At 37.1% G+C, this 52,235-nt stretch carries 57 protein-coding genes, 8 tRNA genes, 1 rRNA gene and 1 pseudogene (1 of these 67 only partly in view); 12 read left to right on the top strand and 55 right to left on the bottom strand.

What is annotated here, in order from left to right; translation table 11 throughout:
- The 23 genes and pseudogenes from DF281_RS03640 to acpS all read right to left on the bottom strand — a co-directional run.
- Nucleotides 1-72: ribosomal RNA gene (locus DF281_RS03640) — 16S ribosomal RNA — on the bottom strand; the annotation flags it as partial.
- A 115-nt stretch (nucleotides 73-187) separates the two neighbouring features.
- Nucleotides 188-261: transfer RNA gene (locus DF281_RS03635), tRNA-Gly, on the bottom strand.
- Between the two features lie 28 nt (nucleotides 262-289).
- Nucleotides 290-366, bottom strand: a tRNA-Arg gene (locus DF281_RS03630).
- 41 nt (nucleotides 367-407) lie between these two features.
- Nucleotides 408-493, bottom strand: a tRNA-Leu gene (locus DF281_RS03625).
- Nucleotides 494-562: 69 nt separating this feature from the next.
- Nucleotides 563-638: transfer RNA gene (locus DF281_RS03620), tRNA-Lys, on the bottom strand.
- A gap of 14 nt (nucleotides 639-652) precedes the next feature.
- Nucleotides 653-727: transfer RNA gene (locus DF281_RS03615), tRNA-Gln, on the bottom strand.
- Between the two features lie 18 nt (nucleotides 728-745).
- Nucleotides 746-822: transfer RNA gene (locus DF281_RS03610), tRNA-Asp, on the bottom strand.
- A 9-nt stretch (nucleotides 823-831) separates the two neighbouring features.
- Nucleotides 832-906 (bottom strand) — tRNA-Glu (locus tag DF281_RS03605).
- A 1-nt stretch (nucleotide 907) separates the two neighbouring features.
- Nucleotides 908-984, bottom strand: a tRNA-Asn gene (locus tag DF281_RS03600).
- Nucleotides 985-1,079: 95 nt separating this feature from the next.
- Entirely contained in the window at nucleotides 1,080-1,514 is a 435-nt protein-coding gene (locus DF281_RS03595; RefSeq protein WP_109348873.1) for a SprT family protein, read from the bottom strand.
- 58 nt (nucleotides 1,515-1,572) lie between these two features.
- A complete protein-coding gene (locus DF281_RS03590) occupies nucleotides 1,573-3,723 on the bottom strand; it encodes a Tex family protein (protein ID WP_109348872.1) in 2,151 nt (716 codons plus the stop codon).
- A 57-nt stretch (nucleotides 3,724-3,780) separates the two neighbouring features.
- Nucleotides 3,781-4,380, bottom strand: coding sequence for a SpoIIE family protein phosphatase (locus tag DF281_RS03585; protein ID WP_166636059.1), 600 nt, complete (start codon nucleotides 4,378-4,380; stop codon nucleotides 3,781-3,783).
- Nucleotide 4,381: 1 nt separating this feature from the next.
- The gene (gene sigB / locus DF281_RS03580; RefSeq protein ID WP_109348870.1) at nucleotides 4,382-5,161 is read right to left on the bottom strand and encodes an RNA polymerase sigma factor SigB; all 780 of its coding nucleotides are present in this window, start codon (nucleotides 5,159-5,161) and stop codon (nucleotides 4,382-4,384) included.
- On the bottom strand, nucleotides 5,139-5,612 hold the full coding sequence (rsbW, locus tag DF281_RS03575) for an anti-sigma B factor RsbW (protein ID WP_109348869.1): 474 nt from the start codon (nucleotides 5,610-5,612) through the stop codon (nucleotides 5,139-5,141). The genes sigB and rsbW overlap by 23 nt, the downstream gene beginning before the upstream one ends.
- Nucleotides 5,599-5,940, bottom strand: coding sequence for an STAS domain-containing protein (locus tag DF281_RS03570; RefSeq protein ID WP_109348868.1), 342 nt, complete (start codon nucleotides 5,938-5,940; stop codon nucleotides 5,599-5,601). The genes rsbW and DF281_RS03570 overlap by 14 nt, the downstream gene beginning before the upstream one ends.
- Before the next feature lie 78 nt (nucleotides 5,941-6,018).
- A complete protein-coding gene (locus DF281_RS03565) occupies nucleotides 6,019-7,035 on the bottom strand; it encodes a PP2C family protein-serine/threonine phosphatase (RefSeq protein WP_109348867.1) in 1,017 nt (338 codons plus the stop codon).
- A 14-nt stretch (nucleotides 7,036-7,049) separates the two neighbouring features.
- Nucleotides 7,050-7,447, bottom strand: a pseudogene (locus DF281_RS03560) (anti-sigma regulatory factor).
- A 4-nt stretch (nucleotides 7,448-7,451) separates the two neighbouring features.
- Complete coding sequence (locus tag DF281_RS03555) at nucleotides 7,452-7,814, bottom strand: STAS domain-containing protein (RefSeq protein ID WP_109348866.1); 363 nt, start codon at nucleotides 7,812-7,814, stop codon at nucleotides 7,452-7,454.
- A complete protein-coding gene (locus DF281_RS03550) occupies nucleotides 7,811-8,623 on the bottom strand; it encodes an STAS domain-containing protein (protein WP_240605504.1) in 813 nt (270 codons plus the stop codon). The genes DF281_RS03555 and DF281_RS03550 overlap by 4 nt, the downstream gene beginning before the upstream one ends.
- A 263-nt stretch (nucleotides 8,624-8,886) precedes the next feature.
- A complete protein-coding gene (locus DF281_RS03545) occupies nucleotides 8,887-9,237 on the bottom strand; it encodes a type II toxin-antitoxin system PemK/MazF family toxin (protein WP_109348865.1) in 351 nt (116 codons plus the stop codon).
- A 4-nt stretch (nucleotides 9,238-9,241) separates the two neighbouring features.
- The gene (locus DF281_RS14940) at nucleotides 9,242-9,523 is read right to left on the bottom strand and encodes a transcriptional regulator (protein ID WP_269471720.1); all 282 of its coding nucleotides are present in this window, start codon (nucleotides 9,521-9,523) and stop codon (nucleotides 9,242-9,244) included.
- Between the two features lie 166 nt (nucleotides 9,524-9,689).
- Nucleotides 9,690-10,814 carry an alanine racemase gene (alr, locus tag DF281_RS03535; protein ID WP_109348864.1) on the bottom strand — a complete coding sequence of 375 codons (1,125 nt, stop codon included), beginning with the start codon at nucleotides 10,812-10,814 and terminating at the stop codon, nucleotides 9,690-9,692.
- A gap of 131 nt (nucleotides 10,815-10,945) precedes the next feature.
- Nucleotides 10,946-11,311: a holo-ACP synthase gene (gene acpS / locus DF281_RS03530; protein ID WP_109348881.1), complete on the bottom strand. Its 366-nt coding sequence runs from the start codon at nucleotides 11,309-11,311 to the stop codon at nucleotides 10,946-10,948.
- Between the two features lie 69 nt (nucleotides 11,312-11,380).
- On the opposite strand from acpS, the gene DF281_RS03525 reads away from it, so the two are divergent.
- Entirely contained in the window at nucleotides 11,381-11,995 is a 615-nt protein-coding gene (locus tag DF281_RS03525; RefSeq protein WP_109348863.1) for a rhomboid family intramembrane serine protease, read from the top strand.
- 38 nt (nucleotides 11,996-12,033) lie between these two features.
- Here DF281_RS03525 and DF281_RS03520 read toward each other — a convergent pair whose 3' ends face one another.
- The 7 genes from DF281_RS03520 to DF281_RS03490 all read right to left on the bottom strand — a co-directional run bounded on the left by DF281_RS03520 (nucleotide 12,034) and on the right by DF281_RS03490 (nucleotide 20,345).
- The gene (locus tag DF281_RS03520) at nucleotides 12,034-13,515 is read right to left on the bottom strand and encodes a PH domain-containing protein (RefSeq protein WP_109348862.1); all 1,482 of its coding nucleotides are present in this window, start codon (nucleotides 13,513-13,515) and stop codon (nucleotides 12,034-12,036) included.
- Nucleotides 13,508-13,987 carry a PH domain-containing protein gene (locus DF281_RS03515; RefSeq protein WP_109348861.1) on the bottom strand — a complete coding sequence of 160 codons (480 nt, stop codon included), beginning with the start codon at nucleotides 13,985-13,987 and terminating at the stop codon, nucleotides 13,508-13,510. Before DF281_RS03515 ends, DF281_RS03520 begins: the two co-directional genes overlap by 8 nt.
- Before the next feature lie 153 nt (nucleotides 13,988-14,140).
- Nucleotides 14,141-15,760: a degradosome RNA helicase CshA gene (gene cshA / locus DF281_RS03510; RefSeq protein WP_109348860.1), complete on the bottom strand. Its 1,620-nt coding sequence runs from the start codon at nucleotides 15,758-15,760 to the stop codon at nucleotides 14,141-14,143.
- A 299-nt stretch (nucleotides 15,761-16,059) separates the two neighbouring features.
- Entirely contained in the window at nucleotides 16,060-16,788 is a 729-nt protein-coding gene (locus tag DF281_RS03505) for an alpha/beta hydrolase (protein ID WP_109348859.1), read from the bottom strand.
- A gap of 87 nt (nucleotides 16,789-16,875) precedes the next feature.
- Nucleotides 16,876-18,243, bottom strand: a complete 1,368-nt coding sequence (locus DF281_RS03500) for a UDP-N-acetylmuramoyl-tripeptide--D-alanyl-D-alanine ligase (protein WP_109348858.1) — start codon at nucleotides 18,241-18,243, stop codon at nucleotides 16,876-16,878.
- A gap of 14 nt (nucleotides 18,244-18,257) precedes the next feature.
- Nucleotides 18,258-19,319, bottom strand: a complete 1,062-nt coding sequence (locus DF281_RS03495) for a D-alanine--D-alanine ligase (protein WP_109348857.1) — start codon at nucleotides 19,317-19,319, stop codon at nucleotides 18,258-18,260.
- 252 nt (nucleotides 19,320-19,571) lie between these two features.
- Nucleotides 19,572-20,345 carry a hypothetical protein gene (locus DF281_RS03490; protein WP_240605503.1) on the bottom strand — a complete coding sequence of 258 codons (774 nt, stop codon included), beginning with the start codon at nucleotides 20,343-20,345 and terminating at the stop codon, nucleotides 19,572-19,574.
- A 216-nt stretch (nucleotides 20,346-20,561) separates the two neighbouring features.
- On the opposite strand from DF281_RS03490, the gene DF281_RS03485 reads away from it, so the two are divergent.
- Nucleotides 20,562-21,731 (top strand): FtsW/RodA/SpoVE family cell cycle protein, encoded by a 1,170-nt coding sequence (locus tag DF281_RS03485; protein WP_109348856.1) that lies wholly within the window; start codon nucleotides 20,562-20,564, stop codon nucleotides 21,729-21,731.
- 164 nt (nucleotides 21,732-21,895) lie between these two features.
- Here the strand turns inward: DF281_RS03485 and DF281_RS14670 are convergent, their stop codons facing one another.
- The gene (locus DF281_RS14670; RefSeq protein ID WP_166636058.1) at nucleotides 21,896-22,033 is read right to left on the bottom strand and encodes an Lmo0850 family protein; all 138 of its coding nucleotides are present in this window, start codon (nucleotides 22,031-22,033) and stop codon (nucleotides 21,896-21,898) included.
- 304 nt (nucleotides 22,034-22,337) lie between these two features.
- Between DF281_RS14670 and DF281_RS03480 the strand changes: the two genes are divergently transcribed.
- From DF281_RS03480 to DF281_RS03470, 4 genes are all read left to right on the top strand, one after another.
- Nucleotides 22,338-22,652, top strand: a complete 315-nt coding sequence (locus tag DF281_RS03480; protein WP_109348855.1) for a metal-sensitive transcriptional regulator — start codon at nucleotides 22,338-22,340, stop codon at nucleotides 22,650-22,652.
- Between the two features lie 12 nt (nucleotides 22,653-22,664).
- Nucleotides 22,665-22,874, top strand: a complete 210-nt coding sequence (gene copZ / locus DF281_RS14875; protein ID WP_115329404.1) for a copper chaperone CopZ — start codon at nucleotides 22,665-22,667, stop codon at nucleotides 22,872-22,874.
- A 78-nt stretch (nucleotides 22,875-22,952) separates the two neighbouring features.
- Nucleotides 22,953-25,145, top strand: a complete 2,193-nt coding sequence (locus tag DF281_RS03475; RefSeq protein ID WP_115329405.1) for a heavy metal translocating P-type ATPase — start codon at nucleotides 22,953-22,955, stop codon at nucleotides 25,143-25,145.
- Nucleotides 25,146-25,290: 145 nt separating this feature from the next.
- Nucleotides 25,291-26,460: an MFS transporter gene (locus DF281_RS03470; RefSeq protein WP_109348854.1), complete on the top strand. Its 1,170-nt coding sequence runs from the start codon at nucleotides 25,291-25,293 to the stop codon at nucleotides 26,458-26,460.
- Nucleotides 26,461-26,512: 52 nt separating this feature from the next.
- On the opposite strand, the gene DF281_RS03465 is transcribed toward DF281_RS03470, so the two are convergent.
- On the bottom strand, nucleotides 26,513-27,904 hold the full coding sequence (locus tag DF281_RS03465) for an L-cystine transporter (protein ID WP_109348853.1): 1,392 nt from the start codon (nucleotides 27,902-27,904) through the stop codon (nucleotides 26,513-26,515).
- Between the two features lie 161 nt (nucleotides 27,905-28,065).
- Here DF281_RS03465 and cls point away from each other — a divergent pair, with 161 nt between their 5' ends.
- Nucleotides 28,066-29,532: a cardiolipin synthase gene (gene cls / locus DF281_RS03460; RefSeq protein ID WP_109348852.1), complete on the top strand. Its 1,467-nt coding sequence runs from the start codon at nucleotides 28,066-28,068 to the stop codon at nucleotides 29,530-29,532.
- A 96-nt stretch (nucleotides 29,533-29,628) separates the two neighbouring features.
- Here cls and DF281_RS03455 read toward each other — a convergent pair whose 3' ends face one another.
- The 4 genes from DF281_RS03455 to DF281_RS03440 form a co-directional block, all read right to left on the bottom strand.
- Nucleotides 29,629-30,474, bottom strand: a complete 846-nt coding sequence (locus tag DF281_RS03455) for a M15 family metallopeptidase (protein WP_109348851.1) — start codon at nucleotides 30,472-30,474, stop codon at nucleotides 29,629-29,631.
- Between the two features lie 111 nt (nucleotides 30,475-30,585).
- The gene (locus tag DF281_RS03450; protein ID WP_109348850.1) at nucleotides 30,586-30,831 is read right to left on the bottom strand and encodes a hypothetical protein; all 246 of its coding nucleotides are present in this window, start codon (nucleotides 30,829-30,831) and stop codon (nucleotides 30,586-30,588) included.
- 121 nt (nucleotides 30,832-30,952) lie between these two features.
- Complete coding sequence (yidC, locus tag DF281_RS03445) at nucleotides 30,953-31,837, bottom strand: membrane protein insertase YidC (protein WP_109348849.1); 885 nt, start codon at nucleotides 31,835-31,837, stop codon at nucleotides 30,953-30,955.
- Between the two features lie 84 nt (nucleotides 31,838-31,921).
- Nucleotides 31,922-32,707, bottom strand: coding sequence for an AraC family transcriptional regulator (locus DF281_RS03440; protein WP_109348848.1), 786 nt, complete (start codon nucleotides 32,705-32,707; stop codon nucleotides 31,922-31,924).
- Nucleotides 32,708-33,151: 444 nt separating this feature from the next.
- Between DF281_RS03440 and DF281_RS03435 the strand changes: the two genes are divergently transcribed.
- Together DF281_RS03435 and DF281_RS03430 are read left to right on the top strand one after the other, a co-directional pair.
- The gene (locus DF281_RS03435) at nucleotides 33,152-33,802 is read left to right on the top strand and encodes a LytTR family DNA-binding domain-containing protein (protein ID WP_109348847.1); all 651 of its coding nucleotides are present in this window, start codon (nucleotides 33,152-33,154) and stop codon (nucleotides 33,800-33,802) included.
- Between the two features lie 327 nt (nucleotides 33,803-34,129).
- On the top strand, nucleotides 34,130-35,647 hold the full coding sequence (locus DF281_RS03430; RefSeq protein WP_109348846.1) for a succinate CoA transferase: 1,518 nt from the start codon (nucleotides 34,130-34,132) through the stop codon (nucleotides 35,645-35,647).
- 34 nt (nucleotides 35,648-35,681) lie between these two features.
- On the opposite strand, the gene DF281_RS03425 is transcribed toward DF281_RS03430, so the two are convergent.
- Both DF281_RS03425 and DF281_RS03420 read right to left on the bottom strand, forming a co-directional pair.
- On the bottom strand, nucleotides 35,682-36,209 hold the full coding sequence (locus DF281_RS03425; protein ID WP_109348845.1) for a dihydrofolate reductase family protein: 528 nt from the start codon (nucleotides 36,207-36,209) through the stop codon (nucleotides 35,682-35,684).
- 58 nt (nucleotides 36,210-36,267) lie between these two features.
- Nucleotides 36,268-36,609 (bottom strand): hypothetical protein, encoded by a 342-nt coding sequence (locus tag DF281_RS03420; protein WP_109348844.1) that lies wholly within the window; start codon nucleotides 36,607-36,609, stop codon nucleotides 36,268-36,270.
- 448 nt (nucleotides 36,610-37,057) lie between these two features.
- Between DF281_RS03420 and DF281_RS03415 the strand changes: the two genes are divergently transcribed.
- Complete coding sequence (locus DF281_RS03415) at nucleotides 37,058-37,648, top strand: TetR/AcrR family transcriptional regulator (protein WP_109348843.1); 591 nt, start codon at nucleotides 37,058-37,060, stop codon at nucleotides 37,646-37,648.
- Here the strand turns inward: DF281_RS03415 and DF281_RS03410 are convergent, their stop codons facing one another.
- The 14 genes from DF281_RS03410 to DF281_RS03345 form a co-directional block, all read right to left on the bottom strand.
- Complete coding sequence (locus DF281_RS03410) at nucleotides 37,649-38,095, bottom strand: DUF4064 domain-containing protein (protein WP_166636057.1); 447 nt, start codon at nucleotides 38,093-38,095, stop codon at nucleotides 37,649-37,651.
- 120 nt (nucleotides 38,096-38,215) lie between these two features.
- Complete coding sequence (locus DF281_RS03405) at nucleotides 38,216-38,503, bottom strand: GNAT family N-acetyltransferase (protein WP_109348841.1); 288 nt, start codon at nucleotides 38,501-38,503, stop codon at nucleotides 38,216-38,218.
- A gap of 40 nt (nucleotides 38,504-38,543) precedes the next feature.
- Nucleotides 38,544-39,515: a ring-cleaving dioxygenase gene (locus DF281_RS03400; RefSeq protein ID WP_109348840.1), complete on the bottom strand. Its 972-nt coding sequence runs from the start codon at nucleotides 39,513-39,515 to the stop codon at nucleotides 38,544-38,546.
- Between the two features lie 135 nt (nucleotides 39,516-39,650).
- On the bottom strand, nucleotides 39,651-40,577 hold the full coding sequence (locus DF281_RS03395) for a DUF1002 domain-containing protein (RefSeq protein WP_109348839.1): 927 nt from the start codon (nucleotides 40,575-40,577) through the stop codon (nucleotides 39,651-39,653).
- Between the two features lie 125 nt (nucleotides 40,578-40,702).
- Nucleotides 40,703-41,560 carry a CvfB family protein gene (locus DF281_RS03390; protein ID WP_109348838.1) on the bottom strand — a complete coding sequence of 286 codons (858 nt, stop codon included), beginning with the start codon at nucleotides 41,558-41,560 and terminating at the stop codon, nucleotides 40,703-40,705.
- Between the two features lie 27 nt (nucleotides 41,561-41,587).
- Nucleotides 41,588-42,007: a transcriptional regulator MntR gene (gene mntR, locus DF281_RS03385; protein WP_109348837.1), complete on the bottom strand. Its 420-nt coding sequence runs from the start codon at nucleotides 42,005-42,007 to the stop codon at nucleotides 41,588-41,590.
- Nucleotides 42,008-42,119: 112 nt separating this feature from the next.
- Complete coding sequence (locus DF281_RS03380; protein ID WP_109348836.1) at nucleotides 42,120-43,244, bottom strand: GNAT family N-acetyltransferase; 1,125 nt, start codon at nucleotides 43,242-43,244, stop codon at nucleotides 42,120-42,122.
- Between the two features lie 23 nt (nucleotides 43,245-43,267).
- Nucleotides 43,268-45,367, bottom strand: coding sequence for a heavy metal translocating P-type ATPase (locus DF281_RS03375; RefSeq protein WP_109348835.1), 2,100 nt, complete (start codon nucleotides 45,365-45,367; stop codon nucleotides 43,268-43,270).
- Nucleotides 45,364-45,711, bottom strand: coding sequence for an ArsR/SmtB family transcription factor (locus tag DF281_RS03370; RefSeq protein ID WP_307725159.1), 348 nt, complete (start codon nucleotides 45,709-45,711; stop codon nucleotides 45,364-45,366). The genes DF281_RS03375 and DF281_RS03370 overlap by 4 nt, the downstream gene beginning before the upstream one ends.
- Nucleotides 45,712-45,837: 126 nt before the next feature.
- Nucleotides 45,838-46,185, bottom strand: coding sequence for a fluoride efflux transporter CrcB (gene crcB, locus DF281_RS03365; protein ID WP_109348834.1), 348 nt, complete (start codon nucleotides 46,183-46,185; stop codon nucleotides 45,838-45,840).
- Nucleotides 46,182-46,541 (bottom strand): fluoride efflux transporter FluC, encoded by a 360-nt coding sequence (locus DF281_RS03360; protein ID WP_109348833.1) that lies wholly within the window; start codon nucleotides 46,539-46,541, stop codon nucleotides 46,182-46,184. The genes crcB and DF281_RS03360 overlap by 4 nt, the downstream gene beginning before the upstream one ends.
- Nucleotides 46,541-47,299, bottom strand: coding sequence for an exodeoxyribonuclease III (locus DF281_RS03355; protein WP_109348832.1), 759 nt, complete (start codon nucleotides 47,297-47,299; stop codon nucleotides 46,541-46,543). Before DF281_RS03355 ends, DF281_RS03360 begins: the two co-directional genes overlap by 1 nt.
- Nucleotides 47,300-47,361: 62 nt before the next feature.
- The gene (murB, locus tag DF281_RS03350; RefSeq protein WP_109348878.1) at nucleotides 47,362-48,288 is read right to left on the bottom strand and encodes a UDP-N-acetylmuramate dehydrogenase; all 927 of its coding nucleotides are present in this window, start codon (nucleotides 48,286-48,288) and stop codon (nucleotides 47,362-47,364) included.
- Nucleotides 48,289-48,368: 80 nt separating this feature from the next.
- A complete protein-coding gene (locus DF281_RS03345; RefSeq protein WP_109348831.1) occupies nucleotides 48,369-48,674 on the bottom strand; it encodes a winged helix-turn-helix transcriptional regulator in 306 nt (101 codons plus the stop codon).
- Between the two features lie 143 nt (nucleotides 48,675-48,817).
- Here DF281_RS03345 and DF281_RS03340 point away from each other — a divergent pair, with 143 nt between their 5' ends.
- On the top strand, nucleotides 48,818-49,690 hold the full coding sequence (locus DF281_RS03340) for a VOC family protein (RefSeq protein WP_109348830.1): 873 nt from the start codon (nucleotides 48,818-48,820) through the stop codon (nucleotides 49,688-49,690).
- 12 nt (nucleotides 49,691-49,702) lie between these two features.
- On the top strand, nucleotides 49,703-50,233 hold the full coding sequence (locus DF281_RS03335; protein WP_109348829.1) for a YceI family protein: 531 nt from the start codon (nucleotides 49,703-49,705) through the stop codon (nucleotides 50,231-50,233).
- 220 nt (nucleotides 50,234-50,453) lie between these two features.
- On the opposite strand, the gene DF281_RS03330 is transcribed toward DF281_RS03335, so the two are convergent.
- From DF281_RS03330 to DF281_RS03320, 3 genes are all read right to left on the bottom strand, one after another.
- Entirely contained in the window at nucleotides 50,454-51,104 is a 651-nt protein-coding gene (locus tag DF281_RS03330; protein ID WP_109348828.1) for an FMN-dependent NADH-azoreductase, read from the bottom strand.
- Nucleotides 51,105-51,238: 134 nt separating this feature from the next.
- Nucleotides 51,239-51,946, bottom strand: a complete 708-nt coding sequence (locus tag DF281_RS03325) for a DsbA family oxidoreductase (protein ID WP_109348827.1) — start codon at nucleotides 51,944-51,946, stop codon at nucleotides 51,239-51,241.
- A gap of 151 nt (nucleotides 51,947-52,097) precedes the next feature.
- Nucleotides 52,098-52,235 carry the final stretch of a manganese-dependent inorganic pyrophosphatase gene (locus DF281_RS03320; protein WP_109348826.1) on the bottom strand. 789 nt of this gene lie beyond the right edge of the window, so only the last 138 of its 927 coding nucleotides appear in the window; the start codon falls outside the window, past its right edge; its stop codon occupies nucleotides 52,098-52,100.

Genomic DNA, 52,235 nt, shown 5'->3' with positions numbered 1-52,235 from the left:
ATCTCGCTCGACTTGCATGTATTAGGCACGCCGCCAGCGTTCGTCCTGAGCCAGGATCAAACTCTCCATAAAAAGTGTTTGAAAGCTCATTTGCTTTGCTAGCGTTATCTATGATAACAATTGCTTACCACTAAGTGATAAGACTTTATTGTGATTAACTTCTTGCTTGTTTAGTTTTCAAGGTTCATGGAGCGGGTGAGGAGAATCGAACTCCCGACAACAGCTTGGAAGGCTGTGGTTTTACCACTAAACTACACCCGCATGGTGTATATAACATATGAAAGAAATATGGTGCGCCCAGCAGAAGTCGAATCCACAACCTTCTGATCCGTAGTCAGACGCTCTATCCAATTGAGCTATGGGCGCGTATTATAATAGTTACATAATGTTTTGTTTAAAAGTGTTCTTGGTGCGGTCGAGAGGACTTGAACCTCCACCGAGTAATCTCGACTAGGCCCTCAACCTAGCGCGTCTGCCATTCCGCCACGGCCGCATCTCTTAACGAATGCTTTACTATCATAACATTCAGCCAGTTGTTTGTCAACAACTTTTTTAAAAGAAATGGTGAGTCATGCAGGATTCGAACCTGCGACCCTCTGATTAAAAGTCAGATGCTCTACCAACTGAGCTAATGACTCGTGGGAAATAAAAATGGCTGGGATACCTGGATTCGAACCAGGGCGTGACGGAATCAAAATCCGTTGCCTTACCGCTTGGCTATATCCCAAAAGTATTAAATTTAAAATGGCGGTCCGGACGGGACTCGAACCCGCGACCTCCTGCGTGACAGGCAGGCATTCTAACCAGCTGAACTACCGGACCGTATAAAAATGGTGACCCCTACGGGATTCGAACCCGTGTTACCGCCGTGAAAGGGCGGTGTCTTAACCGCTTGACCAAGGGGCCATGGCTCCGTTGGCAGGACTCGAACCTGCGACCCTCTGATTAACAGTCAGATGCTGCTACCAACTGAGCTACAACGGAATAACCTGATTGCCTTCAAAGTGTTTATCACCTTGTCGACTTCTATTATTATAGAGAGGTATTTGTAAAAGGTCAACTGTTTTTCTAAAAAAACTTTATTCTTTTTTCAATATACGTCCTGAACACTTGCTACAACAGTATTTACGCGTGTTTATCTTTCTTTTCCTTCTATATTGTAATCCACATTTCGTACATTCATAGAGATAATACTTTACTGGTAAAGTATTACAATGCCTCGGCGAGTCTGTTTTCAATAACAATTCCTTAAAATCTCGATCACCATGCTTATATCCTTTTCCTTCTATATGTAAGTGGTAATGACATAATTCATGTTTAATAATCCCTTCAAGCTCATCCATACCAAATTCATCAAAGTATTTTCGATTCACTTCTATATAATGATTATTTAATACATACCTTCCACCAGTCGTTCTTAAACGTGAATTAAAAAGAGCAGTATGTAAAAAGGGTTTCTGGAAATGCTTAATCGATACATCTTTCACTAAAGCCGTCAGTTGCTCATCTGTCATATGACTCATCTCCTCAAAAAAATAGAACTACAGTTATTATACTGTAGTTCCATTCTCATTACTGTGGTGGAAGCATCGTTAAAGATACTCTTCCTTTTTTCGCATCAATGTCATCTACCCATACCGTTACGATATCACCAAGCGCAACGACATCTAATGGATGTTTCACAAAACCTTTTTTAAGTTTTGAAATATGGACTAAACCATCTTGTTTTACACCGATATCAACAAACGCTCCGAAATCGACAACATTCCGAACAGTCCCTTGTAGCTCCATCCCCGCTTTTAAATCTTCCATTTTCAAGACATCTTGTTTTAAAAGTGGTTGCGGGAATGCATCACGTGGATCTCGAGAAGGTTTCATCAGCATCTCGATGACATCTTTGATCGTAATTTCACCCACTTCAAATTCCTTCGCTAATTGAACAATATCTAATTGTTTAATCGCTTCTTCCGCTTCGGTAGTACCAATCTTCTTCACTGTTAAACCAGCTTTATCTAAAATCCCTTTTGCAAGAGCATAACTTTCAGGGTGAATTCCTGTTCCATCTAATGGGTTTTTCGCATCTAATACACGTAAGAATCCAATCGCTTGCTCATAAGTCTTCGCGCCAAGTCGTGGAATTTTCTTCAATTGTGTACGAGCTGTAAACTTCCCATTCTCTCCACGAACCGTCACAATGTTCTCCGCTACTGTTTTCGAAAGTCCAGAAACATGTTGCAATAAAGAAGACGAAGCTGTGTTTACATCGACACCAACTTGGTTTACTGCTGTTTCAACAATGAAATCAAGTGAGTCCACTAATTTCTTCTGCGAAACATCATGTTGGTATTGACCGACTCCAACTGCTTTCGGTTCGATTTTCACTAACTCTGCAAGTGGATCTTGTAAACGACGTGCAATCGATACCGCACTTCTCTGCTCAACTTGAAGATTCGGGAACTCATCACGTGCAACTTCGGATGCTGAGTAAACACTCGCCCCCGCTTCATTGACGATTACATAAGCAGCTTGACTGTCTAATTCACGTAAAATATCTGCCACGAAAGCTTCTGATTCACGCGATGCTGTACCATTACCAATCGCAATAATATCAATTGGATACTTTTTCAACAGCTCAATGAAAGTCTTTTTCGCATCTGATTTTTTAGAATTTGGTGGATGTGGGTAAATGACCGATATTTCAAGCATTTTACCTGTATCGTCAACTACAGCTAGCTTACATCCAGTTCTGTATGCCGGATCCAATCCTAAAACATACTTTTCCTTCATTGGTGGTTGTAATAATAAGTTACGTAAGTTTTCCGAGAAAATGTGAATCGCTTGGTTCTCCGCTTTCTCCGTCAACTCCGTGCGAATTTCTCTTTCTATAGAAGGTTCTAATAATCGCTTGTAACTATCGACAATCGTTTCTTCAATTTGAGCTGTAGATTGGTTTTTATGATTCTTCATCCATTTTCTACGCATCACTTGATGAATTTGCTCAATTGCTGACTGAATGCTTACTTTAAGTACGCCTTCTTTTTCACCGCGATTAATCGCTAATGTTCTATGTGGCACGACCTTTGCAATTGGTTCACTGTAATCATAATACATTTCATATACAGCTTTTTCATCTTTCTCTTGTTCTTTCACGGAAGTTAGCATAATTCCTTCACGCCAAGTTACTTTACGAATTTGTTCTCGGATTGCTGCATCATCTGCAAATCTCTCCGCTAAAATATCACGCGCTCCTTGTAAAGCTTCTTCTATAGAAGATACTTCGTCCGTCAAATATTTTGCCGCTTCCGTATCAAGCGAAGCATTCGTCTGTTCTAACACGAATTCTGCTAAAGGCTCAAGCCCTTTTGCTTTAGCTGTAGTAGCACGCGTTTTTCTTTTCTGCTTATATGGTCTGTATAGATCTTCAACTTTTTTCAAAATCGTTGCTTTACGAATAGACGCTTCCAATTCCGGCGTCAATTTCTCTTGTTCTGCAATTAAGCGAATGACCTCTTCTTTTCGCTGCTCCAGTTGTTGAATATAATGATGACGATCTTCAATCCCTTTAATTTGAACCTCATCTAAAGAACCTGTCATTTCTTTACGGTATCGCGCAATGAAAGGTACTGTATTCCCTTCCTCAAGCAATGAAATAACTTGATTCACTTGATGCGGTTTAATTTGTAGCTCAGTTGCGATTAATTTATTTAAGATTTCGGTTTCCATGTAGATCCCTCCAATACTTCTAGTTTAGCAAAAACAATTAAAAAAAGCCTATTCTAGTTAGAATAGGCGACCTGCAATAAAACTTGCATCATCATTTTGAATATGGACTACTTCAGAATGCATTCTCTGTAGTTTTATAAACTCTTCCTCATCCAAAAGACTTCGAGGATTACCTAGTTGGATACCATCCGTATGTAATAGGAAAAAATCACCTTCCTGATACTCCATCGCTTGCACTGTGAAAGTCTGATCCATTCCTGATAAATACCCTGTCTTCTGTCTCGGATAAATCACCTTTTCTTGAATCGGATTAAAAACATAACAAGAAATATTTCCAATACTCGTATACTCTATAACCTTTTGTTCGAAACGAATTTTAATGATCGCCGCGACCGCACCACGTTTGCCCTTCATTTGCAGATTACTTTGATAAAGGATATCCGCAATATTTCCAACTTTCTCATGAGATAGTTCATTAACGACAACAGTCGCCGAGGCATTCGCCCCAGCTCCGCTGCCTAAACCATCTGCAATTGCCGCAATACAACAGTCTTCCGTCAAAATAACATTGACTAAATCTCCGCTAATCTCGGCATTATTTTTCGCTTGCACCATAGTAGTGTAATGAATAAAGTTATTCCTACCTTCCATTCCCATACTAGACACCCCCAGAGGCAATGATTGCTTGCTGAAGTTTTTTGATTGCCTTCCTCTGCAGTCTGGAAACATGCATTTGAGAAATACCTAATTTCTCGCCTGCTTCTTTTTGACTTAATTGTTCAAGATAAGTTAATTGGATGATTTGCTTCTCTCTATCAGAAAGAACGCTCATTGCATCTGCAACAATCATCCGTTTATTCGTCTTCTCGTACTCTTCATCTTCACGACCGACAACATCAAATAGCGTTACAGTACTACCATCGGAATCCGATTCAATTGAATGGTCCATCGATAATGCTTGATAACTTCTACTCATCTCCATCGCTTCTAATACTTCTTCTTCCGAAACCTCTAATCTTTCCGCAACTTCAGAAACCAAAGGAGATCTTTGAAGTTCAATCGTTAACAGTTCTACTGTCGCTTTAATTCTCGGACCTAGTTCTTTTATTCTACGCGGGACATGAACATCCCATGTTTTATCGCGTAAAAATCGTTTGATTTCTCCGACAATCGTCGGTACTGCGAAAGCTTCAAAACTCCGACCGAAATCAGGATCAAACCGTCGAATAGCACCTAATAAACCAAGCATTCCTACTTGCGCTATATCATCATGGTAAGAACGACCATTCGAATACTTTCTCGCAATGGACTCCACTAAGTATTGATAATGTAATACTAAATTTGTTTGTGCATCGTCATCTTCTGTATCTTGATACTTTTGGATCCATTCTAATACTTGTTCCTTAGAGGCAGATTTAGAAGGTGTCCGTTTCCACATACTCCTTCACCTGCTCTCGTGCAACATATTTTGTCATGAAAACTGTAACACCGTTGTCATTTAAAACTTTGACCTCATCCATTAAGCTTTCGATTAAAAATAGGCCGAGGCCGCCTTCACGGATGAACTCTGCATTTGTATTCTCGTCATAGGGGCCAACTTTTTTCGAAATATGTTCGAAGTCAAAGCTCTTTCCGTAATCAGCAATCATAATTTCAATCTTATCTTCATAAATTGCACACCCAACTACGACTTCTCCCTTTTCTCCTTCTTCAGGATAGGCATGTTGGATGGCGTTCGTAATAGCTTCGCTGGAAGCGATTTTAATATCTTCAATCTCATCATAGGAAAAACCGATGCGATTAGCCAAACCAGAAATCGCTAATCTAGCTACACCTACATACTGAGTTTTAGAAGGGATTCTCATTTCAAAATAATCAAATTCTCTCATGATCGCCAACAGCTCCTTCTTTCTCTATATGGATAACACCACTAAGCCCTGTTATATCAAACAGTCTTTGCAGTCGTTGCGATAAGTGAGTTAATTTTAATTTAGCTCCCTTAGCTGTGATATTTTTATAAAATGCTACAATAACACCTAAACCAGTACTATCCATGTAACTAACACCTTCAAGATTTAACTCAACTAGCATACCCTTCTTCAGTTCAACTTCTAAAAGTTGATCACGTAAATCTGGAGCTGTAAAAGCATCTACTTCACCATTTACTTTTCCCATAACCTTATTTTCTTTTTCGTTGATTTCTAATTTACAATCCATAGTTTAGCACCCCAATTTTTAATTACAGTCTATTAATCTTAAATACCTTTTTTTCGAAGTTCATAAACATCTACTTCACTAATCTTCTTTTTTTAATATGACAAAGGTTAAATCATCAGCCATTTTATTAAAATTAGATAGCATTTCAATTTCTTGATGAATAGATTCTGCGAGTTGTTGCGGCTCTTGGTCTTTGTATTTATAAATCAAATCAATTAATTCTGCCTTCTCAATGAAACGATCATCCACACGGCATTCTGTTACACCATCTGTCATGATAATCACCATATCTCCTGTTTCAAGATTAATATTTTTTTCAAGATTGTGGACATCTGGAAGAACCCCCAATAATAAACCCTCAGATTCAAGCTCAATAAAAGATTGTGTCTTTTCTTTAAAAACCAATGCAGGTTCATGGCCTGCCGAAGCATATGTGAAAATAGATTGTGTAAGATCATATCTACCATAGAACATTGAGATAAACATATTGTCATCAACTGTTTTCTCAACAATTCGATTTAAGACATCAAGCGCATAAGATGGACTAATACTCGGTTGACCTAATGTGTCCAAACCATTTTTAACCATAGACATGCATAAAGCAGCAGGTATGCCTTTACCTACTACATCTGCCACTCCTATACCAACAAATCGCTTACCGTCCCCTTGAAAGTAAACATAGTCGCCATTCATTTTTCGAGCAGGGATCGAAACACTACCTAAGGATAGCCCTTCAATTTCAGGTATAGTTGTTTTTAGCATTGTCTTTTGCACATTGGCAGCAAGTTCTAGCTCATGATCCATCTCCTCTTGTTTTTTCAGCAAATTCTTTTGTTTTCCTAAGGCAAGGCCATACTGAATCATAAACTCCGTTAAAAAATCGAGTGCATTCCTCATGTCCTCAGTAAAATTATCGCTACCTGAATAGATTTCTTCTAAGGACTCCTTGTGAATACTAATAACTTCTTCAGGGGTTATATTCTTTTGTACAAGTTTTCGACTGAAATTCTGACCCAAATAAAGGTTTCGCTCTGTTTGATATTTTAAATATTGCCCTAACAAAGACATATACTGGTTTTTAATTTCCTTGGACATTTGTATTCACTTCCTCATCTGAGCCACTTAATAATACTAACTTCTGTTCCCTCTCCAGCCCACGTCTGGATATCGAACTCATCCATAAGCCTTCTCACACCAGGCAATCCTGCTCCTAACCCTTGTGAAGTCGAGTAACCATCTTGTATTACTAAACGAATATCTTTAATTCCCGGCCCTTTATCTTTAGCGATAATTTTAATCCCTTTTTTATCATCTACTTCTAAGATTTCAATTGATATATGACCTGTCTCTGCATACAAATAAATATTTCTAGCTAATTCACTTATTGCTGTAGTGATACGTGCTTGGTCCACTGCACCAAACCCAATTTTTTTGCCTCATTCCTACCTGACTGTCTAGCTTCAACAATATCCCACTCAGTTAGTATTTCTACTGATGAACGCTCCATATCACTACGCCCCCAATTCCTGTTGGAGTTTTTCGAGGCCACTTTCTAAGTCCAGTGCTGTTATAACATCCGACAAATAAATGCCTAGTTCTACTAAAGTAATCGCTATACTTGGCTGAATTCCTGTAATGGCCACTTTAGCCCCCATTAAAGCTGTCATACGGATTATATCGCCTAGAATTCTGGCAATGAATGAATCAATAAATTCAATCGATGTTAAATCTATGACTACCCCTCTAGCATTTACTTCACTTAATTTTTTTAAAAGATCGGTTTGGAATTGTATAGCGGTCGGATCATCTAACTCCCATTGAATGGATACGATTAGACAATCTTTTAATTTTAAAATTGGAATATTCGGATTCACTGTTCATTCACCTCACCAATTGTTCTATTTGTTAATTGTAACGCTTTTTGCACACCCTCTTGTAATGTCCCCAAAGTTGATACACTTGATAAATCAATTCCCAAAGTAACAAGTGTTTGAGCAATTTCTGGTCGTATTCCAACCAACATACTTTTCCCACCAACAATATGAACTGCACTAACCACTTGTATGAGATGATGCGCAACTACAGTATCCACAACAGGTACGCCTGTAATATCTATTAGGACAATTTTAGATTTATTTTTCACTACTGCATTTAAAACATTTTCCATGATCTGCTTCGCTCGCTCTGTATCTATTGTCCCAATAATCGGCACAACAATAACATGATCAAAGATCGGCATGATCGGTGTCGATAACTCTCTTAATGCTAATTTCTGCAAGCTAATAATTTTTTCATATCGCTCTTCATACAAATCAACAACCTTCGTATAAATCAGCTTCTTCACTCTTCTAATTGATTGTAAAATCGTCACCAATTCTTCTGGTGTCTTACTTCTCTTTTCTAGTAAAACATCATATGTACTTGACTCAAATGATTCTAAAAGAGGTATGAATTTTCGAATTGGTTTTTCTACTTCACTAATTTCTTTAACGAGTAAGTCAAGATCTTCGTGTTTTAAATAAGACTGAATCATTTTGATTGCTTTCGATATTGTTCGTTCAGTCAACTCTGCACGTAAGCTGTCTATAAATAGTTCTGGCATCTCCACTTGCAGCTGTGATCGCCATCGGTTTTCAATATCATCTAAATATTCACCTAAAAATTGAATGATTTCTGTTTTCAACCAATAACCCTCCCGACTGTTTCTACTAATAATTGTATATTAATTCTTGTCTTAAATCACTTTATTGCTTTCAAATTAAAGTAATAAATAGGCCTTATTTCAAAAATGGATATTTTTTACTAACAACAGTAATCAAATCTACCTATTCTTTTTCCCCATCTTCATAAAAATAAACCATTAATTTGCATCGTTTAGACAGTTTTCAAAAAGAAAAAAACCTGCTATATCAAATTGATATAACAGGTAAAATCTATGTATGCTAATTAAAACTTGACTAGCCCTAAACTGATTTGCAAAGCTTCTTCAACTTTTTCCATCAAAGGTGCATCCAATTGTGTAATTTTATCAGTAAGTCTAGACTTATCAATCGTCCTTAACTGCTCTAATAAAATAACTGAGTCTCTTTCAAAACCGTACTTTTTCGCGTTAATTTCTACATGAGTTGGTAACTTCGCTTTTTGAATTTGCGCTGTTATTGCTGCGATAATTACAGTGGGGCTAAAGCGGTTCCCAATATCGTTTTGGATTACCAAAACTGGTCGAGTACCACCTTGTTCTGAACCCACCACTGGTGATAAATCAGCAAAAAAAACGTCTCCACGTTTTACGTTCAAATTTTCATCCTCCGCAGACGAGGCGCTCCACCATATGTTCAGCTTCATATTCTAAATGCAAACATTCACTGCATATTGATAAGTTAATTTGAGACATCTCTTCGTATCCCTTAACCATAGCATCTCGCATATCATTTTTTTGTTTAATTTCCACTACTTTTTTTGTAGGAATATATAATGTTTCTTCGGTTTGAGAGCCGAATTCTTTATAAGCTTCTTCGATATTTTCTGAAATAAAACTAGATGACACTTGTAGAATTGCTTCTTTGACGTTGTTTTGCACCACAGCTAGCACCTCCAAAAAGTTCCCGTTATTTTCTTTCGATTTCTCTCTTTAAGACTTATCTTAACATTAGAGAAATATAAAAGAAAGTAGTTTTAAACGAGTCCAGACATAAACAATATCTATTTTCTGAAAGTTATCGCGAGTTGACACATACTAAATTATGGAATTAATCTTTATAAACCCTTGTGATTCTTGAGCTTAGCATACATGATATTTCATAGACAATCGTCTGTAATCGGTCCGCCCACTCTTGCATTGGAATACAATTATTATTTTGTTTTCCGATAAGCACAACCTTTTCACCGACTGCCATCTCTCTAGGAAGTTGGACCATCGTTTGATCCATGCAAATACGTCCGATGATTTTTACACGCTCTCCTTGCACTAAAACTTCTTGGCCCTCAAGTCCTCTAAGTAGACCATCCGCATAGCCTATCGGCAAAGTACCAACCCAAGTTTCGTCTGTAGCCGCTTCGAACTTCGCACCATAGCCAACATGTTCACCTTTATGGATTTTCTTCACATGAACTAATTCTGATTCAAGCGTTAACGCTGGATTTAACTCAAATGGTAATTGTGTTTCTACAAATTCTGAAGGTGATAATCCATACATTGAAATACCAAACCTCACGGCATCAAATTCAACTCGATCTTTCACAAGTGAAGCTGCCGTATTGGCCGCATGAACTAATCGAGGTTTTTCATCTAAAGAACTCACTAGTTGTATGAATTTGCTCTTTTGAATTTCGTAGTATTCTGAAGTTTCTTCATCCGCTGTGGCGAAATGCGTAAAGATACCATCCAATTCAAAAATTGGCGATTGGACAATTACTTTTTGCAATGCGATGAGTTCAGCTTCTTCTCTCACTCCGATTCTTCCCATTCCACTATCTATTTTCATATGGACTTTTACCTTTGAATCTAAATGCCCATAATCGCGACTTGCTTGTACAATCCATTGTGCAGAGAAAACAGTTAGCGTAATATTATTTTGAGAAGCAAATGGAATAAAATCTTGTGGCACTGCTCCAAGTATTAGCAGTGGTACTTCTTTTATCGCTGTTCTTATATGTAATGCTTCTTCAGGTGTTGCAACAGCTAACATTGTAGCACCGGCTCGAAATGCTGCTTCTGATACTTGAACATCACCATGTCCATATGCATTTGCTTTTACGACAGCAATAATCTCAGCATCTGTTTTTAAATATTTCTTCAAATTCGAAACGTTTTGTTGAATCGCTTGTAAATCAATTGTTGCGATTGTTGGTCTGAAATAAGCTTTTTCATTCATTGTTATTACCTCTTCTTTTTATTTCTCTCAGTATAATCCTCAAAAGTTGTGAGGTAAATAATCGAGTAGTTCATTTCACGCTATTTCAATCGCGACGTTACTTATTTACCCCTGTCATTCATCTTTCAACCCTATTTTGAAAAATTCTCCATAATGATGACTTGTGCAGCCGCATATTCTTTTGAATGCGTAATGCTGACGAAATCACCCGTCTTCTCACCTTTAAAATATAATTCTGGTTTACCTACAGCATTCGGTAATATTTCAATATCATGTAGTTTACAAGCCCTACCTAATCCCGTGCCATTTGCCTTAGCGTATGCTTCCTTTGCAGAAAAACGCCCTGCTAAGAACTCGAGTTGTCTACGTGTTTTTAATTGTTTAAAAATCGCCAATTCACGGGCTGTCAAAATGCGCTCTTTAAACTTGTCGCTCATATCATTTGCCCTTTGAATTCGCATAATTTCTACAATATCCAAACCGATCCCTTTAATCATCATTCCATCTCCCTTCTCAGCACTTACAGTTCCATGTATACTATTAATATTACACGATGAGGTGACTAAATGTTTAATAGAACAGAAACTTTAAAACAGTATATTGGTTTATACCCTGTAATTTCCATTTTGATTGGTATAAATCTAATTGTCTTCATTCTTGGTTTATTCCCATCAATGCAACTTCAAATAATGTATTATGGTGTAGCCAACAATTATATGATCTCGCAAGGGGAATATTGGCGATTATTTTCAGCAATTTTCTTACATGCTGGTTTTCTACATTTGTTGTTTAATATGTTTGGCCTTTACGTTTTCGGTCCTGAACTCGAAAGAATTGCAGGTAAATTGCGTTTCTTCACAATCTACCTTCTGTCAGGCATTCTAGCAAACGTTGCTACATATGTTATTCAACCTTTAGATTACTCATCAGTTGGTGCAAGTGGTGCAATCTTCGGTATTTTCGGTGCTTACTTAGCATTAGTATATTATACTAGAAAAACAATGCCACAGTTTAAACAACTCATTTTACCACTGGTCGGAATTTCGGTAATGATGACTTTTGTACAACCGAACATTAATGTAACTGCACACTTAGTCGGCTTATTAATCGGATTTTTACTTGGGATGTACCAATTCCATCCGAAACGATTAGCGCGTTGGACTAAACTTAGAAACAAGTAACAAAAAGGGAGTCGCTTATTCATTTGCGACTCCTTTTCCTATGCATTCGGTTTGTACCACTCCAACATTTTCTCTTGCTCCTCTTTCGCAAAGTGCTTCGTTTTAGCTGTAAACCCAGTCATACCTGACATGATATTTACTTTATTCGTAGCGATGTCTTTACGTTCCGCGAAGAAACTTTGCTTCATCGTCATCGCCTGAATTCTATTTTTTGAAATAATAACTGTCGATTTACTAATGAAACGATACACAATTGTTAATTGTAGATCCGTCATCGCAAATCCAGCAGTTTTGTATTGCCAAAACTTCATGATCATCCAGATTGGTACAATAATTAAAGAAAATAATCCATATGGATAGAAGAAATAACTTACTGCTGCGATTGGAATTACTAAGAAATAGATTGGCAGCATCAAATATCTAAAGAGTGACTTCCTTGGAACTTTCACAAATTTATCTTCCACAATATATTGAGGGAATAAAGTTTGTAATATTTTCACCGCTTCTTTTTTCTTAATGAAAGGAAGTAGCACAACTGTATCTTCCTTCTCATCCCCTGTACCACCAGCACTATCAACAACTACTCGACAATAGCCAAATATTTGTCTAATCGGATTTTCTACAATTCGAATCCCTTGAATTCTATACAATGGCATCGTCAAACTTTTCTTCTCTAACAATCCTTTAGAAATAAAGATTTTGTCGTCTAATTCTTCAATTTTGAAGTTATAGTTCACAATATAAGCAAGCGCTACCGCAACAATCCATGCGAAAAGTATTAATAGAAGCACAATTGCAATTATAAATACGACACCGAATTTAATGATATTTTGCATTTCACCATAGATTTGTTCATATGGAATTAGGTCATTAAACTGTGAACCAATCGCAAATACAGAAGCGAATAATAATCCCATACTACTTGAAGTAGATGCTAAAAGTATTAACTCCTTGTTCGTCATTTTATAAATACTTTTTTTTGCTGGTACTTTCTCAATGGTTACTTCTTCTGAATCTTCATCATCTGAGTGAATAACCTTATTTTTCGCCTTATTCATTTCGATTTCAATTTGCTCTGCTTGTCCTCGCGTAATCGCCGTCAATTCACCTTCCGATGAACCAGAACTATCCCCAGCTGTTTCGATTTCTACACGCACAAGTTTGAATATTCTATGAAAAATACTTTCTTTATAATTCAATGTTTGGATTCGCTCAAATGGAATATAACGTTTCTTTTTTACAAAAAGGCCATATTCAATTCGCAACTCACCATCTTCAAACCAATAGACAAATTTACGCCATTTTATCCACGAAAATACCGCAAATAGGATTACCAAAAGCGCCATGATTCCTGTATAAATGAGCGTTTTGACGAAGAATTTCTCATTTGGATCAAAAGTTAAACTCGAAAATGTACTGACTAATAATACTGCTGCTGGAATGACAAAGCCTTTTATTTGGCTAACAAAGTTGATGATTAAAGTAATTGGATGTAATCTCGTCACTTTTTGCTCAGACATCTTCTTCAGCCACCCTTGCTAATTTCGAAATACGCATTCTCAACTCATCTGCTTCTTCCGCTTTTAGCGCTGGTATTGTATGTCGTGTAGCCGCAGTTGAAATATTCATCTCCGAAAGATTATATTTTTTCAAAATCGGCCCTTGAATCGTATCGACATGTTGTACTCGAATCATCGGTACGAGCGTTCTTTCTACAATAAATAAACCTGATTGAATTTCAATCTCCTGCTCACGTACTTCGTAACGCCATCGACTCCAGCGGATTTTTGGAAATACGACAATCCCTAAAATTGCACTTACAACCCAAAGTGCTAATAGCGCATATTGAATCCAGCTATACCAATCAAAATAATATGTACAAACAAAAACGCCAGCAGTAATAATCAATGTAATAAATGATGTAATCATAGCGTGAATTCGCCAAACTGTTAAACCTTTTGGATCGATTTTATTCTTTAGTTCTATACTCATATCTTTCTCCTTTCCCCTCCATTAAATTATACGTTTGAATAATAGAAATGTTCCATACATTTAATATCTTCCCATTTCTTTACGTAATAATCTACTTTTACATAATAAAAAAACCTGTGCGGGAATTCCCACACAGGTTTTGAAGTTTTAAGATTAGTCTTCAGTTGAACGACGACGACGTTCGCCACTTGGACGACGACGTGATTCGCTTGAGCGTCCGCCTTCACGACGTTCGCCACTTGGACGACGTGATTCGCTTGAACGGCTTCCTTCGCGACGTTCTCCGCCACGTTCTCCGCCACCGCTACGACGAGAATCGCCTGAGCGACCTCCACCACTTGAACGACGTTCGCCACCGCGACCTCCGCGAGAATCGCCTGAACGACCGCCACGAGAACCGCCGCCACCGCCTCCGCGGCCGCCACGAGAACCGCCACCTTTACCGTGACGCATTGGTAATGGACGTTCTTCAGAGATTTTGATTGGTGAATCATCTGGTTCGTTTGTTAATGATTTAAGAGCTGCAGCAACTAAGTCAACTGCACTATTGTTAGCCAATAACTCTTCAGCCATTTCACGGTAACCACTAGCGTTGTTTTTAGCAACTAGTTCTTGTAATTGCTCAACAGCTACTTTTCTTTGTCCAACAAGAGCTTCATCAGCTGTTGGTGGCTCTAAAGGAGTCATACGTTTTTTAGTAGTTTCTTCTACGATACGTAAGTAACCCATTTCACGTGGCGTTACAAAAGTAATCGCCTTACCTGATCTACCAGCACGACCAGTACGACCGATACGGTGAACGTATGATTCTGGATCTTGTGGAATATCGAAGTTGTAAACGTGAGTAACGCCTGAGATATCTAAACCACGAGCTGCTACGTCTGTTGCTACTAATACTTCAATTTTATTTTCTTTAAATTGACGTAATACAGAAAGACGTTTCGCTTGTGATAAATCACCGTGAATACCTTCTGCATTGTAACCGCGAATACCTAGAGCTTGTGATAATTCGTCTACGCGACGCTTAGTACGACCGAATATGATTGCTAATTCTGGTTGTTGAACATTTAAAAGACGAGCAAGGATGTCGAATTTTTCGCGTTCTTGAGCTTTAACAAAGTATTGATCAATGTTATCAACTGTTAATTCTTTAGCTTTAATTTTAACGCTTTCCGGCTCAGTCATGAATGTATCAGCAATTTTACGAATAGCTGGTGGCATTGTAGCAGAGAATAAAAGTGTTTGGCGTTCAGATGGTACATTTTCAAGGATTGAATTGATATCCTCAATGAACCCCATGTTTAACATTTCATCTGCTTCATCTAATACTAGCGTATGAACGTTTTCTAATTTAAGTGTACGGCGTTTGATATGGTCAAGAATACGACCTGGAGTACCAACGATGATTTGTGGTTTGTTTTTTAGCGCGCGAATTTGGCGGCTAATGTCTTGTCCACCGTATACAGAAAGGATACGAGAACGTTTACCGTAACCAATTTTGTTGAATTCTTCTGCACATTGGATTGCAAGCTCACGTGTTGGAGCAATTACTAATGCTTGGATATTAGGATCTTTTGGATCAATTTTTTCGATTAGAGGAACACCGAATGCTACTGTCTTACCAGTACCAGTTTGTGCTTGACCAATAATATCATGGCCTTCTAATGCTAATGGAATTGTACCTTCTTGGATTGGTGTTGCTGATTCAAACCCCATTTTTTCTAGGGATTTTAATGTTGATTCGCTGATATTTAGTTCTGAAAAATTTGTCAACTTCTCATTCTCCTTTTTCGTGTATGAATTTGACAAATGGTTACATCTTCAAATGAAATAGGCAAATCGAGCCTCATGTTAGGAAATATCCTTAACTATTATATCTCTGTAAAATTCAGAGTAACTTTAGATAAAATAAAGCCCGGTCTTTACCGAGCGGTTCAATTCTATTCAATTAACGGTGTATAGAATCGACCGTAATGTTCAAAAAAAAGTACTCTCCCTTTTTTATGGAGAGTCTTCACATAAAATGTATCCATTGCTTTCAATATTCTAACATGACATAGCCTCGTATGCAATCAATTACAATCAGGCATAATATTCTGATTTTTGTTTTCTTTAAAGATAAAGTCGTAAACTTGTTCAAACCACTTGGTTCGGTCGTCACTAAAACAAATATGATGATGACCATTTTTCGAAAAATATTTTATTTTTTCGGTTGAACCGAGATGATCAAATAGATAATCTGCTGTTTCTTTTGGGACAAGTCCATCCTGTTCCCCTTGTACGATCATGACAGGCTGCGAAATTTCTGACAGATAAGGCGTCACTTGATGAACGACTTCTGTAAAACTCTTTATAGCCATTGGATTCATATTTTTAGCTTGATAAAAACAATGTTGCAACCATCTATTTTGTTCATCTGTTAAATTTTTTCGATTCATCAACAATTCTTTTGCCACTAGATAAAGTTGTTTAGGGTCAATATATTTCACGGCCGCACTTAATAGAACTAATCGCTTCACTGGATATCTCAATGCAAGATATAATGCGAGAACCCCTCCCATTGAAAAACCAACTACTACAACTTGGTCTACTTTCGAAGCCAACGTTCGATAAGCGTTCTCCACATCACGAAACCAATGTGTTGCCCGCACACCATGCAACTTCAATTCCACTCCATGACCAGATAGTGTCGGAATCGAACAAATAATTTTTTCATTTCTTTCGGCTATAAAATCCGCAAGCGGTTGTACCTCTACAGTATTCCCGGTAAACCCATGAATAAACAAAATCCCAGTCTTCATCGACACACACTCCTTATAATCTCTAATTCCCGATTTGCATAAAAAAATGCGTAATCCATTCCTAAAAATAGATTACGCATACTTTAATTATTGAAACTCATTTAAAACTGTTTCTAAAGCCATTCCTCGAGATCCCTTTAATAAAATTAAAGTTTCTTCAGTCGCTTTTTCATTGATCAATTTAATGATTGGTGTGTAATCCGATTCAGCCCAAACTACAGATGCCTGTGGTTGCTGCTTCTGAATTGCTTCACTTAACACTTTCATTCTAGGCCCAAATAAACAAAGTTGCTTGATTTCATTAAAATCAATCGCCTCGATTAAGTCTTCGTGATATTTCATTTCTAAGTCGCCAAGTTCCAGCATATCCCCAAGAACGACCCATTTATCTTGACGTAATTCAGTTGTAGCAACAAAGTCCAATGCTGCGCGAACAGAAGTAGGTGCTGCATTATAAGCGTCATTGATAAATAATACGCCATTCGTTCCATTCACTAATTGCATACGCATATTCGTCAATGATACTGTTCGCAACGCTTCAACTGTTTGCTCTTTTGATAGTCCAATTGCTTGCGCTAAACCAATTGCAGCTAACGTATTTTTCACTTGATGGCTACCGAGAACTTGAATTTCAAAGTCGCCCTCTACTAAACCGTTAGAAACGAATTTACTACCTGTTTCATTCGATTCGATTTTCGTAGCATACAATTCATTCGTGTTCGCAAAGCCAAATGACACTGTTTTTAAATCAGCTTCTTTACGCACTAAATCTTGAAGTAACGGTTCGTCGCCATCAAAGAATAGCTCGCCATTACTTTGTAAACCTTGAATAATTTCGAATTTCGCTTTTGCGATACCCGCTCTTGATCCAAGTGCTTCCATATGCGCTTCGCCGATATTTGTAATGATGACATAATGTGGTTTAGCCAATTTAGTTAAAAATTCAATTTGCCCAAAACCGTCCATTCCCATTTCCAAAATCGCAAATTCTGTATCTTCATCTAATGACAGAATTGTTAATGGCATACCTAATTGGTTGTTGAAATTACCTTCTGTTTTTTGCACTTTATAGTATGGCGACAACATGCCCGCTACTAAATCCTTCGTCGAAGTTTTGCCATTTGAACCTGTAATCCCGACAAAAGTAGCCTGATGTTCTGCGCGATAGCTTGATGCTAATTGCTGTAACGCTTCTTCCGCATCATCAACGAATATAACAGGGACATCTGAAGGTGGATTCGGCTCATCTTTTTGCCAAAGAGTCGCAGAAGCTCCAGCTTCGAATGCTTGAGCAACGTATTTATGCCCATTTACTGCTTCGCCTTTAAAAGGGATAAATAAATCGCCCTTTTGTAATGTTCGCGTGTTAATTGAAACGCCAGTTACTTCTATATTATTTGCGAATGATTGATTACTTCCTAACCATTCTGCTACTTGTTGAATTGACTTTTTCATCGCTCATTGCCACCTTATTGGAAGTGAAGTTGTTGTTTTTCTTCGTAACGTTCGATTGCTAGTTGGATTAGTTCTTCAATTAATTCTGGGTATGGCAGTCCTGTATTTTTCCATAGAATTGGGTACATACTTACCGGTGTGAAGCCTGGTAAAGTATTCACTTCATTGATTAATACTTCATCGTCAGCTGTTACGAAGAAGTCTGCACGAACTAGACCGCTGCCATCTAATACTTTAAATGCGCGAATCGCCATATCTGTCATTTCTTTCGCAACGACATCTGAGATTGGAGCCGGGATTAGCAATTGTGTATTATCATCTTTATATTTCGAATCATAATCATAGAAGTCAGTAAGTGGTTTAATCTCACCAGCTACAGAAACTTTCGGCTCGTCATTACCAAGCACTGCCATCTCGATTTCACGACCTACTACACCTGTTTCAACGATTACTTTACGATCATATTTGAAGGCGATTTGAATCGCTTCAACTAGTTCAGCTTGATTTGAAGCTTTACTAACACCAACACTTGAACCAAGGTTCGCTGGTTTAACAAACATTGGGTACGTTAAATTTTCTTCCATTTCTTCAATTAATGCTTGTTGATTTTTTTGCCATTCTTTACGGATGAAGTAAGAATAAGCAACTTGCTTCAGTCCAGCAATTTCGAATAATTGCTTCATGACAACTTTATCCATACCAGCCGAAGAAGCTAATACGCCACAGCCTACGTAAGGAATATTTAATACTTCAAGTAAACCTTGAACAGTTCCATCTTCACCGTATGTACCGTGTAATAGTGGGAAAATGACATCGAAAGGCTTCGCTTGTTGTTCTGCTAAGAAACTTGAAATATCATGTGCTTGATCTTTTCCTTCTAATTGAAGTTGTTCAATCGATTGTGCAGGTTCTGTTAATTCAGCCCCTTTAATCCATTCACCTTTTCTCGTAATGAAAAGTGGAATAATTTCGTATTGTGCATAATCAAGTGCTTGCGTTACAGCTTTTGCAGTTGCTAAAGAAACTTCATGCTCCGCTGATTGACCTCCATATAATAAACCTAATTTTTTCTTCATTTTAAATTCCTCCATTTTTCATTTAAAGTATTCTATTTTATTCGGACTTTGAAAATCATTGAATTTTAGTGGACGTGTTCAATTGCAAAAGGTTCCAAAAAAAACCTTTCATCATCATATACCCCGATTTCATTCATTCAAAATAATATTTCTATAATAGCACTATACCAATATCTTGGGCGGAAAAATCCAAAGAAAATGTTTAGTTTCATAGAAAAAAGGATGTTTCTTAAAAAACACCCTGTGAATTGATTATTTAGTCGTACTTTGTAATGTCTTTTCTGCCCCGTTTTTCAAGATATTATTTAGGTCATCCCAAATCTCATCCACAAAACTATATTCAGACACATTGCGCACTTCTAATACATATGCGACTTTCGGCTTCTCTATTCGATAAACTGAAATTAATGCGCCATCATTCAATTCTTCACGGAAATGATTACAATCATTTTCATTAAAAGTTGGTGCAATCGACATCGGTCTTCTACGCCAAAATGACGCTGCTCTCTCTTTTACTGAAATCAGATTATTAAAGACATTTACGATAATTCGAAAAATTTCTTCAACATCTCGCACATATACTTTCACCAATTTTTCATCCTTCGTTTCCAAATAGACGAAACGATTTTGTAATTGATGATAGAAAGGCGATCGAATCGGTTCTTTTTTATGCCCGATATATAATAATTCAGCTTGTTCTTGAGGTGTTAATAGATTTAATTTCTTTTCACTTTCAAAATCCATCCAACATAGATCCCGCTTCTGATCGCTTGCCATTTTAGCAAATTTCAATATTTCCTTTTGCTCTATAAAGGCTAGGCGTGTATGCATATTGAAAGAGCCATCTTCATCATTCGTTTGATGATGCTTTAACAACAATAAATTATCAAGCTGACCGACTGAAGAAACAAATTCTCGAGAGTTCAAGCCACTAAAAATAACAAACTGATTTAATTCGTTCGTATGTACATATAAATGTTTAATATAGTCATCTGCATTACGCATTTTTTTCGACAAGTCGATCACCTCTTTCTCTGAATTCTATTATATGTTGAAAATGTAAAATATGAAACATTTGTGATTTGTTTTCGTCACATCTTTGTTAAGAAGCGTGTTACAATAAACTACGTTGCATTTATCGATAAATTTCTCTCATACTGTTTAAAAACTGTGTGTTTGTGGAACTTCAATATAGATACATATTTTGTAACTTCTAGTTTAATCAAGTAAGGAGTTTGTTGAATGAAAATAAAAATAGATAGTAAAATCATTACGATTTTAGTCGTATTATGTGCCATTAGTTGTGCATTTATCTATACAGCTGTTGATGGCTCCAGTCAATACGACAATCCAAAAGGCTTTGTTATTAAGCAATTAGTCTTTTATGTGCTAGGAATTGTACTAATGATCGTCATTGCTCAAACAGATGTCAGCAAACTAAAGACAATTGCTTGGGGTATGTACATCGCTATTTTCATCGCGTTACTATTTTTAATAGTAGCTCCAGAAAGTATTGCGAAACCAGTCAATGAAGCGAAATCTTGGTACCAAATCCCATTTATCGGGACATTCCAACCATCCGAATTTATGAAGTTTGCCATATTAATTCTCACTGCTCATATCATTGTTAAACATAACGATAAATACCCAGTGAAATCAATCAAAATGGATTTTCTATTAATTGGTAAAATTCTATTGCTTGTATTACCACCAACATTGGTCGTATATAAACAACCAGATACAGGTATGATCATGCTTTACTTTGCTATGATTTTCCCAATGTTATTCTTCTCAAAAATATCTAAAAAAATATTATTACCGATTTTAGCCATCCCAGTAACCATCGTTAGTGTGATCGCGTATATTTACATTTTCATGAACGATTTTTTCCAAGACAATATTCTCTCTAAACTTTCACCCCACCAACAATCGCGTATTCGCGGTTGGTTAGATCCTTTCAGTTATGGTGACTCTGCTTACCAAACGAAGCAAGGGATTCTAGCGATTGGTTCTGGTAAAGAACTTGGAAAAGGTTTTGGTGGAAATGATGTGTATACACCGGAGAAACATACCGATTTCATTTTTGCGAACATCGCAGAGGAAATTGGCTTCATCGGCGCTTCATTCGTATTAATCATCTTATTCTTATTAATTTTCCGATTCGTTCAAATTTCATTATCAAATAAATCACAGTTCACAACTTTATTAACAGCCGGCATCATTAGTTTACTGGCATTCCAAATCTTCCAAAACGTCGGCATGACAATGGGTGTCCTTCCTGTAACAGGGGTTACACTTCCATTCCTAAGCTACGGTGGTAGTTCGCTACTATCAAACATGATGTTGATTGGGATTATGGCCGCCATCCAAAACGAGAATGGCGATTATATGTTTACAACTAAAGACGATTGATTTAGAGAAAGGGCCTCGTTCCCTTTCTCTTTTTTATGGTTCAATTTAATACAATTAACATAATAAACTTCAGAGCTTACAATACAAAAAGGAATCTTGCAAAAAGCGCAAGATTCCTATTGATCAATCATATGTATCTCTATACTAAACGAGGTTTCCCTCATTTAGTTATGAGCAGGTGGATTACTTTTCGGTGGTACTAGTGCATTAAGTAATTCCAGACGAGATTTGGTTGCTGTAGCCTTCACACCCATTTTTGATAAATTTAAAATGATCTTCGTTACATCTACTTCTCTCTTCATACTTTTACACCTCAACTAACGCATATTTTTTAAAACTAATATTTTTTAACTAAGTTGCAAATCTAAGCTAGTCCATACTTTATTTCCTCTTTATCATAACATTTTTCTTTTGCAATTTGTTTATCAATATTGTTACATCTCTAAATCTTTACATAATCTTTACATAGAAATAATCCATTATTTTATACACTTCTCTTAATAGATACCACGTTTTAAAGAAAATAAACCAAAAGATTTGCATACCCCCCATACGTATGTTAAAGTGGGTTCATATTCAAAATCCTAATCATAAGGAGTGAATGCGATGTCAACGATCCATGAATGTCACATAGATGAAGAGCGCAAAAGTCATCACCCCGAACACGTCAAAAAGAATCTAACAACTCGATTGAATCGAATCGAAGGTCAGATTAGAGGAATTAAGGGCATGGTCGAAAATGATGTGTATTGCGACGATATTATTACGCAATTATCTGCGACACAATCTGCGCTGAATTCGGTCGCAAAAGTTTTGTTCGAAGGTCATTTAAAAGGATGCGTCAAAACGCGACTTGCTGAAGGCGACGAAGAAATTTTAGATGAGCTAGTCGTTACAATGCAAAAACTAATGAAAAAATAAGGAGTGTTCAATATGTCAGAAAAAATTCAATTACAAGTAGAAGGTATGTCTTGTGGTCATTGTGTGAAAGCTGTAGAAAACGGTGTTGGTGAAATCAATGGTGTGGATTCAGTAAACGTCACTTTAGATCAAGGTTTAGTAGAAGTTCAATTTGATGCTTCAGCTACAAATGTCGATGCAATTAAAGAAGTCATCGAAGAAGAAGGCTATACAGTTAAATAAACTTTTACAGAGAGTGCTTAACTACTCTCTTTTATTTTCAAACTAACATACCCCCTATAGGTATAAAAGGAGTTGTAAATGATGGCAGAACAAAAAGAAGTACATTTAGATATACAAGGAATGACCTGCGCCGCTTGTTCAAATCGAATCGAACGTGGTTTGAACAAGATGGACGGTGTCGAAGCAAATATTAACTTAACACTTGAAACTGGTAAAGTCGCGATTAGTAACGATTTAACCGAGGAAGATATTATCAAAAAAATCCAAAGTCTTGGATATGATGCAGTCGTTCATCAAGAAGAACAAGAAGGACCGGATCATAAACAACTTGAAATTAAACGAAAAACAACGCAATTAATCGTTTCAGCTATTTTTGCTTTACCATTATTGTGGACAATGGTTTCCCATTTCTCATTCACATCTGGATTATATGTACCAGATTTATTCATGAACCCTTATATGCAATGGGCTTTAGCTTCAGTCGTTCAATTCGTCATCGGCTGGCAATTTTACAAAGGCGCATACTTTGCACTTCGTAATAAAAGTGCCAACATGGACGTTCTAATCGTCTTAGGTACTTCCGCTGCTTATTTCTACAGCGTTTACGTCGTATTAAGCAACCGCGAGCATATCGCAATGGGCGGTTCACATTTAGATTTATATTTTGAAACGAGTGCCGTATTAATTACATTGATCTTATTAGGTAAATTATTTGAAGCTCGTGCAAAAGGTCATTCTTCAGATGCGATTAAAAAACTATTAAATCTTCAACCAAAAACAGCATTCGTTGAACGTGATGGTGTTATGACAGAAATCGACGCGAAAGATGTCGTACTTGGCGATATTCTAGTCATCCGCCCAGGGAGTTCCATTCCTGTCGATGCTGAAGTTGTGTCAGGTTCTTCCGCTGTGGATGAATCGATGCTGACAGGTGAAAGTATTCCTGTGGATAAAGAAATCGGCTCAAAAGTATTCGCAGCAACAGTGAATAGTAACGGTACATTACGCGTGAAAGCTACAAGCGTTGGCAGTCATACTATATTATCAAGCATTATTAAAGTTGTAGAAGAAGCTCAAGGTTCAAAAGCGCCAATTCAAAGATTAGCCGATCAAATTTCAGGTATTTTCGTTCCAATAGTCGTTGGTATTGCTGCATTAACATTTATCATCACGTACTTCTTCGTCGGTGCTGAATTCGTGACAGCTTTAGAAAATACAATCGCTGTTCTCGTAATCGCTTGTCCATGTGCATTAGGATTAGCTACACCTACCTCAATCATGGCTGGTTCTGGCCGCGCCGCTGAAATGGGTGTACTTTTCAAAACGGCTGAAGCACTTGAACAAACAAGAGCTGTAGAAACAATTATTTTCGATAAAACAGGTACGATTACAAAAGGTAAACCCGTGATCACAAATTTCTATGTTAATCGTGCATTCGATGAACAAGAAGTGATTCGCTTAATCGCTCAAGCTGAAAAATCTTCAGAACATCCACTTGCTCAAGCGATTGTACAATTCGCTGAAAAACATACGACAATCAAAGCTGCTACAAACTTCAAAGCAGTTGCAGGTCATGGTATTGAAGCTGAAATTGATGGTAAATCGATTATTGTTGGTACACCACGTTTATTCGAAAAACATCAAATTGAATTAAGAGAAATTGAATCATTTGATGAACAAGGTAAAACGATTATGTATGGTGCAATTGATGGCGTACACGCCGCTACTTTGGCTGTGGCAGATGAAATCAAAGAAACTGCTCCTGAAGCAATCAAAGCGTTACATGATTTAGGCATTAAAACGGTCATGCTGACAGGTGATGCTGAAGCAGTGGCACAAAGTATCGCGGCACAAGTTGGCATTGATGAAGTCATCTCTGGTGTACTTCCTGCTGAAAAAGCAGATGTCGTGAAAAAATTACAACAACACGGCAAAGTCGCAATGGTCGGCGATGGTATTAATGATGCACCTGCATTAGCTACTGCCGATATCGGTATTGCGATGGGTACAGGTACAGATGTTGCGATTGAAGCAGCAGATATTACGATCATGCAAGGTGACTTACTTCGCGTAGTTTCTGCAGTGAAAATGAGCCAAGCAACCGTGCGAAATATTAAGCAAAACCTTTTTTGGGCATTGGCTTATAATTCAATCGGTATTCCAATCGCAGCAGCAGGATTCCTCGCTCCATGGTTAGCCGGAGCAGCGATGGCATTCAGTTCCGTATCCGTTGTATTAAATGCACTACGACTTCAAAGAACAAAACTATAAGACAACTTTTGAGAGGTTGGGTCATGTTCCCTCCCTCTCTTTTTTTGCACTTTAAATTGTCAAAAACTTTCAATATTTTTGCTATGTTCATAAAAGATATTTAGTATAGTAGTAATGATGTAATTAATCGAAAGAAGGGTCTTATATGAAAAAACCATTAATACTCTTGTTATCTGTACAATTTCTTGTCTATGTTGGATTTGGACTTATTATTCCTGTACTACCGCTAGTCATTACAGATCAAGGTTTTCACAATATCCATGTTGGCGGATTATTAACGATTTATTCTCTAGCAAGCTTCTTCACCGCTCCACTTTGGGGTAAACTGTCAGATCGCATGGGTAGAAAAAAGCTCATTTTAATCGGATTGATCGGCTTTGCTTCGAGCTTCTTAATTTTCGCAGCATTTTCTAGTTCATTAATTATGATGTATTTCGCACGTATCATTGGTGGACTATTCTCTGGCGCACTTTATACAGCTGTCACAGGTTTCATCGGAGATATGTCTACGAATGAAAACCGCAATAAATACATGGGCTTCATGGGTATGTCGATCGGACTTGGCTTCATCTTCGGCCCTGCACTTGGTGGATTACTAAGTACGATTAGCATTAACACGCCATTCTATGTAGCATCTGGATTACTATTCGCCCTTTGCATTTATGCAGCTGCCGTTTTAAAAGAACCAGAACGCACTGGCGAAGCAGATAAACGCGCGCTCTTACCTGAAGGCGCAACTACATTATTAAAATACCGTGTGAGATATTTATTCCTATTCTCATTCATCGTTACTTTCCTATTAGCAGGTGTGGAATCAACTTTACAACTATTCCAAATGGATAAAATCAATATTACTGCCGCTCAACTTGGCTCACTTTTCTTATTTAGTGGATTCGTCGATTTCCTAGTTCAAGGCGGTGTCGTAAGAAAAGTAAAACACGGTCAAGAATGGAAATGGATCATCGGCGCTCAATTCATTACTGCATTAGGTTTGGCATTATTCCCGTTCACAAGCAGCCTAGCATTCGCAGGATTCGCCCTTTGCGTCTTCACAGCAGGTAATGCTTTAGCAAGAACATTAATTACTTCACTCGCTTCCAAAGAGTCTGGTGGTCGTTACGGAACTGCTGCTGGGTTAAGTTATTCGATGGACAATCTTGGACGAATCATTGGCCCAATGTTCTTCACATGGGTATTCACGATGCGACCAGATTTCCCATATGTCATCGCAGCTTCACTCGCACTACTTTCAATTACAGTTATTTTAATCTTTAAATCAAGTAAGAAAACGCCACCTACAGTTTCAGAACAATAAGAAAAAGGATGAATCGCATAATTTGCGACTCATCCTTTTTTGTCTTAATGAATTAAACTTCAGCTAAATCCTGTTGTTCTTTTGAGTTGAATGTTTCTTTATCTAACTCACCAGTTGTACGTGCTGTTGTAACACCCGCAACCATTGAACCACTTACGTTTAATGCAGTACGACCCATGTCGATTAGAGGTTCTACAGTGATTAGTACACCCGCTAAAGCGACTGGTAAGTTCATTGATGAAAGAACGATGATTGCTGCGAATGTAGCACCGCCACCAACTCCTGCAACACCGAATGAACTAATTGCTACTACCGCAATTAATGTAGCGATGAAACTTGGATCAAGTGGATTAATACCTACTGTTGGCGCGATCATTACCGCTAACATTGCAGGATATACACCCGCACATCCGTTTTGACCAATTGATACACCGAATGAACCAGCGAAGTTTGCGATTGCATCTGGTACGCCTAGGCGCTTCGTTTGCGTTTGAATATTTAATGGTAATGCACCTGCACTTGATCTAGAAGTGAAGGCGAATAATAATACTGGAGCCGCCTTTTTCAAGTAAGTTACTGGGCTTACACCAGTTAAAGCTACGATAATTAAATGTACGATGAACATCGCAATTAATGCTACGTAAGACGCGATGACGAATTTACCCATATTGTAAATGGCACCGAAATCAGATGTCGCAATTGTTGAAGTCATGATTGCTAAAATACCGAATGGCGTTAAGCGTAAAACGATTTTCACGATGTGCATAACTAAAGCGTAAATCGCATCGATCCCCGTTTTAATTAAATCAGCTGTTTTTTCATCCTTACGGCGTACGCCTAAGTATGCGAAGCCGATGAATGCAGCGAAGATTACAACACCGATTGTAGATGTTGCACGAGCGCCTGTTAAATCTAAAAATGGGTTAGCTGGTAGTAAATCTAAAATTTGCTGTGGCATTGTACGTTCGCCCATATCTTCTGAACGTTGTACGATTTCATCTCCACGCGCTTGTTCTGCACTACCATTCATTAATGATGATGCATCTAAGTTGAAGCCTGAAGCTGAAGCGATACCAATTGCTGCTGAAATTGCTGTTGTTCCGACAAGCATGATCAGGATAATTCCTGCCATCTTCCCGAAGTTTTTACCGATGATTACTTTTGTAAATGCCGCAATAATTGAGATAAATACTAGTGGCATTGCAACCATTTGAAGTAACTTCACATAACCAGAACCAATAATGCTAAACCAAGCAGTTGACTGGGTTACGATATTTGAAGATGCTCCGTAAGTAAAATGTAGAACTAAACCGAATACAATACCAAGCCCCAAACCTGCAAATACACGTTTTGAAAATGATATATGTTTTTTGTTCATTACGATCAAGGCTGCGATTAATATTAGTAGAACCGCAATATTAACGATAATTAAAAATAAATCCATTCCAATTCCTCCTAAAATGTTAAATAAATAAGTACAAGCCAAATAATAATATAACAATTCCTATCGGTCAAGTATGTTTTAACGAAAACACCGAATTATATTTTTAACTACCGATGGAATAGGCTATACTTATAAATGAACAATGGGAGGAGGAATATAGGTTGGTCAATGATACTGCCCATATTATTTCATATAGCGTTTCCATCGCCTTATTTTTTAATATTATTCTAGCTTTAGCTATCATTTTTTTAGAAAGGCGAGAATCTTCTTCAACTTGGGCTTGGTTGCTCGTCATGTTTTTCATCCCTGTCGTTGGATTCGTCCTCTATTTATTACTAGGTCGACAGATGAGAAAGAAGCATCTATTCCGTTGGGAAGGTCGCAAAAAGATCGGCATCGATTCACTGGTCGATTTTCAAATTGAATCCATTAAAAAAGGTTCTTTCGAATACAAGCTGAATGATGTAGCTTCTAGACATAAAGAACTTATTTATATGCAATTATTATCTGGTCATTCCGTACTTACACAAGATAATCACGTCGAAATTTTTGATGATGGCCAAGAGAAATTTGATGAATTATTACATGATATCCATCATGCAAAAAACCATATTCACGTGCAGTATTATATTTTCAAACTCGATCGACTAGGTACACGGATTTTAGATGCATTAATTGAAAAAGCAAAACAAGGTGTGCAAATCCGAATTCTCTATGATGAGATGGGGTCCCGTGGTGTTCATAAGCGTGACTTCAAAGAACTTATCAAACTTGGTGGAGAAGTTGAAGTATTCTTCCCTTCCATCTTGCCACTAATCAATCCGCGTATGAATTATCGAAATCACCGTAAACTTGTACTAGTAGACGGACGTATTGGTTATATTGGCGGATTTAATGTCGGAGATGAATACTTGGGATTAAAGGAAAAGTTCGGTTATTGGCGCGATACACATCTTCGAATCGAAGGTAGTTCCGTCCATCCACTTCAAACACGCTTTTTACTAGATTGGAATCAAGCATCTGATCGAAAAGATTTAGTTTATGAAGATAAATTCTTCCCTACATTTTCACGAAAAGGTGATACGGCCATCCAAATCGTCTCTTCTGGACCCGACTCACAGTGGGAATCAATCAAAAATGGCTACATCAAAATGATTAATATGGCGAAAAAATACGTCTATATTCAAACGCCTTATTTCATTCCTGATGATGCTTTCATGAACGCAGTGAAGATTGCTTGTTTATCCGGCATTGATGTCCGCATCATGATACCAAACAAGCCTGATCACCTGTTCGTCTACTGGGCGACTTACTACCATGTTGGTATATTACTTGATGCAGGCGCACGCATTTATATTTACGACAATGGTTTCTTACACGCCAAAATGATTGTCATTGATGACGAAGTCGCTTCAGTCGGTACAGCAAATATCGATTCACGAAGCTTCAAACTAAACTTTGAAGTAAATGCCTTTATTTATGATAAGGCAGTGTCTCGCAAACTAGCCGAGCTATTCGAAAAAGATAAAATGTACTCTACTGAATTAACGAAGGAAAAATATGAAAATCGTTCTACTAAAATCAAAATTAAAGAGTCGATTTCAAGATTACTATCTCCAATTTTATAAAACAAAAGCCATGCAGCTTGAGTCTGCATGGCTTTTCATTTTGAGTTTTAGAAATATCGAATGCTTTCAGCCAACAATTGGTGCAGAGCTACCCACTTAGCCTTTAACACCTAAATATTCCTCAAGTGTTGAGTTATTATTATAAATTTCAGTAGCGATTTTTTTGCCCACATAGCGGAAATGCCAAGATTCATATTGATACCCTGTTACTTTTTCTTTCCCCTGTGGATAACGCATAATAAAACCGGCTTCATGTGCGTGTTTTGCCAACCATTTGCCCGCTTTTGTCTCACCGAATCGGTCATCTGCATAGTCTCCAGGATTGCCTACTTCACCAATGTCGAAAGCAAGTCCAGTCTGATGCTCTGAAAACCCTGGTCGCGCACTATAACGATCTGCAGCATCTGCCCCATCTCGGTTTACGTAATTATTATAAAGTTCTACTTGGCGATCATATGATCGATACGTACTAAATGCATCAAATTCAAATCCAGCTTTTTTCGCAATGGCATTTAATTCATTGAACGCTTGTCTCGCTTCAGCGCTTTCACCAGGAGTAAATGTTTTTGGCATTGGGAATACTTTATTCGCAATCAAAATTCCATTTACACAAGTTTCGTATTTAGGTGTTTCTTTACCAATAATATATCCGCCAGCATCTCGCTCCCCAGAACTATTATGACTCGCACCTTCACTTGTATCTTTTCCACAAGCTTTAATATTCGATTCACTTGTTTCCTTCGTTTTTTCAGGCTCTTTTGCTGTTTCTTTTTCAGTAGCATTTTGTTGTTCAGAAACATCATTGGTTTTATCAATTTTCTGCTGCTCTGATGTGTCAGTTGTTTTATCAACTTTTTGCTCAACTTCGCTGCATCCAGCTAATAATAACGTGCCTACTAATAGAACATTTCCTGCTAAAAACGGGAATGTCTTTTTACTCATACTTCGTTCACTCCTTCTTACTTTGGTACTCATTTCATTGCATTTACTTTTACGATTTCGCATAAAAAAAGCATATACTCTAATAAGTATACACTCAATTAAGACGGTTTTTTACATAAAAAGGTTCACACATAATACTGCTAGAGATGCTACACCAAAGAATACTGATAAATTTCTCATCCATTTAGATTCTTTTTCATAACCTTTAGTTGCCATATCTTTCGCTCTAACGGCGTTTGTTAATGTAAACATTACTGTAATACAGAATACTGCCCAGTTGAAGTTCTTCATGACCATGAAGATCACGGCTAAAATACTTGTTGCTACAACTGCAACTCCTGAAATAATTTTCGTCAATTTCATTCCCCTTTTCCGCATAAATAAAAAGGACCGTCACAAAATCTAGTTACGATCTAATTAAGTAAAAACCCAACCAGATATGACTATTTTCAATGACAGTACCTTTTTATGTAACATATTATTTATTCTTTTTTTGTGCTTTTGCAGCTTTTTCAGCTGGTGTTAATTTGCGTTTTTCTGCTGGTTCCTCTGGTTCAGGATCTGCTTCTTTACCGCCGAATAATTTCTTCTTCGGTTCATCGACTTTACCTTCTGGAACTGGAGGTGGATACAGCTTACGCCCGATCATTGTTTGTAGTACTAATAACGCACCACTCACTGACCAGTATAATGGAAGTGCAGCCATACTTGTGTAAGAAATAAACATAATCATGATTGGAGATAAATACATCATGAATTTCATTTGTTTCTTTTGTTGCTCTGGAACTGTCCATAATGAAACTTGTGCTTGGAAGAAGTAAACCGCACCGGCAATTAAAGTCATCGCGATATCTGGATCACCTAACTTAAACCATAAGAAATGATGCGCTTGAACTTCCTCTGAATAACGAATTGCATAATATAAACCCATGATGATTGGCATTTGAATAATCATCGGTAAGCAACCCATATTTAAAGGATTGACACCATGCTTCTTATAAAGACCCATCATCTCTTGTTGAAGAACCATTTGCTCTTCTTTTGACTTAGCCTGCTTTAATTTCTTTTGGATTGAGTCCATTTCCGGCTTCAGTTTGTCCATCTTAGATTTCATACCTTGCTGATTTTTATAGTTCTTAATCATAAACGGCATTAAAACAAGACGTACTAAAACTGTGATAATGATGATTGCTCCACCATAACCACCGTCAAGAACAGTGTTACCAAAGAAATCAATTAAAAACTCCATCGGTCTAACAAAAGTGTTGTAGAAAAAGCCTGTTTGGTTTTCTACAGCTTCACACCCAGCCAATAGGAAGGGCGCTAAACCGAGGATCGAAATTAATCCTAGTTTCTTCTTCAATATTTTCACCTACATCAATTTTTTAACTAAAGTGAATTATACAGTATTTCTGTACAACTAATCAAATCAAAGAAATATACAATTTCACAGATTTCGTTCCGGTAATTGGAAACGGAAATATTCATGCTCAATTTGATCTCTGAAATGTTTCGGTGTTAACCCTACATACTTCTTGAAAATACGTGTATAATAACTCTGGTTACAGAAATGGAATTGTTCAGAAATATTTGAGATACTCTTATTCGTGTGACGAAGATAATATTGAGATTCTTCTACACGACGCACATTTAAATATTCAACTAAAGTAATACCGACATGTTCTTTAAAAATACGTGACAGATGTGACGTACTAATCGAGAAATGTTGTGCAATGTCTTCCACAGATAAATCAGTTTCGACTTCATCATCGATATACATAATGACTTTATTTACTGTCTGATGTTTATATGACGGTTGCTTTCTTTCAGAAATTACATAGATATAAAATTCAATTAAATCATCTGCGAATTGTAAAAACTCCGCATCGTTCATGCGTTGGTCAATCATTTCCACACAAGCAGCATTAAATGCAAACGCTTTTTTGAATGGCGCTTGATTCTCAACTAATTTACGTGTTACTACTGATGACAATACTACAAAATAATGACGTATTGCTCTAAAGAAATGTTTACCAGATCGTTCTGAGAGAATATCAATTAGTTTTCCAAGCGTTTCTTTTGCCGCTTCTTCTTCTAATTGATAAATTTCTCGCACTAACTGCACTTCAATATCAAAAAATTTATCGATGCCATCGTAACGGTTCATCGTTTCAATTTCTTGAAAATAGCGTTTGGAAATTGCTTCTGAAATCGAATATTGGTGTTGTAGCATTAGCTTCCCCATCTTTCTTATATTTACGCATTTTGTAATAACCCACTTTATACTATATAACGAAAATAGTAATAAGAAAATAGTTTTATTCCTATAAAACAAAAAATTGTAAAATTTTATAAATTAGGTCGTTGTACTTAATTTCAAAAGAACTAATATACCTGTTTTTTATAAAAATTATACAATATTATTAATAAAAGGGAAAGACTATAATACTATATTTTTTTATTTTTTATTAATTTTTTTCACATTTAGCCTTACTTTTATTGCCAAGATATACGTATTTACAAGCATTTCCACGTTCACCTCTTTGACATATATAGGAAACGAATAGAATGTTCTGGGCTTCTTTACTTAATTTTCTCCTGAATCTATAGTAAAATGTTATAACAATGTGTAAAATAAGTTTTTGAGAAGAAAAGGAAAGAAACGAGGTATGAATTAATGGATCCAAGATCAATCGAGGAATTGATAGAGGTTATTAAGGAGTTTTTCCCGGACAATACATCAATCGTTGTATCTGATACTAAGGAATATCTTTACTATCAACCTAGTAAAAAAATCGATTTAAAAATCAAACCAGGTGATGCAATTCCAGAAGGTTCTGCAACACATAAGGCACTTGACTATGGTCAAAAAATCAATTCATTTATCGAACCAGATGTTTTCGGTGTACCATACTACGGCATGTCTATTCCACTAATGGAAGAGGGCGAAGCGAAGGGTGCAATCACTGCAGTATTCCCGCAAAAGCCATCACCATTCTTAACAAATTACATCACGATTAAAATTGATGATTGCTGGTATCCAGTAAAACACGATGAGGTAATTTACTTAGAGACTCAACTTCGCAAAACTTTTGTGAAGACAATGTCTAAAGAAGGTTATCACCGTTTGAACTTAAGTGATTTAGAATTATTCTTATCACCTGATACTTTCATTCGTTGTCACCGTTCTTATATCGTAAATATTGATTTCATCGATGAAATTCAACCAGATTCACATTCAACATTCTTATTAATCATGAAAGACGGTACAAGAATCCCAGTGAGCCAACGCTACGCTAGTTACTTCCGTCGTTCATTAGGTTTTTAATTTATACGATTTATACAGAAAGTGTCGGTACATTACCGACACTTTCTTTTTTTATGTCAAATGTCCATTTCTAATCCGCTGCTAAAGGTCGACTTTAAAATCAACTTAAAAATAAAACTTTTTATATCTTTAGTGATTTATCCCCTATCATTGATACATTTATGACTTTTCATTTTCTATTTAAAGCAACTATTTTCCTTTTAAAACGTTTTTTAAACCTTTTCATGCACGACCTAAACTATATGTGACAATTTAGTGATAAAATTTTTTGGTACAACTGATTTCAAAAGTAATTAAATTATTTATATATTGAAGGGAAGTATTTTCATGTCTGCAAAAGTTGAAGAAAGATTACGCTATAATGCATTAGCTGACAAAGTGATGTCTGCAAAAGATGCTGCTTCTATTATCACAGATGGTATGACACTAGGTTTAAGTGGGTTCACTCGTGCTGGAGACGCAAAAGCGATTCCGATGGCATTAGTTGATCGCGCTAACGCTGGAGAAAAATTCAAAGTAAATGTCTTTACAGGAGCTTCTTTAGGTTCTGATATCGACGCTTTAATGTCTGATGCTGGAATCGTAAACAAACGCTTACCATTCCAATTAGACCGCACAATGCGTGGCCATATTAATAAACAAGATATGTATTTTGTCGACCAACATTTATCTGTAACGGCTGAATATCTTCGTCAAAATGCGATCGATCCAATCGATGTAGCAATTGTTGAAGCTGTAGCAATTACTGAAGATGGTTTATTAATTCCAACTACTTCTGTTGGTAACTCACCAATCTATGTTCAAACAGCGAAGAAAGTAATCGTAGAACTAAACTTAGCTTCTTATGAACAATTAGAAGGCATTCATGATATTTACGTACCTGAAGCACAAGGTCAACGCGGTGCAATTCCTTTACTTAGCGCTTCTGATCGCATCGGTTCAATCGGTATTCCATTGGATCCTGAAAAAGTAGCAGCAATCGTTTTAACTGATCAAGTGGATACGCCAACTTCAATGACTGCAATCGATGATGAAACACAACAAATCGCTGATAACATCATTGACTTCCTTCGTAACGAGGTTAAAGAAGGTCGCTTAACAGATACATTAGCACCTCTTCAATCGGGTGTAGGTTCCGTTGCTAATGCTGTTTTAGGTGGTATGGTAAATTCTGAATTTAAAGATTTAGAAGTATATTCTGAAGTACTACAAGATTCTGTCTTCGATTTAATCGATGCTGGAAAAGTTAAATTTGCTTCAGGTTGTGCAACTTCACTTACAGCTGAAAAATTAGATTCGGTATTCGGTAACTTAGAGAAATATAAAGACAAACTTTGCCTACGCCCACAAGAGATTTCAAATCATCCTGAATTAGTTCGTCGTATGGGATTAATCGCTATGAATACTGCACTTGAATTCGATATTTACGGCAACGTAAACTCAACTCACGTAGCAGGTAATAAAATGATGAACGGAATAGGTGGTTCTGGTGACTTCGCTCGTGCTGCACGTATTTCGATCTTCATTACAAAATCATATGCTAAAGAAGGTAAAATTTCTTCAATCGTGCCATTCGTATCTCACGTAGATCACAATGAACATGATGTAGATGTTGTTGTAACAGAGCAAGGTTTAGCAGATTTACGTGGATTAGCTCCTCGCCAACGTGCAGAATTAATCATCGAAAACTGTGTACACCCTGCTTATAAACCTGCCTTACGTGCGTATGTTGAAGAAGCAAATACTCGTGGCGGTCATACACCTCACGTATTAGAAAAAGCTTTATCATTCCACACAAACTTAGCTAAATATGGTCAAATGATTGCTCCGGAAGACGCAGAGTAAATCGTAAATAAAAAGCTGCCCTCGGGCAGCTTTTTTATTGTCGTTTATAAATGGTTGTTATCATACCGTTTTTGCAATTACTTGAACTAGCTTTAAGTTTTACTGGCTCTTCCATCTCATTGAAAAGAGGGATGCCTTTTCCTAAAATAATCGGAATCAATGTAATTTGGTATTCATCTATTAAATTAGCTTCTACTAATGCTTGAATTACGCCATTCCCACCGATAATCCAAATATTAGAACCTGCTTCCGCCTTCAATTTCTTCACTAACTCGATGATACTGCCTGCTACAAAGTGACAGTTTTCTCTTTTGTCCGCTTCTCTACTCGTCATAATATAAGATGTCGCATCTTCATAAGGATACATATCTAGGGATAACTCGGTCGTTATTTGATCATATGTCGTTCTTCCCATTATTACTGTATCCACACTGTCATAAAATTGTTCATAACTAGTGTCTGCTTCAGTCATTTCCACATCTTCCAACCAGCTGATACTGCCATCCTCTTTTGCGATGTAACCATCCACACTTGTCGCGATATATAATATTACTTTTCTCAAATGAATCCCTCCTAAAAAAACTCCCCCTAAAAAGGAGGAGTTTCAAGTTCATTAAGCGTTAGTTGTCACCTTGTTGAAGATTGCGTTTTGCATCAAGGCGTTCTTGTGCTTCTTCATTATAGTATTGTACTGAAGTTAGCGCACCTTCAGAAACCATGTCTTTTTCGTCTAAATGATAATCTTCATTTACATCTCCAGTTACTGTCGTATCTGAATTTGATGAATCAGTATTCGAACGATCTTGCAAATTTTGTTTTTGAGTTTCAATAAAGTCATTTACTTTAACTTTCGTGCTATTAAAAGCTTCAACCGCTTTGTCACGATTCTCTGGTTTCTTGAAATATGCATATGCTCCTGCTGCTAATCCTGCTAATAGTAATGATGTACTCTTTTTACCCATGTTCAATCATTCCTTCCAGATTTTTTATCTATAAAGTAACTATACCCAAAACACCTTTCAATCAATCGTTAAATCGATGTTATTAATATTACGTTTTAATTAAGAGAAAGTTTCATGGAAATATATATATCCATATTTTAGACATATCTCCATAAAATACACAAAAATCTATTGCATTCCTTAAAATAACTATTGTATACTAATTATAGGTTCTAAAGTTAGTGTACACTAACTTATAAAGAGAAATTTAGAACCTGTTTTTAGTGCAAACACACTAATTATTAATGGCTCATAAATATGCCATTCGTCAATACAAGCCCGTACCGTCAATACGGAAACTTGAAAAGATTAATCTTCGTCTAAGAGTGTAGCGGAAACTACTCTCTTTTTTTATTCCCATTTTTGAGCTATGATTACATAATAATGATTTACGTTTGGAGTGTATTCGATGAGTTCTCAAAAAATGTCTAAAGGCGACCTTACAAAACAACGAATTTTAGATGTTGCCCGTAACTTATTTTATAAGCAGGGATATGATTCAACATCCACTGCGCAAATTGCAAAGGAATCTAATATTTCCGAAGCTGCAATGTACAAATACTTTAAAGGTAAGAGTGCGCTACTAATCGCAAGTGTAGAACCAACTGTTTTATTCGAAAGAAGCAAAGAAGAATATGTTGCATTATCAAATAAAGAATTAGCGACACTTTGGGTCAATGATTTATTAGACAAAGTATTTGCTAACCGTCCACAGTTTACGATTTTATTCACAGAAGCTGTACGACATCCTGAAATTTCAGAACAATATATTAGCCATGTGTATAAACATTCGAATGGTGATTTAGAGATCGTCAAAAGAATGGATGCAGGCTTGATCCCTAAAACAGATTTAATCTTATTCCAAGTTGGTATGATTGGCTCTATTTTAGCGATGGTACAACATCTTTATATTTATAATGAAGATATGTGTTTTGAAAAAATCCCACCTGCTATACATTCGATCATTCTTCAACTCGTTGAAGGCGAATTAATTAAGTAACTATTCTTTCATTTCTTCGGAAGGTTTTCTAACGAAGAACATGATTGCAGCAATGTAAAATAGAATTGAAGTGATTGTAATAATACCTGCGAATATACCTGCAACGATCAATAGAATCCCTGTTAGCTGGGCTTTCTCTGGTTTAGAGCCTAAAATCATAGCGGCAATTCCAATTATAGTACTAATAATAAAGCATATAACTAAGATCCATCCGAAAGTCCCCATAAACGGTGAAACAGCGTCTAATAGAGATTGTAAATCTTCTGGCGTGACATTTTCAGTACCTGGGTCTTTCATTTCATTTTGAATGTTTGCAAAGTCATTTGCGAAGTTTGGATCATTTTTGATACCATTAAACCCTACTAAAAACAATCCACCTAGACCGATGGCAATCAAGTTACAAAGGATTCCGGCGATGCCAAAAACTTTTTCAACTGTTCTTTTCATTTTTTCATCTCCTTTTCCACACATTGATAATAATTCTACCGATTTTTAACTTTGATTTCCATTCATAGCCTAAATTAAAAAGAAGTAATCGCAATGATGCGATTACTTCTTTTTCGTCTTCTATACTTTTGAAACTTTAATATCATCATATGCATTTGAACGTTCAAATGCCGAAACTACGTATGAGCAAACTGGCTCAATTTTGTAATTGTTTTTTCGTGCGAATGATGCTGCTTGATTTAAAAGTTGTTTTGCTATGCCTTGTCCTCGTAATGAGTCATCTACAAATGTATGATCGACTACCATTACATCCCCTAGTAATGCCCATGTAATTTCAGCGATTACTTTGCCATCTTGTTCATGAACATAAGCTCCTTGACTGTCATCCTGTCTTAATTCAAATTCCATCAAAACAACCTCCCCTTTTTTACCATTTTATCACAGTTAATTAATCAAGTGAAAGTGGATGCAATCCTGCTTCGATTTCTTCACGACGATCTTCTAAAAATGGAGGTAATGCTAAGCCAGCGCCTAATGCTTCCATCGGTTCATCCGCATCAAATCCTGGTTTGTCTGTTGCTAATTCAATCAGAATTCCATTTGGATCGCGGTAGTAAATTGAACGGAAGTAATAGCGATCTACTTTACCCGAAGTAGAGAACCCTAGAGCATCTAATTTCTCCATCCATTGATCGTATTCTTCAAAAGTAGAGATACGGAATGCAACGTGGTGTACTGACCCTCTACCAGGTCTTTCAACTGGAAGGTCTAAACGTGTTTCGATATGAACTTCGCCTGCTGGACCACCCTCTGCAGTCGAATAAACGATAATATCTGGTTGTCCCTCGACTAGAGATGGGTATGTGCCGATTTTTTCGAAACCGAAAACATCTGTTAAGATTTTTTCTGTCGCTTGTGGTTTACGTAATGTGAATGTAACGCCACCTAATCCTACGATTGCAAATTGTAATGGAATGCCTTCTACTTCCCATGGTTCGCCGTATGGAATGCCTGTACCATCATCTACAACTAATAAGAATCTTGCTAAATCTTTATCGCGGAATGCTAAAGTTTTGCGGCCGAATCTTTCTTCGATTTCGCCATGCTCTACGCCTAGTTCGTCAAAACGTGTGATCCAAAAATCTAATGCTTCATCAGATTTCACACGGAAAGCTGTATTGTTAATACTTGATACACCTTCATACGTACGACCAGCGATTGGAATATCGAAGTAAGTCATATCTGTCCCTGGTGTTCCTACTGCATCCGCATAGAATAAATGATACGAAGAATTGCTATCTTGATTTACTGTTTTTTTCACTAATCGCATACCTAAAATGCGTGTGAAAAAGTCATGATTTCGTTCTATATGTGAAGTAATTGATGATACATGATGAATCCCGCCTAATGATAATGTCATAATAATTTCCTCCTTATCTCGAAAATATCTTGAATTCGAGATATTATTTAATTACATATTAGCATGGATGATTTCAAATTGCAAAGCATTAAAAAAAGACTTCGTAATTTTACTTACGAAGCCTTTCAGAAATGATTAGTTAAACCAACCTTTTACAGTGTCCACAAGGTTTTGGAAGAAATCTTTCACACTTGCCCAAAAGCCTGAATCACTATTTACATCATTTTTAAGATTTTCAATTTTATCTTTTAATGAGTTATTTAATTGATCTAATTGTGATGACCATTTGCTAAAATCAATTTTTAAATTACTGATTTTATCCATTAGATCGATTAATAATTGGCGATCTGTATCGCTTAGTTCAATTTTTAATGTACTTAATTTATCATCAACAATTTTCGCTACATCTTCTTTTGTAGCTGGTTTTTGCTCGGCAATTGCTTGTTTGATTTCAGTTAGAAGTTGGCTTACTTTCTCATCAGAAACACCTGAATTTTGAGCGATTCCTGTTGCGACAGATAGTTCTTGGTTCGCAACATCTGTACGATTTTTATCCAAAGTTTTACCTGTTGTTACTTCATAGGCTTTGTAAATTCCAGCTAATGCAGAGTGACCTGAAACTTTCTTAGGTGCTGCAACATCCACTTTCGCATCTTCAATACCAGCAGTTAACATCGCATTCGAATACATATCCGAAGTAACTTGTGTAATATTATCAGGTGTTACAATATTGATGACAAGGCCTGCCCCTTTATCCTGTGGTGTAATTTTTGCAGATGAATATAATCTTGCACGAGCATCTCCATCTTGAATATATTTCGCAATATCCGAACCTGTAATTGTAATTTCTTCAGTTTCTTCATCAGCGGCTACGTTTAAATCTTGTTTTACTTGTGCTTTTTCTTGTTCATTTAATGAAGAACCATATACTGCGATTGGCACTCCTAGTTTTTCATTTACAGTCGATGATGATTGAGTTGCTGCCTGACTAATCACTGGTGATACAACAGCTGTAGTCGTTAAGCACATTGCTGCAATAATCGCGATTGCTTGTTTTTTCATTTTGAACGACACTCCTCTTTCGTTTTCTTGTTTTGTTACCTACTCCTAATAATACGAATGTAATGCATTAAAGGTTTCATATACAAAAAAATCCAGCCCAATTGAATGGGCATGGATTGTTTTTGTTACTTCATAATTGTCCAACCATCTTCTTGCGTGATGCGGTCTGCTTTCATTAAAGTACCTAATGCACGTTTGAAAGAACCTTTACTCATATTGAACATATCTTTAATTTCTTCTGGTGTCGATTTATCAGAGAATGGCATTTTACCGCCTGTTTCTTGTAAGTATGCGAAGATTTGATCTGCATCAGCAGATAATCTTTCATATACACGTGGAAGCATTGAAGCATTAATTGTACCATCTTCTTTTACTTCGATTACGCGTACAGTCACATCTTCACCTAATCTAGGCTCTTCTTTACGTTCTGATTCGTGAACGAAAATACGGTATGGCTCGTCAACACCGATTAGGAATGTACCTACTGGTAGTAAACGGTAAGGTCGGGCTACGATATTTTTGTTAAATAGCTCTGGTTCAGCATCTTCGTATAATTCTAAAAAGCGATCTTCATTAATTAAACGTCCAAATAAACCACCATCACGATCTACACGTAATGTTACGTATAAATGATCGCCTGGCTCTGGCCATAATTCATCGATTGCTGGTAAATCTTCAGCAGGAACTAATACTTCTCTTGAAGTACCGATATCAACAATAGCACCTTCGTGATCTTTTACTTGAAGCACTTTAGCCCATCCGTATTCGCCTTTACGAACATGTGGAATAGCTGTAGTTGCAGATAAATCACCACGACGATCCGCATATAGGAATACTTCGATTGATTGGTTTTCCTGTAATTCTTCTAAAACGTCAGATGCATTTAGAGGTACATCCACCTCATCATTTGTCAAAATATACTTCGATTCTAAAACTTCTTTTACGACTAGCGTTGCTACGTCGCCTGATTGTAATTGTGTCAATGTATGACTCCTTTCGTAATTGCAGCTCTATTCTCCTTGATGCTCTCTTGTTGCTTCAAGTTTTTGGATGATATCGGGGTTTTCTTCAAGCACTTGAATTAAATCCGCGATACGATCAATAGAATTCCAGCTTAAATGATGCTCAATACCTTCTACATCATGATAAATCAATTCTTCATTTACACCGATTAAACGAAGTAGTTTTTCTAAAAGACTATGTCGGTCAACTAATCGTTTTCCTAATTTCATTCCTTTAGGCGTCAATGTAAGACCACGATATCGTTCATAGACTAAATAATCATCCTTATCGAGTTTCTGTACCATTTTCGTAACAGAAGAAGGAAGGACCGATAATGCTTCGGCAATATCCGAGACACGAGCATAACCCTTCTGATCAATTAATAAATAAATCTGTTCGATGTGGTCTTCCATACTAGGTGTCGGCATCAAATTCCCTCTCTTTCAATGTCTTATCCTTCTAGTTTACTACATGAAGAAGTAAAACGTAACTACTTCGAAAGAATGGTCAATTATTTGTACTAATCAGAACTATTTACTATTAATGCGAGAATGTTGTTTCACTAATTTTAGCGTAAATGCACGTATCTCTTAATGTTAATCCTGCAGCATCTAAACTGTCATTTTTTAAGATACCTTCTAATTCATACCCTGTTCTTTCAGCAACTGCACGACTTCTAACATTGTCGCGATCACAGCGAAGCTCCACTCTTTTCGCAGCTAATTCTTCAAAAGCAAATTGTGTAATTCGATTTGTCGCTTCTGTAATGTAGCCATTTCCTTCAAATCGATCATCAATCCAATAGCCAATTTCATACTTAGGTATATCCCAATTAATATTATGCAATCCAGAACTACCGATAAATTCACCCGTTTCTTTAATAAAAAGATGCATACGTAATTCTTTTCGAGCTAAGAAGTTTGCATTCGCTTCACGTAAATTCTCTTTCACATCTTCTCGAACAGGTTCATTTTGCGCCCAAGCCATAAATTGTTTCAACGATTTGGCTGAACGCACAGTCGCTTCATAGACAGCATCTGCATCCTTAATTTCTGGAATTCGAATGAGTAATCTTTCCGATTCAAATGAAGTCGCGAAATCCCAATTGATTGCCGGTGCTTTTCTTTTCGGCTTCTTATCATCCCAACATAGCGGTGTTTTTTCGCCAGAATAATAATCTTCACGCGTCATCCCATAAGTAATCGCATCGAAGTATTCGTTCTCTTTCGGTACATACCACGCTTTTCTAAAATGCGCTTCCTTCACAAAACCTACACGTTCAAATGTTTTGCGCATCGCGATATTGTCTTGTCGTGTATGACCTTCTAGTCGAATTTTCGGATTTTCAAGATTGAAAACATATTCTGCAATTAATTTTAAAGTTTGAAATCCATACCCTTTTTCACGATATTTCTCCGCAATTCTTAAATCAAAAATCGGAATTTCATCTTGTAAATCATATAGTTGAACCATACCGATTTTTTCGCCTTCATCATTTTCCGCCCAAAAAGTTTTCACATCATCTGATTCGTATCCACCTTCTTCAATGGCTTTTTCGATCAATTCTTTCCCCGGATGCGTATTTACATGATATGGCCAAACACTCGAAGTAAGAAACTGTATTAACGGTTCTTGTTCTTCCTTCGTCCACTCTTTTAATCTCATCTAAATCCCTGCTTTCTAAAACTCTATTTCTTCTGTATTTTAAGTAATCTCAATGAATTCATAACGACTAGTAGCGTTGCACCCATATCAGCAAAAATGGCAATCCACAAAGTTAACCAACCTGGAATAACGAGTAGTAACGCGATTACTTTTAAGCCTAGTGCAAAAATTATATTTTGTTTAATGATTGTTAATGTTTTCTTACTCAACTTCATCGTGTATGGCAATTTCTCTAAATCGTCGGCCATTAAAGCGACGTCGGCTGTTTCGAGCGCAGTATCCGTACCTGCCCCACCCATTGCAATGCCGACTGAAGCTGCGGCAAGTGCAGGCGCATCATTTACACCATCTCCTACCATTGCTATATGATAATCTTCCTTCATTTTTTTAATTTCAACTAATTTATCGGCTGGCAGTAAATCAGCTTTGACATCTGTCAGTGGTAATTTTTCTGCAATTGCTTGTGCAGTCGGTTTTGCATCACCCGTTAACATAAACAAATGTTTTACGCCAAGTTCTTTCAAGCTTTGTAATACAGAAACTGCCTCATCTCTTAGTTGATCTGCAATCGCAATATATCCCGCAAACTTACCATCAATCGCCGCAACGATTAATGAATTCCCTTGAAGTTGTAATAAATTCATTTCATCTTGAGTCGTTTTAGATACTTGCGTTTCCTCTGAAATCCAGCGAATACTCCCGATTTGAACTTTCTTCCCTTCCACTTCTGCAATAACGCCTTTACCTGTTACAGATTGGAAATTTGAACTTTTAGGGATTTCTAAGTTATTCACATGTGTATAACTTAAGACGGCATCAGCTAATGGATGTTGCGAATCAGCTTCAACCGCTGCGATAAATGCCAAAGGATTAATTCCATCGAATTGTTCCATTTTAACCGAAGTGACTTCTGGAATCCCACGAGTCAATGTACCTGTTTTATCAAATGCGATTGCATTCACATGACCTAGTTCTTCTAAATGAATACCGCCTTTTATTAAGACACCTTGCTTCGCCGCATTACCAATAGCGGTAACGATTGCGACAGGTGTTGAAATAATTAATGCACATGGACAGCCAACAACTAACACGGCTAACCCTTGGTAAATCCAAGTAGCCCAGTCCCCTGTAACTAACCCTGGAACGACAGCTACTAATAATGCAATCAGCATAATCGCTGGTGTATAGTATTTCGCAAAACGATCAACGAACTGCTGTGACGGTGCTTTTTCGGCTTGCGCTTCTTCCACAAGATGAATGATTTTAGCGATTGTCGTATCTTCCACTCTTTTCGTGACACGCACTTCCAATGCACCTGTATCATTTAAAGTACCCGCGAATACTTCATCGCCTATGTCTTTCGCGACAGGAATAGATTCACCTGTAATGGCAGCCTGATTAATCGAGGATTTACCTGTGATCACGACACCGTCCATCGCGATTTTCTCGCCCGGTTTAATGATTAACACATCATTAATTTGAATTTCTTCCGTTAGGATTTCGACAAGTTCACCATCTCTTTTAATGACGGCACTTGGCGGCGCAATATCCATTAATGAACGAATGGACTGTCTTGCCTTATCCATTGAATAGGCTTCGAGTGCTTCACTCACCGCAAACAGGAATACAACCACCGCTGCTTCCTTCCACTCACCAATAATTGCGGCACCGATAATGGCAATTGTCATCAATGTTTTCATATCAAATTCAAGTTTTGCTAAGTTTTTAAAGCCTGCTAAAAATATTTCAGCTCCCCCAACAACGATTGCAATAAGGAAGAATAGCGTTGGAATGAACGTATTATCTGGATAAACATATGAAGTAATATAACCTAAAATAACATAGGCTAAAGCAATTAGTGCAACAACATTTTCTCGTTTTTTATAAACGGGAATTCTTTTTTCAACCTTACTTTCAGCACTTCTCTGTACTGTAATTCCGTCAAAAGCACCTGCAGAATCAATTTCATCTTCCGTCACTTGCCCTGTTATAGCGACTTTTGAAGCACCGAAGTTCACTTTTACTTCTTCAACATTCGGAAGCTTTTTTAAATTATTTTCAAACTTCTGTGCGCAGTTGGCACAACTTAAATTATCGACTCGAAACTCTTTTTTCTCGCTCATACTAGTTGATCCTCCTCTGAATGAACTTGGGCAATCTCGATTAACTGTCGTACATGAAAATCTGCAATCTCGTAATAAATTTGCTTCCCTATTCTTTCAGAGGTCGCCAATTTCTGCTCTTTTAAATAATTTAAATGATGTGAAGCTGTCGCGTTTGAACTATTAATGATTTGAGCGATTTCACACACACATAACTTCTTCTCTTGCACGAGTGCATAAATAATTTTTAAACGTGTTGGATCTGCTAATGCTTTGAAAATAACTGCCATCTTATGAATCGTGTCATTTGAAATGTGTAAATGATGATTCACATGCACATCTGTATGACAGACTGATTCAGCCACTTCGAACACCTCTCATTCAAATAGTTGTTTGATTGTCCTTAGTATAATGAATTATCATTATTGTTTCAATTTTTCTCTCTAATGTATTATTTTACTATAATAAAAAAGAACCGCATTTGCGATTCTTTAGAAAAGTAGATATCCACAAACTATCGCTAAAAAGCTAAATAGCAATGTTGTGATGACGTAAATCAAAGCTGTGGATAATCTTTGAAGTTGCATTAATTTAATAACATCAAAGGAAAATGTTGAAAAAGTTGTGAAGCCTCCTAGAAAGCCTGTTGCCACAATTGCTGTAAATGTAGGCTGCTCCACGAGTACTTGCAACGTCATTCCAATGAAGAAACTACCGATTATATTGACGATTAAAGTCGGTATATAGAAAGCATTTAATTTAGTTGAAAACATTTTCGCAAGAAGAAAGCGACCGACCGCGCCTATTCCCCCACTAATCGCTAGCGCTACATAAATCATTTCACGCTCACTCCTTTACGTCTGTAGATGACAAATCCAATTCCCGCGGCAATAATACAACTTAATGTCATGCCAAATGCGAAGCTCATCGAAAGCCAGAAATGACTTTTCACGAGCATGAGCCATTGTGCGCTAAATGCTGAAAATGTCGTAAATGCGCCTAGCATCCCCGTCGTCAAAAACAGCTGCCAATTTCGCTCATCGCGCACCATAAAGTATCTTTGAAATAAGCCCATCAGAAAGCTTCCGACTACATTTACAATCCATAGCGCTGAGACGGGTTCCACGACAGAATTAACAGCAAATCTCAAAAGAGTTCCGATTGCTCCACCAATAAAAACCAATAGTACGGTCATTAGAATTCCTTCATTTCAAGCAGGATTGGGCAGTGATCACTCCCTAGAACTTGATCGTGGATTTCCGCCTTTTCAATCGCTGGTACGATGCAATCTGAAGTAATGAAATAATCGATTCTCCAACCGATATTTCGTTCACGTACTTTACTCATATATGACCACCATGTGTAGCGATCTGTCGTATCAGGGTATAGATGTCTGAAAGTATCCGTAAATCCAGCTTTCAATAAGCGCGTCATGCGTCCTCTTTCTTCATCTGTGAAGCCAGCATTTCCAACATTCGTTTTCGGATTTTTCAAATCAATTTCCGTATGCGCGACATTCAAATCACCGCAGTAGATGACGGGTTTCACTTCGTCTAACTCTTTCAAATACGCTTTCAATTCATCTTCCCACTGCAATCTACCTTCTAAGCGTGATAAATCTCTTTTCGTATTTGGGGTATAAACTGTCACCATATAAAATTTTTCATATTCTAATGTGATGATTCGTCCTTCTTCTTCACTGTCATTTTCTCCAACACCGTATTTTACTGATAGTGGTGTATGTTTTGTGAAAATAGCTGTGCCTGAATAACCTTTGCGCTCTGCATAATTCCAGTATTGTTCATAGCCAGGTAAGTCTAATTCAATTTGTCCCGCTTGACATTTAGATTCTTGAATACAGAAAAAGTCTGCATCTACTTCATTAAAGTAATCCATGAAGCCTTTTTTCACTGCTGCTCGAATACCGTTTACATTCCATGATACGAATTTCATGCGATTTCCTCCATTATGTAAAAGGAGGCAACCCCAATTTGCAGGATCGCCTCAATTTTTGATTATTTTGTTGGTACTGCGTCTTCTCCGACAATACGAACTTCCGTTTCAAGTTCCACATCGAACTTTTCTTTGACAACTTTTTGGACCATACGAATTGTTTCGATATAATCCGTCGCAGTTGCATTGTCTTTATTAATAATGAATCCAGCGTGTTTCGTCGATACTTCTGCACCGCCAACACCCTTACCTTGTAATTCACTATCTTGAATTAACTTCCCTGCGAACATGCCTGGAGGTCTTTTGAAAACACTACCTGCTGACGGGAATTCAAGTGGTTGTTTAGATGTACGTTTAAAAGTAAAGTCCTCAATCGTCGCATCAATCTCTTGTTTATTTCCTTTTTGTAATTGGAAAATTGAAGATAATGCATAAAATCCTTGTGATTGAATAATACTCTTACGGTAACCTAACTCTAATTCTTCTTTTGAAAGAACGATGACATCGCCTTCCTGTGTTAATACTTTACAGCTCTCGATGACGTCATTAATCTCGCCACCGTATGCGCCTGCGTTCATCGCCATTGCGCCACCGACTGATCCTGGAATCCCACATGAGAATTCAAGTCCTGTCAGTGATTCTGCTGCAGCTGCACGGGACACATCGATAATTAAAGCCCCCGATTGCGCATAAACTGTCGTACCGTCAATATGGATTTGATCCAGCTTGGAAAGATTTAAAACAATCCCTCTAATACCACCATCACGAATGACCATGTTTGAACCATTTCCTAATAAGAAAATCGGCACATTATTTTTACGTGCATACTTCACAACTTGACCAGCTTGTTCCTCTGTTTCCGCCATTACAAAAACATCTGCAGGACCGCCCAGTTTTGTCATCGTATATTTATTTAATGGTTCATCAACTTTTACGTTTGTTGGATCAATAAATTCTGCTATTTCTTTCGCCCATTGTAATTTCATTATGGAAATATCCATTCCCTTCTCGAATAAATTCATTTATATACATATGAATATACAATAAATATTTTACTCGTAAATCGACATTAAAGCCACTCTTTCGACCATTTTTCGATTTCATCTATTGTACTTTTTAAATTCATACCCTTGTCAGTTAATGAATATTCCACTCGAACAGGAATTTCTGTAAATACTTCTCTCTTAACTAAACCTTCTTTTTCAAGCTCTTTTAGTCTTTCTGATAATAATCGACCACTAATCGGTAGATCATTTTGGATTTTATTAAATCTCTGTGGGCCATCTAATAGCTCATATAAAATTAATCCTACCCAGCGTTTACCGATTAAATCCATTGCTTTTGAAAGTCTTGGACACAGTTCTTTTTGTTCCATTCTACTCACCTCATTACTATCATATTGTAACCATAACAAAAGAAAATGTAAAACATCGTAACTTATTTACTTGACGTAATTAATTTATTAATATATAGTAGGTTACAAATAGTAAGTGATAAAAGCGAAAGGGTGTAAACGTAATGAATTACAAATTAGATCCACAAATGCAACTCGGTTATACAAAGATTCGAGTGCAGGATTTTTCAAAACAAAAAGCATTTTATTCAAAATTAGGCTTCACAATAATAGAAGAAACGAATGACTTAGTGAAATTCGGTGTAGATGGTCGAACGATTCTCATCTTAACAACTGAAGACGATGTCATCCCTCGCCCAGCGAGAACAACAGGACTTTTCCATTTTGCGCTCTTAGTTCCTAGCCGTGAAGATTTCGGCCATGTAATCGCGAATCTGTCGAATGAAGGTATTCAATTCACTGGCGCAGGTGACCATATTTATTCAGAGGCATTTTATTTAAATGATCCTGAAGGCAACGGCATCGAAATTTACCATGACCGTCCAAAATCATCTTATGTAATTGATGAGCAAGGCATGGTACAAACAGATACATTGCCTGTTGATGTGCAAAGTATATTAGCCTTGCATGATCCGAACCGTGCTTGGGAAGGTTTCCCGACTGGTACGATTTTAGGGCATATGCATTTGAATGTTTCAGATTTAAATGATGAAGTAGCTAAATTATATTTTGATGCACTTGGTTTTGATTTAAAAACAAACTTCCGTGGTTCAGCATGGTTCATTTCAGCGGGTGGCTATCATCATCACATCGCCATGAACTTATGGAATGGCCGCGGTATCCCGAATGCGCCTAAAATCGCAACTGGATTAGTAAGTTTCTCTTTAAATATTTCTTCTATTGAAGAATTAGAAAAACTAACGGCAAATTTACAAAAACATGATGTTTCATACGAGCAAGTTGGGGAAAAAGTGATAGTGGAAGATATCAATCAAAATGAAATGATATTTGAAGTACAACAGTTAACAACATACTAGGAGGAAATAACAATGACAAAACAAGCATATAAAGTAGACGCAGCACATTCACACTTAGGATTCCAAGTAAAACATATGATGATTTCAAAAGTAAAAGGTACATTTGAAAACTTCGATGCTGAAATGAATTTAAACCCTGAAGATTTAACGGATGCTGAAATCAAATTCACAATTGACGTAGCAAGCATTGAATCACGCAACGAAGATCGTGATAATCACTTACGCTCTGAAGATTTCTTCGATGCTGACAAATTCCCTAAAATGACTTTCGTAGCGACAGACATTAAAAAAACAGACGCAGATGAATACAAATTAACAGGTGATTTCACAATTAAAGATGTTACTCGTCCCGTAACATTTGATGTGGAATACGGTGGTAAAGGTACAAACCCATGGGGTGTTGAAGTTGTAGCTTTCGAAGCTGAAACGAAAATTAACCGTAAAGACTTCGGTCTATCATGGAATGCTGCTTTAGAAACTGGCGGCGTACTTGTAGGTGAAGATATTAAAATCAAAGTTGAGATTGAAGCAAACCCTGCTTAATCAACTCGTTAATAAAAGGACTTCGGCATTGGTCAAATGCTGAAGTCCTTTTTGTATGCTTTTAAAAATACGGCACTATGCCAAATGTTGAGGTGAATGAAATTAGTGGAAATATTTGTTTTCACCTTCTTTCACATGACACGAATAGATTACTTTTGGACTCAATTGAAAAAGGAGGTCAGGGATTTCTCCCCAACCTCCTTTGTTAGCTTATTAAAAATTATGCGTTTACTGCTACTTCAGCAAGACGAGCTGCTGCTGCTTTAACTGCTTCGTAACCAGCTGCTTTAATTTCTTCAGCTTTTGCTGGCATAGCGTTGTGACCTTCGATGATTACTTCATCGATGATTTCCATACCGTATACGCCGCCTACAACTGTTTTGATGTAGTTAACAGCCATTTCCATACCAGCAGTTTCTGGTGTAGAGTAGATGCCGCCACGAGCGTTTAAGATGATTGCTTTCTTATCAGTTAATAATGACACTAGGTTGCCGTTTTCATCATATTTGAATGAGAAACCTGCAGCGTAAGTGTAATCAATGAAAGTTTGTAATTTAGCTGGAATTGTTAAGTTCCAAAGTGGGAATGCGAATACTACTACATCAGCATCAGTGATTGCTTGACGAGCTTTGTTTTGTGCAGCCATTACTTCAGCTTCAGCTTCGTTTAATTCTTGTCCTTGAGCTAATTTACCGTATGCGTTGAATACTTCTTGACCGAAGTATGGCGTGTTTTCTTCGTATACATCATAAGTTGTAACGTTAAGGTTTTCTGCACCTTTTACTGCTTCCATGAATACTTCGTACATTTTACTTGAAACGCCTTCAGTTGAAGGACGGTTATTTGCTTTTACTACTAAAACGTTTGTCAAAATAATCTCTCCCATTTGTTTATAAATTTAATATCTCGATTTCGAGATAAGTACAATATTACAGTCTATTCTATTTTTAGTCAATAAAATAAACCTACGACTTTTGTCTGAAAAGTCGTAGGTTTGATTAAACTTTAGATTTCACATTGGCCGTCTTTACAAACGCCAGCATCTCCAGAACCCATCATTTGAATGCCAGGACGCAAACCTTCTTCTTCCGCCACTTGCTTAACAGCTTGCTCAAATACTTCTGTAGGTTGAGCACCTGAAATTGCATATTTTTGATTGATGACGAAGAATGGTACACCTTGGACACCAATTTCACGCGCTTGTTCAATATCTGTTAATACTTCTGTAGCGAACTGATCATCCGATAAGAAATCACGTACTACTTTTTCGTCTAAACCGATTTCAATTGCTAAAGTTACTAATACATCTGTATTACCAAGTTTAGCGCCTTCTTCAAAGTATGCTTTTAAAAGACGTTCAGTCATTTCTTTCTCTTTATTAAAAGTACCAGCGAATTTAGAAAGACGGTGTGCTTTAAATGTATTCGCAGGAGTCATTTTGTCGAAATCATAGTTTAAGCCAACTTCTGCAGCTCTCGCTTTGATTCCTTCTGTTTGTGATTTTGCTTGTTCTTCAGAAGAACCAAATTTACGAGCTAATGCTGAATACATTGTTTCATCTGATTCTGCAGGAGATCCTGGATCCAGTTGATATGCTTTGAATTCCACATCTACTTTCCCTTTAAATCCTGTATTTTCAATCGCATTTTCTAATTCTCTCTTACCGATATAGCAAAATGGGCAAGCGTAATCTGACCATACTTCAATTTTCATTTCCTATCACCTCTGCGAACATTGTATATGGTTCATTAGTTGAAAATCAAACAATTCGACTTATACCCCTATAGGCATTCAGAAAATGGATTTTCTCCACAAAAAAATCCCGAAAGAATAGGTAAATATTCTTTCGGGATTTCTAAATTACTTATTTTAAAGCGTCAGTTAAAGCTGGAACGATTTGTTTTTTACGAGATACTACATCTTTTAATACAATGCGGTTATTCTCTAACGCTACGCCAAATGCTTCAGCTGATTTCGCTGATTGAGCGCCTGCTGGAACTGC

The organism is Kurthia zopfii (assembly GCF_003143955.1).
Lineage (GTDB): Bacteria > Bacillota > Bacilli > Bacillales_A > Planococcaceae > Kurthia > Kurthia zopfii.
The sequence above is the reverse complement of the archived record's forward strand: the minus strand, read 5'-3'. Positions and strand labels throughout refer to the sequence as shown.

Coding starts and splice junctions, on each gene's coding strand:
- DF281_RS03595 (WP_109348873.1), bottom strand. CDS start 1,514: ATGACAGATGAGCAACTGACGGCTTTAGTGAAAGATGTATCGATTAAG.
- DF281_RS03590 (WP_109348872.1), bottom strand. CDS start 3,723: ATGGAAACCGAAATCTTAAATAAATTAATCGCAACTGAGCTACAAATT.
- DF281_RS03585 (WP_166636059.1), bottom strand. CDS start 4,380: ATGGGAATGGAAGGTAGGAATAACTTTATTCATTACACTACTATGGTG.
- sigB (WP_109348870.1), bottom strand. CDS start 5,161: ATGTGGAAACGGACACCTTCTAAATCTGCCTCTAAGGAACAAGTATTA.
- rsbW (WP_109348869.1), bottom strand. CDS start 5,612: ATGAGAGAATTTGATTATTTTGAAATGAGAATCCCTTCTAAAACTCAG.
- DF281_RS03570 (WP_109348868.1), bottom strand. CDS start 5,940: ATGGATTGTAAATTAGAAATCAACGAAAAAGAAAATAAGGTTATGGGA.
- DF281_RS03565 (WP_109348867.1), bottom strand. CDS start 7,035: ATGTCCAAGGAAATTAAAAACCAGTATATGTCTTTGTTAGGGCAATAT.
- alr (WP_109348864.1), bottom strand. CDS start 10,814: ATGAATGAAAAAGCTTATTTCAGACCAACAATCGCAACAATTGATTTA.
- acpS (WP_109348881.1), bottom strand. CDS start 11,311: ATGATTAAAGGGATCGGTTTGGATATTGTAGAAATTATGCGAATTCAA.
- DF281_RS03525 (WP_109348863.1), top strand. CDS start 11,381: ATGTTTAATAGAACAGAAACTTTAAAACAGTATATTGGTTTATACCCT.
- DF281_RS03520 (WP_109348862.1), bottom strand. CDS start 13,515: ATGTCTGAGCAAAAAGTGACGAGATTACATCCAATTACTTTAATCATC.
- DF281_RS03515 (WP_109348861.1), bottom strand. CDS start 13,987: ATGAGTATAGAACTAAAGAATAAAATCGATCCAAAAGGTTTAACAGTT.
- DF281_RS03505 (WP_109348859.1), bottom strand. CDS start 16,788: ATGAAGACTGGGATTTTGTTTATTCATGGGTTTACCGGGAATACTGTA.
- DF281_RS03500 (WP_109348858.1), bottom strand. CDS start 18,243: ATGAAAAAGTCAATTCAACAAGTAGCAGAATGGTTAGGAAGTAATCAA.
- DF281_RS03495 (WP_109348857.1), bottom strand. CDS start 19,319: ATGAAGAAAAAATTAGGTTTATTATATGGAGGTCAATCAGCGGAGCAT.
- DF281_RS03485 (WP_109348856.1), top strand. CDS start 20,562: ATGAAAATAAAAATAGATAGTAAAATCATTACGATTTTAGTCGTATTA.
- DF281_RS14670 (WP_166636058.1), bottom strand. CDS start 22,033: ATGAAGAGAGAAGTAGATGTAACGAAGATCATTTTAAATTTATCAAAA.
- DF281_RS03480 (WP_109348855.1), top strand. CDS start 22,338: ATGTCAACGATCCATGAATGTCACATAGATGAAGAGCGCAAAAGTCAT.
- copZ (WP_115329404.1), top strand. CDS start 22,665: ATGTCAGAAAAAATTCAATTACAAGTAGAAGGTATGTCTTGTGGTCAT.
- DF281_RS03475 (WP_115329405.1), top strand. CDS start 22,953: ATGATGGCAGAACAAAAAGAAGTACATTTAGATATACAAGGAATGACC.
- DF281_RS03470 (WP_109348854.1), top strand. CDS start 25,291: ATGAAAAAACCATTAATACTCTTGTTATCTGTACAATTTCTTGTCTAT.
- DF281_RS03465 (WP_109348853.1), bottom strand. CDS start 27,904: ATGGATTTATTTTTAATTATCGTTAATATTGCGGTTCTACTAATATTA.
- DF281_RS03455 (WP_109348851.1), bottom strand. CDS start 30,474: ATGAGTAAAAAGACATTCCCGTTTTTAGCAGGAAATGTTCTATTAGTA.
- DF281_RS03440 (WP_109348848.1), bottom strand. CDS start 32,707: ATGCTACAACACCAATATTCGATTTCAGAAGCAATTTCCAAACGCTAT.
- DF281_RS03435 (WP_109348847.1), top strand. CDS start 33,152: ATGGATCCAAGATCAATCGAGGAATTGATAGAGGTTATTAAGGAGTTT.
- DF281_RS03430 (WP_109348846.1), top strand. CDS start 34,130: ATGTCTGCAAAAGTTGAAGAAAGATTACGCTATAATGCATTAGCTGAC.
- DF281_RS03420 (WP_109348844.1), bottom strand. CDS start 36,609: ATGGGTAAAAAGAGTACATCATTACTATTAGCAGGATTAGCAGCAGGA.
- DF281_RS03415 (WP_109348843.1), top strand. CDS start 37,058: ATGAGTTCTCAAAAAATGTCTAAAGGCGACCTTACAAAACAACGAATT.
- DF281_RS03410 (WP_166636057.1), bottom strand. CDS start 38,095: ATGAAAAGAACAGTTGAAAAAGTTTTTGGCATCGCCGGAATCCTTTGT.
- DF281_RS03405 (WP_109348841.1), bottom strand. CDS start 38,503: ATGGAATTTGAATTAAGACAGGATGACAGTCAAGGAGCTTATGTTCAT.
- DF281_RS03400 (WP_109348840.1), bottom strand. CDS start 39,515: ATGACATTATCATTAGGCGGGATTCATCATGTATCATCAATTACTTCA.
- DF281_RS03395 (WP_109348839.1), bottom strand. CDS start 40,577: ATGAAAAAACAAGCAATCGCGATTATTGCAGCAATGTGCTTAACGACT.
- mntR (WP_109348837.1), bottom strand. CDS start 42,007: ATGCCGACACCTAGTATGGAAGACCACATCGAACAGATTTATTTATTA.
- DF281_RS03380 (WP_109348836.1), bottom strand. CDS start 43,244: ATGAGATTAAAAGAGTGGACGAAGGAAGAACAAGAACCGTTAATACAG.
- DF281_RS03375 (WP_109348835.1), bottom strand. CDS start 45,367: ATGAGCGAGAAAAAAGAGTTTCGAGTCGATAATTTAAGTTGTGCCAAC.
- crcB (WP_109348834.1), bottom strand. CDS start 46,185: ATGATTTATGTAGCGCTAGCGATTAGTGGGGGAATAGGCGCGGTCGGT.
- DF281_RS03360 (WP_109348833.1), bottom strand. CDS start 46,541: ATGACCGTACTATTGGTTTTTATTGGTGGAGCAATCGGAACTCTTTTG.
- DF281_RS03355 (WP_109348832.1), bottom strand. CDS start 47,299: ATGAAATTCGTATCATGGAATGTAAACGGTATTCGAGCAGCAGTGAAA.
- DF281_RS03345 (WP_109348831.1), bottom strand. CDS start 48,674: ATGGAACAAAAAGAACTGTGTCCAAGACTTTCAAAAGCAATGGATTTA.
- DF281_RS03340 (WP_109348830.1), top strand. CDS start 48,818: ATGAATTACAAATTAGATCCACAAATGCAACTCGGTTATACAAAGATT.
- DF281_RS03335 (WP_109348829.1), top strand. CDS start 49,703: ATGACAAAACAAGCATATAAAGTAGACGCAGCACATTCACACTTAGGA.
- DF281_RS03325 (WP_109348827.1), bottom strand. CDS start 51,946: ATGAAAATTGAAGTATGGTCAGATTACGCTTGCCCATTTTGCTATATC.